A 56,814-nucleotide genomic window follows, 5' to 3' on the forward strand; every position below is an offset into this window, starting at 1 on the left:
CGAAGATCTCGGTGACCTCGACAACACGGACCTGCGTGCGGTCCTCGGCCAGGTCTCTCGCGATCAGCTTCTCGAGGCCCTCTACGGGACCAGCCCCGGTCTCCGTCGGCTCCTCCTGACGAAGCTCTCTTCCGCCTCGGCCAATGAGCTCGAGGCCCAGGTTAACGCGCACGACTACGTCTCGTTCGAGTCGGTTCACTCGGCGCAGCGAGCGGTGGTCGACGTACTCTGTCGTTTGAGTCGGGCAGGGCAGGTGGCCTTCGATGACCCCGAAGACATGGTGGCCTAGGAAGCGGCCCCCTTCTCTTCGGCGGTTCGAGCCGGACGTCTTGAGCCATCCCCGCTTGCACACCACGGCCTTTTCGCAAAGGATTTGCGGATGCCGAGCCTTCGAATTCGCCGCCCGTTCCTCGCCGGCGTGGTGGCCGTCCTGATCGCCGGGCTCGGGGTCTTCGACCTCCAGCTAAGCCCGGCGCGGGCGGACCAACCACCCGCCGACAATGCCTCAACCACCGCCGAGGCCTCGACCGACTCGGGCCGTCACCTCGTCCCCCAGCGCACCGGCTCCCGACGGCAGGGCGAGAGTCGAAGCTCGCAGGGGTCGAGCGGCTGGTGGTTGGGCACCGCGGGCATTGCCCTGGCGCTGGCCGTCTGCGGCGGGCTCAGCATCGCCGCCAGGCACATCGCGCCCAAGACGAATGCCGGTCCCTTGCGCGTCGTCGGCCGCACGAGCCTATCCCCAAAGCACACCGTGTATCTGCTGAAGGCCGGCGGGCGAACCTTGATCGTCGGCACCGGGCCTCAGGGGGCTCCTTCGCTCCTGGGCGAGCTCGACGAATTCGAGGACGACCTTCCACCCCAGGAAATCGCGACGAGGGCTGCGGCAACTCGCCCCGTGTCGATCCCGACGGGGGTTCGCGTCGGCGCCGGATTTGATCGACGCGTGGGGGACGACGAATGATCCCCATACGTCGAAACCGGGCAATCCTCGTCGTCGGCCTGCTGACGATCTCGCTTTTCATCGTGGGAGCAGGAGCCCCCGCGAAACGAGGGGCGAGCGTCAAGAAGCAGGCGGCCCCGAGCATCGCGATCAATGAAGGGCTCGGCGCGGTCGCCCCCGCCCCGGCCCAGACTCCGACGCCAACGTCCGCCACCCTCACGACGCCCGCGGCACCTCGCGCCGAGCGATCGAAGTCGGAGGCCCCCGCGCGAGACCCCCTCGCGTTCAACCCCGAGTCGCTGGTCGGCAGCCTCCGCACGATGGGGCCGTTCCTGCTGATCACGCTCGTGCCGATGGCCGTCTTGATGGTCACCTCGTTCGTGCGGATCAACATCGTCCTGATCCTCCTGCGCCAGGCCCTGGGCAGCCCCCAGGTCCCCGGGAATCAGGTGCTGACCGCGCTCGCCTTGCTGCTGACCGCGCTCGTGATGCAGCCCGTCGCCGAGAAGGTGTACCGCGAGGGTGTCGTCCCCTACCAGACCCACAAGGCCACCGCCGCCGAGGCCTGGGATGCGGGCACGCGACCGATCAAGGTATTCATGATCGATCAGATCGTCAGGACCAATCACACCGATTACCTGATGGATCTCTACGAGCTTTCCGTCCCGGCCGAGTCGAACGTCGCGGAGCCGAAATACTTCGAGGACTACCCGTTCCGGATCGTGGCGCCGGCGTTCCTGCTGAGCGAGCTGACGACGGCCCTGATGATCGGGTTCACGCTGTACTTGCCGTTCCTCGTGATCGACCTCGTGGTCTCGGCCGTGCTCGCGGCGATGGGGCTCTTCATGCTCCCGCCTTCGCTCGTGGCCCTGCCGCTCAAGTTGATCCTCTTCGTCCTGGCCGACGGCTGGATCCTCGTGGCGACCATGCTCCTGAGGAGCTTCGCCCCCTGATCGCGATAAGTCAAAGAGCCGGCCTGTTAGCCTTCAAGATGTCGCGATGGGGGCGATCCCATCGGCCTGCGAAACTATCTGACAGCGAGGGAGTCTCGGCCATGGAGTTGGCACAGGTCATCGATTGGTCGCGAGACGCGATCCGGCTGGCCCTCATGATGAGCGGCCCCCCGCTGGCGGTGGCCCTGGCGGTGGGGCTCCTGATCGGGATCGGCCAGACGCTCACGCAGTTGCACGAGCCGGTTGTGGCGATGGTCCCGAGGGTGGTCGCCGTCTTGCTGGTCGTCCTGGCGATCTTGCCCTGGCTGATCTCGCAATGGCTGTCGTTCACCACGAATTTGATCGACACGATCCCCGGATCACTTTAGCGAGGGTCGCCCCGAACATCGCGGAAAGACGTCGATGGATGTTCGGGCGTGACGGGTGTTTGCCTTTGACTGGACCGGCGGGGCCGCGACGAGGGTCGGGGCCTTTCGGAACGAAGCGAGAGGATGCGGGCACTCGGCTCATGACGACTGGCGAAATGGCCTGGCTCCTGGCGCATGGCGGGGTCGTGGCCCTCATCCTGGCTCGGGTCCTGGGCATGGCCTGGACGGCGCCCGCGTTGGCGACGCCCGGCGTCGACTCTCGCGCCCGCCTGATCCTCGGCGCCTTGCTCGCAGCGGTCCTGATCCCGTCCGTCGGCCCGCAACTCGCGGCACCCCTCGGATGGGAAGACCTGGCGCGGGCCTGCCTGGCCGAACTCGCCGTCGGCGCGGCCCTCGGCTGGTCGGCGTCGCTCATCATCGCCGGAGCCCGCCAGGCCGGCGAGCTCGTCGGGGCCCAGGCGGGCCTCTCGGCCGCGGCCCTCTTCGACCCCGAGGCCGGCGAGGAACTCACCCCGCTCGGCCACTGGTATGCCCTCGTGGCCCTGGGGACGTTCCTCGCCCTGGACGGACCGATCGCCCTAATGCGGGCCGTCGTGCAGAGCTACGAGGTGGTCCCGGTCGGCTCCCTGGCCCTCACGACGGAGACCGTCCAGCGCGCCTTCGGCCAGGTCGGGGCCGCGCTCGAGCTGGCCTTGCGGGCCGCTGCGCCGCCGGCTCTGGCGCTGGCCCTGGCGGGCCTGGCGATCGGCCTGCTCGGGCGTGCCGCGCCCTCGCTCCAACTCGTCTCGCTCTCGATGCCGATCCGGGCCGCGCTGGGCATGCTCCTGTTTGGCCTGGCGATGGCCGCACTGGTGGCGACCCTCACGACCGCCTGGGGTCGCTGGCCGGGAGGGTACTGATCCATGTCGGACGCGGAAGAACGGACACAAAGCCCGTCGAAGCTCAGGCGGGAGCAGGCCCGCGAGAGCGGCCAGGTCGCGCAGAGCGCCGAGCTGACGGGGGCCGCCGCCCTGTTCGCGGCCGTCCTGCTGCTGGGAGCCCGCGGGGATCAGCTCGCCTTGACCCTCATCGGCATGCTCCGCGCCCCGCTCCTGGGCGATCCCATGCTCCTGGCCAATCCTGACGAGGTTGTCGCTCGACTCCGCGGGATCGCCTTCGAGCTGATGGCCCCGCTGGGGATCCTGGCCGTAGGCTCCGCGACGGCCGCCATCCTGGCGCATCAGGCCCAGGTGCGCGGGCTCTTCGTGCCGGGGCTGCTCGCCCCCGACCCTTCGAGGCTCTGGACTCTTGGACGAGGACCCGGCTTCGCCACGCGCTCGGCGCGAGGGGCCTGGTCCGTCGCCAAGGCGGTCGTCGTCGTGGCCGTGGCCGCCTGGGCGATCCGTTCGGGCTGGCTCGACTACCTCCGCCTGGCCGATTCCGATACCCAAAGGCTCGCCCGCGCCGTCGGCGAGGCCATGCGTCGTCTTGCGCTCTACCTGGCCGGATCCACCCTGGCCCTCGGCCTCGTCGATTTCGGCCTCCAGCACCGCCGCTACGAGGCGATGCTCCAGATGACGCCGGAAGAGTCTCGCGAGGATCAGCGCTCGATGGAAGGGGATCCCGCCCTCAGGGCCAGGCGCCGACGACTCGCCAGGAGCTGGCGGAACGACTCCGCCGAGATTCTCGCGGGGGCCACCTTGATGCTCACCGGGCCGAGCGGCCTGACCCTGATCCTCGCCGGTGGCCCTCCGCCGCGACGCCCATCGATCCGCTCGGCACTCAAGGGGGCCGCGGGCCTCAAGCTGCGCGAGGCCGCCCTTCAGGCGAAGCTCCCGACCGTCGCCGCCCCCGACCTCGCCTATCGCCTCGCGACCCGCCCGGCCCCCGCCTTGCCACTCTCCGCCGAACAGGTCGCCGAACTCGCCGCGATCTGGCCGGTGGAATCGCCCAGGGGTGAGGCATGATCCTCGGGTGGAAAGGGCCTAAAATATCTTTGTATTTTTTGAATCTAAGAGATGCTGGATTGGGGCAATCGTTGCGCCGGATCGAGCATGGCGTTCGGCCGATGTCCCGCACCAGACCCCGAGGGCCCGATGATGCCCGAGAGATCGGCTCATAACGGCATGGATACAAGGGGTTTCGGGCTGACGAGCCGAAGGGCCCGGGTTCTGCGACGCAGGAACGACTCCGCCGGATTTGTCGAGGGTTTTTTGGCTTCAAACCCGCGCAAAGATCAGCATGCTTGACCCCCGCGGCGAGTTGCGTTTCGGACTGGACACGGGGGGCGATGCTGGGTATCGTCCCGCCACACATCCGACGCTCATCGAAACGATTTGCCGCACGATAGTTCGGAACCCAAATACCAAGCGAATCGGCCGTTCAGGCCGCCAATACTAGAATCGCTGGGGTCGGATGAGCATGGATGCTCGCCGCCTCAGCGATTCGTGCCGACCTCGGTCGGCCCGATTCATTGACCCTTTTGAACAGGTTGTGGAGGGGAACGGATGCCTCCCGCAGCGTCGAACGCCATCGGAACCGGTTGGTCACGCCTCACCGGGGCGATATTGCCGGTCACGATCGTGGGCGCGATCCTCGTGTTCGTCATCCCCGTCCCCCCCGGGGTCTTGGACCTCCTGCTCTCGGCGAACGTGACGCTCGCAGTGCTCGTGCTCCTGACGACGCTCTCGATCCGCACGCCGCAGGAGTTCAGCGCCTTCCCGACGATCCTGCTCACGACGACCCTGACGCGCCTGGTGCTCAACGTCGCGACCACCCGCCTGATCCTGACCAACGGCAAGGATGGGCTCGACGCGGCGGGGCGAGTGATCCGGGCCTTCGGCGAGTTCGTCTCCCGCGACCAGGTGCTCGTGGGGGTGATCCTCTTCTCGATCCTCGTCATCATCCAGTTCGTCGTGATCACCCGGGGTGCGACCCGCATCAGCGAGGTCGCGGCCAGGTTCATGCTCGACGGCCTCCCCGGGCGTCAGATGGCGATCGACGCCGACCTCCACGCCGGCGTCATCGACCAGCACGAGGCGCACCGGCGGCGAGAGGCCGTCTACCGCCAGGCCGATTTCTTCGGGGCCATGGACGGTGCCGGCAAGTTCGTCCGGGGCGACGCGGTCGCGGGCATCGTGATCGTGATCATCAACATCTGTGCGGGGCTTTACATCGGCGTCGTCCAGAACGGCATGGAGCTGGGCGTCGCGGTGAACGTCTTCACCAAGCTGACGATCGGCGACGGCCTCGTGAGCCAGGTCCCGGCGTTCCTGATCTCGCTGGCCTCAGGCCTGATCGTGACCCGGTCCTCGTCCGACTCGGACATCGGCCGCGACGTCGTCACCCAGCTCTTCGGCAGGCGGAGCGTCCTCATCGTGGGCGCGGTCTTCCTGACGGCCCTGGCCTTCACGCCGCTCCCCAAGCTGCCGCTGCTGGCGATCGCGGGCGCGATGGGATTCGGGGCCTACTGGCTCGGCCTGCAACCGACCGAGGTAGCGGAGGTCGAGGAAGAGGTCGACGAGGCTCCTCCGGCCCCCGAGCCCGTCACGGATCGGATGGAAGACCTGCTGCACGTCGACCCGCTCGAACTCGAGATCGGCTACCGCCTCATCTCGCTGGCCGAGCCGGGGCGTGGCGGCGACCTCCTCGACCGGCTCCGCACGGTCCGGCACCGGGTCGCCCGCGACCTCGGCCTCATCGTGCCGCAGGTCCGCATCCGGGACGACATCGGGCTCGGGCCGCACGAATACCGGCTCAAGATCCGAGGAACGGTCGTCGGCCAGGGGATCGCCTACGCCGGCAAGCTGCTGGCGGTCCCGCCCGGCGGGCTCGTCACGAGGCCCGATGGTCGCGACGGCGTCGACCCGGTCACCGGCCAGCCGGCCGTCTGGATTCACGCCGACGGGCGTGAGGTCGCCGAACTCGCGGGCTGCCGGATCATCGAGGCCTCGGCCGTCGTCGCCGGGCACTTCGGCGAGATCGTGCTGGGCCATGCAGATGAGTTGATGACGCGAGACCAGGTCAGCCGACTGCTCGACCGGGTCCGCACCACCTCGCCGGCGCTCGTCGACGAAGTGGTCCCCGCCTTGCTGCGTGCCGGCGAGCTCCAGCGTGTCTTGCAGAACCTGCTCCGCGAACGGGTGAGCATCAGGGACCTCGAGACCATCCTCGAGACCCTGGCCGTCCACGCCGGCCGGGTCAACGACACGGACGTCCTCACCGAGCACGTCCGTTGCGGCCTGGCCAGGCGGATCACCGAGCAGTACAAGGGGACCGATGGCCGACTCCGCGTGGTGACGCTCTCCAGGCTGCTCGACGCCAGGCTCGCCGCGGCCGGCAGTCAGACGGAGACGAGCCCCTCGGCCGCGCTCGGCACCGACACGTCTCGCAGCATCGTCCGGGCCGTGGCGAATGCGGTGGGGAACCTGGTCGATGCCGGGTATCCGGCGATCGTCCTCACGTCGGCCGAGGCCCGGCCCGTCCTCAAGGACCTGACTCGTGCGGACCTCTCGCGACTGGTCGTCCTCAGCCAGCGGGAAATCCCGCGCGATACGCCCGTCGAGTCTCTCGGCATCGTCATCGAGGAAGACCTGCCCGCCGTCACGTCGATCGACACGGCGGTCAGCGTGGGACTTCGTTGAGATCGCGGACCTCCCCGGTTTCGGGGACATATCCTGGTCCCGCACCGCAACGTGAGGGTTCTCAAAGGTTAGGAGTCGGCCCGAGTCGTCGACGGTCGGCCGGCACGTCGGATCAGACGTGGTTGGCCTGAAGAAGTGAAGAAACGTCGGTTTAACGTGTGCGTCGAGGGGAGCCTGGTGGCGATGAGTCCCAAAACCTATCGCGCGGGTACGATGAAGGAGGCGCTGGCCCTGGTGCGCCGGGACCTCGGCGGCAACGCCGTGATCCTGGGGAGTCGGGAAGTGCGCCGTCGCCGCCTGTTCGGCCTGGGGACTCGCGAGATGATCGAGGTCACGGCCTCGGACAGCGTCGTCGAGAGCGGTTCGAAGTCTGGCGGCTCGACGCCGCCGAACCCGGCCTTGCAGTCGGAGTTCGGCGAGCAGCTCTCCCGGCTCCATGCCATGGTCGAGGACCTCAGCCGCCACGGCCGGATCGACCACCTCTTGCCCGACCTGCCCGGCGAACTTGTGCCGACGTACGCCCAATTGCTCGAGGCCGACGTGCCGGAGGTCCTGTCGCGTCGGCTCGTCCGCTACATCGTGGATCGGCTCGAGCCCGAGCAGGTGAGCGATCCGGAGGCGGTCAGCGAGGCCCTCTGCGAGGCGGTCGAGGCCTTCGTGCCGATCGCCCCGCCGATCGCGGCGGTCGCCGGCACGAGGCGGGTCGTCGCGCTCGTCGGGCCGACGGGGGTCGGCAAGACCACGACCGTCGCCAAGCTCGCGGCCAACTTCAAGCTCGCGCATGGCTTCCGGCCCGGCCTGGTCACGGTCGACACGTACCGGATCGCGGCGGTCGAGCAGCTCCGGACGTATGCCGAGATCATCAGCCTCCCCCTGGCCGTCGCCAACGCCCCGGACGAGATGCGCCGGGCGATCGACGAACTCGGGGATGTGGATATCGTCCTGATCGACACGGCGGGGCGGAGCCCCCGCGACGAGATCAAGATCCGGGAACTGGCCGACTTCCTCCAGGCCGCGCAGCCCGACGAGACGCACCTCGTCCTGAGCGCGGTGGCGGGGGAGCGGAGCCTGCGGGCGGCCGTCGAGCGGTTCGCCGTGGTGCATGCCGATCGCCTGATCCTGACGAAGCTCGACGAGGCGGACGGGCTCGGCGGCGTCCTCGCCGTGCTGGGCCAGGCCAATCGCCCCGTCAGCTATTTGACCACGGGCCAGGCCGTCCCCGACGACATCGAGCCGGCCGACCGCCGCAGGCTCGCGCGCCTGATCCTGGGGCAGGAGCCGCTCGATTGAGGGGGCAATCCGGGGGCCTTGTTGCCATCGAAGAACGCTCGGTCGAGAATCTTCGCGAGTTTGGATTGCTAAAAGGTGTTGAATCTGGATAAATTTTGACGGATCACTTCTGGTCCTTCGACCATGGATGACGGGTTGGGCTTGCGATGCGGTGCAGAGGCGACCGCCGGGGAAGAACCGGCCGTCGAATGGGCGAAATGGGCCCGCCGCGTTCATGTCGAGGCTTCGAGGTTGGATGTCGCGGTGCGATGGCCCGGATCGAGTCGGCCTGACCTTACCGTCCCGAGGTTATAGTTAAGGAACCGCCATGTCCGATCAAGCCGACGGACTGAGACAGCTCGTTCGGGAGCGTTCCGGAGCGACGGCCCTGGCCGAACCTCCTGAGCAGGAACCGGCTCGGGCGGTCGAGGCTCCCTCACGAGCCCAGTCCCTGCTCTTCACGAGCGGGAAGGGGGGGGTGGGGACATCGAACCTGGCGCTCAACCTGGCGATCGCGCTGGGGGAGTCCGGCCAGCGCGTCGTGTTGGTCGATGCCGACCTCGGCCTCGCCAACATCGACCTGCTCTGCGGGCTCGCCCCCCATTGCGACCTCGGGGACGTGCTGTCGGGCGACTGCTCGCTGGCCGACGCCCTGGTCTCCGGGCCGGGCGACATCCGGATCGTGCCGGGAGCCCACGGGATGAGGACGCTGGTCGACGTGCTCGGCGACGGGCCGAGGCGGCTGGCCGTCGAACTGGCGGAGCTCGAGGAGGGGGCCGACTTCCTCCTCGTCGACGCCGGGTCGGGGCTCGGCCCCGGGATCATGACCCTCGCGGCCGCGGCTGAGCAGGTCGTGCTGGTGACGACCCCCGAGCCCACCTCGGTGGCCGACGCCCACGCCGTCATCGGCCGATTCAGGCGCCTCTCGGGTCCTTCGAGGATCCGGGCGGTGGTGAACCAGGCCGCGTCCGCGTCGGAGGCGGCCGACGTCCTCGACCGGCTGTCGGCGTCGAGCCGGCAGTTCCTGGGGACGGTCGTCTCGGGCCTCGGACACGTCCGCTCCGACTCGCACGTGCCCCTGGCCGTGCGGCTCCGGCAGCCGTTCGTCCTGGCCTATCCGGGGTCGATGGCCTCGAAGGGGGTCCGTCGCCTGGCCCGCGAGCTGATCGAGGAACGACGGCCCTCGAGCCGACGCCCGGGATTCTTCGCGGCGATCGCGGCCCGATGGGCCCTGAGTCGCGTCGCTCGCTGAAGTTGAAGGGACTTGAGCCCTTAAGCCGCCCGGTTCACTCGCCAGTTGCGGTCGTAGGGGCTGATTTTGTAATGCCACTCAAGCCGGTTCCGCCGGTTGTCCGATAACTTGAGAATAGATCGGGTTCCTTGAACCGCGAGAGGTCAGGAGGGGGATCGAAGGCCCCTCGGTCTCGGTCGAGACCGGGGAGACGAGATCCCGAGGGGAGCCAGCACCGGGTCCGAGGCCGGGCGGCGACTCACTCCTGATGCACATGGATGTGCCCCTCTTGCGCAGCCGACATGGAGGTCAGGATGTCAACAAAGCTGGACGTGGACGTTACAGAACTCTGGCGGGAGTTCAAGGAACACCCAACCACGCCCTTGCGCAATCGACTCGTCGAGCGTTACTTGCCACTGGTCAAGTACAACGCCGAGAGGATCTGGCAGCGTCTGCCCGAGGGCGTCGACCTCGACGACCTGATCTCGGCGGGCGTCTTCGGCCTGATGGACGCGATCGACGCCTTCGACCTGACCCGCGGGGTCAAGTTCGAGACGTACTGCGTCCCCCGGATCCGAGGCGCGATGCTCGACGAGCTCAGGACGATGGACTGGGTCCCCCGACTGGTGCGCTCCAAGCACACCAAGATGGAAGAGGCCCGCAAGTCCCTCGAGGCCCAGCACGGCCGTCCCCCGACGGACGCCGAGCTCGCCGAACGCCTCGGCCTGCCGCTCGACGAATATGAGAAGATGGCGATGGACGCCAACGCCGTCGGCCTCATCAGCCTCAACAAGAAGTGGTACGAGACCGACAGCTACAAGGATGTCCGCGAGATCGACATCCTCGAGGACAAGAAGGGGGAAGACCCCACCCGACGTCTCCAGCGCAAGGACCTGATGCGCATGGTGACCAAGGGCCTGAACCGCAACGAACGCCTGATCATCATCCTGTACTACTATGAAGAACTGACCATGAAAGAGATCGGGGCGACTCTCGACCTGAGCGAGTCCCGCGTCTCCCAGATGCACTCATCGATCATCCAGCGGCTCCAGTCGCAGCTCTCGTCGCGGCGTCCCGAATTCGGCACGTAAGTCGAGCGTGTCCCGTTCGGCTCCCCTCGATCGAGTCCGCGTCGATAATATCCCGGGCCCGTCCCGGCGTCTCCCTGCGATACAAAGGTCGGGGGACGCCGGGACGGGCTCCCGCGTTTTTCGAACCACGCATCGAGAACCAAACCGGATCGCGCGGCTCCTACCTCACGAAAGCGTCGCAGCGCGCGAGGCCATGCAACTCATCGTCGCCGCCTCCCCGGATGCGGCCGACGAGGCGTCGCTCGCGCCTCGGAGCGTCAGGGCCCAGAAGGCCAGGGCGGCGAGGCTGATCGAGGCCCCCAGCAGGCTCACCCCGGCCCAGCCCGCCTCGGCGTAGGCCCGGGTCGAGGCGATCGAGCCGACCCCGCTGCCGACCGCATAGAAGAGCATGTAGCAGCCGACGAGCCGCCCGTGGGCCTCGGGCCGGATTCGGAGGATCATGCTCTGATTCGTGACGTGGAGCGCCTGCCCGGCCAGGTCCAGCGCGAGGACTCCAAGAACCAGGAGCCCGAGCGACTGCCGCGCGAATCCGATCGGGAGCCACGAGGCCAGGAGCAGGACGAGGGCGAGACCGCTGGTCCATTGCCCAAGGCCGCGGTCCGCCCAGTGGCCGGCCCTCGCGGCGCCGAGCCGCACCCGCGGCCCCCGCGATGCCGAAGGCGCCGATCGCCGTGTGGGAGAGCGAATAGGGGGGCTCGCTGAGCGGCAGCACCAGCGAGGTCCAGAAGACGCTGAACGCCGCGAACATGAGCATCGCCAGGACGCCGCGGACTTGCAGCACCCGCTCCCGGACCAGCAACGTGAACATCGAGCCGAGCAACGATCCGTAGGAGAGGCGGGCGGGCGCGAGATCCTGGCCCGGGAGACCTCGCCGCAGCGCCGCGATCATGACGATGGCCACGAAGGCCGAGGTGAAGTAGACCGACCGCCAGCCCGCGAGGTCGGCCAGGACTCCCGCCACCGTCCGGGCCAGGAGCAGGCCGATCACCACGCCCCCTTGCGCGGTGCCCACGACCCGCCCTCGCTCCTCGGGCGACGCGAGGGTCGCCGCGAAGGCCAGCAGCCCCTGGGTCATCGCGGTGCCGAGCAGGCCTACGGCGAACATCCCTGGGAACAAGGTCGCCCGCGACTGCGAGGCTCCGACCAGCGTCAGCGCCAGGGCCAGGAGCGCCAGTTGCGCCAGGACGAGCCGTCGCCGGTCCAGCAGGTCACCCAGCGGCACCACGAACAGCAGGGCGACCGCACAACCGGCCTGTGTGGCGGTGCCCACCAGGCCGATCGAGGCCTCCCGGATCCCGAAATCCTCGGCCATCGCATCCAAAAGCGGCTGTGCGTAATAGACGTTGGCCACGCTCAGCCCGCAGGCCATCGCGAACAGCATCACCATGGAACGCGGCAACGGCGAGTACGCCCCATCCGCCCTCGTCCCCCGCCCCAGGCGTGATGTGGACTCGGCCGTTTGGTTTTCGAGCGACATATGCGACTCCTTCCTTTTAGGTTGCATTATGAAACCGAACTGATCGTAGGGGTTTCGGTTTCATAATGCAACCTAAAAGGACGGGTGCGACGGTCCCCAGGTCGCCCGATGTTGCGTTCGTCGGGCGATGGGAGTGTGGCCTGGGGATCGGGTTACCTGGAGCTGGCCGAGGTGGCCTGGGCCTTGCGCCCGCCCGGCCCGCCCTGGTGGCTGGGCATGGTGAGCATGGCGATGAGGAAGAGGATCACCACGACGGCGCCGAGGGACCAAAGAAGGATCTTCTGGCCCTGCGGGAGCGGGAAGGGGGCCGTGCGCTCGAGGTATTCGGCGAAGGGCTTGCGCGGGCCGGAACTGGTCTGTTTCTCGAACAGCTCGCTCTTGCGGGCCTTGATGGAGAGATCCTGCTCTCGAGGCAGCTCGGGGGCCATTGGCTGGGCCTCCATTGGGGGGAGTTCGCGTCGACTCGAATCGAAACGTCTCAGGGTCAGGCTCGGGCCCGGAACGACCAATCCCAACTGCGAGGATGGTCGGCGAAGTCGGTCCCGCCGGCCATGCTCTCGTCCCAGGGATAGAGTACTTGGTCCAGCTCGATCGACGCAAACCCCGCCTTGGTCAGGCGGTGCTGGATTTCGAACGGCTGCCAGAACTTCTGCCTGAGGCCCAGGAACTTGAAGCGGCCGAAGGCGAACTCGTAGTACTGGTGCTCGGCGTGGAAGGCCGCGGTGCGCTCGGCCTCCTCGGGGGAGAGCCCGCGGTCGAGCGCCTGGTCCATCAGCAGCATCGTGTGGTAGTGGATGGCGTCGATCGAGGGGACGACGCCCATGAAGAGCCCGCCGGGGCGGAGGCTGCCGTGGATCGCCTTCAAGGTCTGGTCGATGACCCGGACGTCGGGCATGACCAGCGAGTTGATGGCGATGGCCACGTCGAACTGGCCGGCGTAGCCGTCCAGGTCGTGCATCGGCCTGGTCTCGAACGTGACCTTCTTGGCGTTCGCCGGCCCGAGGCGATCGCGGGCGCAGGCGATCATGTCGGGGGCGAAGTCGAGCGCCACGACCTGGCCGAAGCGACCGACGAGCCTGGGCAGCAGGGGCCCGGTCCCGCAGCCGAGGTCCGCCACCGTGAGCCGCTCGGGATCGGGGATCTGCTCGAGCTGCACCAGCAGGGGGTTCACGACGTCGGGGTTGAGCGCGTCGAGGAAGAGCTCGTCATACCGGGAGGCGTGACGGCTCCACTGTCGGTCCTGATCTTGGAGGTTGGGCACGAGACGGCATTTCCTTGGATGAGCACTCGGACAGTTCCGGGGCTTCGCGGCCTCTCTCCTCGAGGGACGAAACCACGTCGCGAATCGCAGGCGGCCCGACGCGGCGTTGCGCTCGAGGTCGCACGCCGGGCCGACTCCTCAGCGGGTCTCAACGAACGCCAATACCCTTGGAGCCTGTTGATCTTCCGAGGAAACACCCCAACGTATCTTGCCTTGCCGGACCCTGCCTGACAATCGCGGGCCCCCGCGGAGGGAGAAAGTCCACAGGGTGAGATGCCCTCGATCGCAGGCCGATCGTTATCCCGAACAGGCCCTCATCGAATTATACGCCGGGACGCATGCCGCAGTAGAGCTTGCAGGCGGCGGCCCCGCTCATCGCCTGGGCAGGCGGTCGAGGAAGGCGAAGTAGCGGCGGAGGACCGGCTGGTCCTTGAAGAGGGGGATGGGCCGCACGGGGAAGTCCAGGACGAGCGCATCGGCCAGGGCGTGGGTCAGCTCGACGGGCGAGGCCAGGCGCGGGTGAGGGTCGTCGTCGGCGTGGAACGACCAGATCAGCGTCTCCAACTGCCAGACGAGCGAGCCCGAGGCGAAGTCCTCCGGCAGGGGGCGGTCGGGGGCGAAACGGCGGATCCTCGCATCCCACTTCAGGGCGAGGACGCGGTCGTGCTCGGAGCCTGGCCCGTCCTCCGCGCGGAGGTTCGCCTGCTCGTCGTCGGAGAGCAGCGGCCCCTGATAGCGGAGGTCGCGGGCCAGGGTCGTCATCAGGGCGACGAGGTCCTCGTCCCCGTGGGTTGCCTCGGCCTGGAGGACGCCGAAGCGCTCGCTGATCTCGCGCAGGCTTTCGGCGACCTTCTTCCGATCCGAGGCGGAGGCCGTGTTGCGCGATGTGTCGGCGAGCCCAGGCTTCGAAGGCGACGTCGCCGAGAGGCCCTGTCGCTGGGATGAAGCCCGCTCGGCCTGTTTCGAGTCGACCGAGCCCGCGTCGTGCGGGCGCCTCGCCAGGCCGAAGCCCACGCCGAGGAGCACTCCGACGGCTCCGACCCAGGGGAGCCAGGGGTGCCTCGCCCGGAACGACCCCAAGTGGTTTGCGCCCGGCTCGATTTGCGGCTCGGCCTCCGGGGCGAACGGATCGACGTAGGAGGCGTCGAGCGCGACGCTCGAGAGCTTCGGGAGCGCGACAAGGTCGAATCGGTTGTCGTTGCCGTAGGCCCAGGTCGCTAGCGAGAGCCTCGCCCGGGTCGCTTCGGGCAGGAGTTGCCAGGCCTCTCCGGCCAGGTCATCGATCGGGCTGGGAGCCTGGATTGCGATCCGCTTTCCCTGGGCGAGCAGGGCGGCGATCTGCCGCCCGGGCGCCGAGGCCGACTGCACCTTGGAATCGGAATCAGCGGGCCCGGCGAGCCAGGTTCCCGACGGCAACGACTTAGTCTCGGCGGTCCAGCCTTCGCGGAACAGGTGGGAGAACTGGAAGGGGTTGCCGCCGGCCTGGGCGTAGTCGTGCGGGTCGAGGAAGAGGGCGTGGAAGGCCAGGGCGCCCGGCCTCCCCTGGTCGTCGACCCCCTGGGGGAAGACGCCGACGATCGCCCGCGGGCCGCTCGCAAGCAGCAGCGTGAAGAGGGAACTCGTCTCGAGGCTCCCCGCGGGTCTCTCGCCGAAGCGCTGGCAGGCCGCGCGGAGGTCGTTCAGCCATTCGGGCTGGCAGCCTGGGGACGTCGCCAGGATGGCGTAACCCCGGTCCCAGAAGGAGAAGCTGCCGTAGACGGCCTGCTCGTAGGTGAAGAAGACCTCGTCCATGGTGCCCTCGCCGCGGCCGATTCCATCCGAGGCCCCGAGTGGCCGGGGCTGACCGCGCCCGATCACTCGGGGGCGCTCAGCTTGGGGATCGAGAAGTTCGAGGCGAAGACGAGGGTCGTCTTGCCCCCCTTGGAGGCCCGGATCGTCCCCGAGAGGTTCCGCATGGCGAGCGGGTCCCCCTTGCGCGTGTTGAGGGTCGAGACCACCGAGTCGGACCAGTCGTAGTCGAGGATCCGGATCGTGACCGGGTCCCCCGCCTTCCACTTGATCGGCCTGGGGAAGGTGTAGTCCCAGATCGGCTTGGACGTGTTGCGCACCACCGGCGAGGGGCCATAAATGATCCCCGCAACCTCGATCGTCACGCCCAGGTCTGGCCCGCCGCCGCCGAGATATTTGCCGACTTGCGTGCTCACCTCGCCCCGACGCAGCGTGACGCGATACTCGCCCGGCACGGAGACCTTGTCCCACCAGTCGAGGTAGCGCTTGGCCTCGGCGGCGTGTCGGCCGTCGGGCTGGTCGTTGAGATAGTCTCGCAGGCGTCGGGCCACCTCGCCCACGTCGTCGGGGTGGGCCTGGAGGTGGTCGTAGGCGAGTCGGTACGAATACGTATCCCATTCGCGGAGGATCCGGTCGCGGGCCTCGGTCGCCTCGCTGATATAGCGGCCCCCGCCCTGGTGCGCCTTGAGGTAATCCTGATAGCGCTCGATCCGGGTCGCGAAGTTCGTCGGGTACTGCCGCGAGTATTGCCGGGCCCGGTCGATGTCGCGCTCGTCGAGCTTGGCGACGTAGCCGGCCAGGTGCTGCTCGACCTCGCCCCGCCAGTTGCTCTCGGGATGCTCGGTGAGGAATTGCTGCGAGCGGTCGATGAGGTCGCGGAAGTCGGCCCCCGGCAGGCTCGCGGCCCGCGTCAGGTCGTCGAGGAATCGGCGCTCGACCAGCGAGGCCTTCGCGGCGGCCTGATTCTTCAGGCCTTCGGCGAGGGCCAGCCCCTCGGCGCGGTTGCGGCTCTCGGGGTAGTCGCGCAGGAACGAGCGGAGGGCCACGAGCGCCTTCTCGGGCTCATCGCCGGGCGTCAAGGCATCGGCCCTGACCTGGATCCAGCGCCTGTCGCGACGTGCATCCTCCTGGGCCTGCTCGACGGTCTTGATCGCCGGGGCGAGCTCGGGGGCCTGCTCCTTGAGCGCGGTGAGGCGATCCTTGAGGTCGGGGGCCGCCGTGCCCAGCTCGACCTGGACGCCGGCCGCCTTGACGGTCCACTCCGCCTGCTTGAGCCGGGCGTCGTGGGCGAGCGTCGGGTAGAAGTAAGCGAACGTCGGGTGCCAGGCCTGGAACGCCGTCCAGCGTTGGGCGACCGCGGGGGCCGGGTGCTTCTTCTCGAAGCTTTGCGCCGCGTGGTATCCGAGCCAGTCGTAGCCGGCCGCCAGGCCCGCCAGCGCGAGGGCTCCCGCCGCCAGGCGCACGCCGAGCCGACGGGTCCGCTTGCGACGGAGGGCCTTGAGCCGCTGGCGGAAGTCGATGGCCTTGTCGGAGCTGGGATAGCGCCGACTGTACGCGGCGACGCAACTTGCGAGCCGGGGAAGGTCGTCCGGGGCGAGGTCCCAGAGCCATTCGAGCTGGGCCTCGTCGCTCGTCTCGAGCTGCTCGGCGAGCCAGCCGAGGGGCCGATCGAGCCCGAGCGGGTCGAGCACCGTGGGGGGCCGACCGTCTCGGGCGTTTCGACCATACGAGCTGACCGCGAAGACCGCGCCTTGCGGGACATGGCCCCCGAGGGCATGCAGGGTCATGCCGTAGCGGGCCTCGACCAGTTCGTCGACGCCCCAGTGCGAGGGGTCGTCCCCGCCTTGATTCTGCAGGCTGGCGAGGACGCGGTCGTACTTGGTGAGGATCAGGGCGATCGGCCTACCGGCCGTCGCGTCGTCGGAGCGGTCGATGTAGCGCTCGAGCAGGTCCTCGATCTCCTGCTGGCGACGTCGGCGGTCGGCCGGGTTCGTCGAGCTTTCCGGGTCGAGGCAGAGGAGCACGGCGTCGCAATCGGCGAAGAAGGCCTGGATCGGCTCGTTCGTTCCGAGGGTGATGTGCTCCCCCTGGTAATCCTTGACGATGATGTCGAACCGCGCCTGGCCCCGGTAGAGCCGCAGATTGAGCTCGGTCTCGGAGAGGGTGCCGGCGAGGGATTCGCCCGACTCGATCTGGCCGATCTTCTCCGCGAGGTACTCGGCCGTCGACGGGTTCGCCGCCGCCAGGCGCAGGCCGGGCACCTGGCCGGTCGACGCCTGGCGATAGAACATCGCCAGCAGCGTGGTCTTGCCCACGTTCCGATGCCCGAACAACCCGATCCGCTTCGGCCCGGTCAGGCGGTTCTCGAGGGCGTCGAGAAGGATCTTGCGGCGGTTCGGCATCCCAGCAATCCTCCGGCTTCCAATCTCTCCGAGGACGACCGGCCCCTTTTTATCGGCCTGCGGCCCGATCTCAGATACGGCCCGGTCTTCGGAATCGTTCTATGCAATTTTGAAAATGCGAGCGACGTGTTCTCGAGTGCGATCGAGGCCGCAGTCTATTCGACGAGGATGCGCCCATATTAACCGCCCCAGGCCCGGAGTCGGCGGATTTGCACCTCCGCCGACTCATTCGCGGACCTCAGCCGACCTTCATCGCCGGCTTGCGCCTGGCGAAGAGGGCCTTGACCGGCCAGGTGAACGGCTTGAAGAACCAGGAGATCGGCAGGCCCAGGACCACCATCGAGGCCAGCACGACGACCAGGCCGGCGAGCGCCATGCCGAGGTAGCGGAAGGGGAGGAAGTCGAGCCCTCGGGCCGCGAGCGCCTCGCTGATCGACGACTCGAGGCCTCGCGTGGCGCCGCCGCCGATCGCCCCGGCGAGCTGGACCCCGGCCTTGCCGAACTCGCGGACGGCGTACTCGGTCGCCTGCCCCGCGTAATCGACAAACTTGTCGGGGTTTGCCAGGAAGGCCGCGAGGACGCCCGCCGCCATCAGCTTCTTCTTGTGCGGCAGGACCTGCTTGGTGAGGAACTTCCAGCCGTTGCGCCCGGTCTTGCGGAGGACGCCCAGGGTCTCGGGCCCCTCCTTGACGAGCACCTCGGCCACGTCGTCGCCGTAGACGCGGACGGCGGAGAGCCCTTCGGTGCCGAGCTTGCGGACCATCGTCTCGGCCTGGTCGGGGTACCGCCGGGCCAGTCGCTGCGCGGTCTCGCTCATCTCGACCACGAGCCGTTTCTCGGCCGGCTTCAGGTTGCCGAAGACGCGGGCGGCCTCGGCGTCTTGGGGCAAGAGCCGGGTGAACTTGGAACGGAGCAGGGCATCGGAAGGCTCCTCGAGGCGTCGGCCGGCCTCGGCGAGGTTCTCGTAGCGCCTGGCGACGACCTCGAGCCCTTCGTCGGCCTCGTGCACGAAAAGTCGGCCCGCGACGCGGCCGCCGGCCTCTTCACCGGTCTTGACCGAGGCCCGGCCGCCGGCCCTGGCCTCGCGCATGACGTTCTGGACGACCTCATCGAGCCAGGACAACGAACCCGCCCGCGCGCTGGTCGGCAGGGCGAGTGCCGCCAGGAGGCCCAGGCAAATCGCCACCGATCGACGGCGGCGAAGATGCGGAAGCGGTAGCATCGTGGAAGATCCTTAAGATTCGGAGGCGCCACGGGTCCACGCTCGCGCCACCTTCTCTCTACGTGTTCGTATCGCCATTTGGGCGTATTTTGTGATGTCTTTCGGGGAATTTCGGATTCTCGCGCCGAGCCGCCCGGGAGATGTCCGGACCTGGACAGGACCGAGGGGTCGGGGAGAAGAATTGTTTGCGTTGGTTCGACGACCCGGAAGACGCGGCAAAATCCATTTCGCGTTCGAGGCGTTACCCCGGCTGACTTCGGGAGAACGAGGAGTCGTCGGACCCTGCGCCTCTATCTTCCAATATAACGCATTGGCTCCCGGGCGAAAAACCGAGGTGCGGGGCTTTCCGGAAGTCAACCGACAGATCCGCTCGAACCCGCGGCTTTTGCGGGTGGCGGATCGGAGGATCGGCAGTTGTGGACGAGTCGGCGGCGAGCCCTCCAGGATCAGCGGTGCCGCCCCTGCCAGAACGGATCTCGATACCGCGTCCATTGCTGCAAGCCCTCGCTCAGGCAGCGTCGCAGTTCGCTATCCGACCAGTCCCAGGCCCGTTCCGGATGCTTGTCGATATCCGCGGGAGCCAGGTTCCAGGTCGTCGGGAAGCAGAAGGCCCCGACCGCCTGGATGGCGATCGCTACGATGATCGGGACGAACAGGAGAGTGGTCAGGCGCCGGGAACGGGACCAGGCCCAGTCGAGACCGAAGCCGAAGAAGACGGCGAAGATCGGCATGGTGTCGGTCCAGTAGCGCGGGCCGAACGTGTGGCCGGCCCACCAGACCGAGTACTTGGAGAGGGCGAGCAGGTCGACGACCAGGGCCAGGGCGAGGACGATCCCCAGGGACCAGCCCCGCACCCGGTCCCAGACCAGCGGCAGCATCGCCAGCGCGACGACGACCCATGGGGAGAAGACGAACAGGCCGCGATTCGGGCTGAAGAGCGTCCCGGTGAGCCCGGCGATGAAGTCCCCCGACCAGATCCCTTGCATCCCATGCAAGCCGGGATGGAGGGCCTCGAGCTCGGCATGTCCCCCCGCGATCGACTGGAAGAACCAGTAGTTGTAGCCGACCAGCGCCGAGCCCAGCAGGATCGGGCCGGGCAAGAACCAGGCGAGTGCCCTCGGCCGCTCCAGGGCGACGCGCACGAGGAAGGCCACCGCGAAGATGACATCAATCTGTCGGCAGCAGACCATCAGCGCGGCCGTCGTCCCCCCCGCGAGCAGCCTGATGCGCGATAGGGGGCGGGGCGTGAGTAGGAGCATCGTCAGGGTCAGCATCAGGGTGGCCGCTCCATGCTCCCATACGGCCTGGCTCGCGATCGTCCAGAGCTCGGAGCCGAGCGAGGCGGCGAGCGTCGCCGGCAGGGCCATCCTCCCGATGCCGAGCCTACGCAGGACCCGATAGAGGATGACCCCCGTCAGGGCCGCGATCAGCCCCGCCGCGATCTTCGACATCCGCTGCGAGCGCAGGTAGGCGAGCCCGGGATTCTTGTCCCAGCCCGGGTCGACGTGGTCGATGACCGCGAGCTGCGGCGCGATGAAAGGCAGGTTCACGATCACGGTGCCGATCGAATACCTCGAGAGGATGTGCCCCTTCCTCCGGACCATCGACCAGGGCAACCTGCCATCCGTGGCGTTCTGGATCAGGGGTTCATAGCGGTCGATGTACGGCCCATCCCCCCGCAGGATCGCCAGGGGCAGCAACTCCGTCGGTAGCGTGTCCTCCGCGCCAATGGGCTCGATCCGGTTCGTCGTATAAGTCGCCGCAAGCACGATCCCCAGGAGGATGGAAATCAGCCAGCCGCCGCGCCCCGGCCTCGAGGCCGTGATTGACGCTTCTGTGACGCTTATTTCGGGACTAAGATTGTTTGGATGATTCATGGTTATTGGTATTTGATTAAATTTGAATTATATAAATATAAATTAATAAAATCCGAACTGTTTTGCGAGGTGCCGCTCGAGCGGCACGTGCGCCGCGGCAACTCTCACTGGCCAAGCGTGCATAAGCATCATGGCTGAGTTTTGCAGTTAATCATTAAGTAGATCGGATTGTACAGACGTCCGATTGTCGTTAGCAAGCGATCCGGCGCGGTAATCACTTGTGCCTAGATCATTAACAAACGTTTTCAGACCGAGGGCGGGGACCTCGTCCCGGGCGAGGCCCCACGAAGATGAGCACAGATCCGTGCTCCGGGAAAATGTGTGCGCGGTGATCAGGAAATTAGATGCAAGTTGTTTCGGCACTCAGTGTTTACGTGCCGGGGCTAAACGCGACGACTCTCGTTCTGGGCCAAAATCTCGCGAATATATTGCCGTACTCGTGGCAAGATGAGGGGGCTGGAGCGAGAGAGGGGAGGCCATTGCCGAGGAGCGGAAACTTACGATTCTTCGACAGCGATGGGCATTGGTTTTGCGGTGTGACGGGCGACCTTCGCCGGATACGTGACGCGAGTCACGATGTCATCCCGCTCGTCGGCATTCGCAAGATGGTGCGAGCGTGCAAGCAGCCTGCGGGTCGTCGGTGTTCGACGACGGGCTCCGGCGGAATCGGTAAGTCTTTCGTGAGTGGCGACGGTCTCGAGAATGGGGCTTCGCCGGCGGCAATATTCCGGCCGGCGGGGCGAACTCATCTTGGGCCTTGCTCCAGGGCAAGATCCGGTCACCCCGATGAGATTCCACCTGAAAGGACTGATCTCGATGAAACTGAACCTGATGGCTCGTCTCGCCTGCCTCGTGCTCGGCACGTTCGTCATGGTCGGCTGCGAGGAGAAGGGCCCGGCCGAGAAGGCCGGCGAGTCGATCGACGCGGGCGTCAAGAAGGCCCAGGACGCCGTCGACCCGCGCGGCCCTGCCGAGAAGGCCGGCGCCGCGGTCGATAACGCCGTTAATAAATGAGTGAACCAACGCCGTCGTCGCACGTCGGCCGAATCAATGAACAAGGGCCATCCCGTCTGGGATGGTTCCAGCTCACTCCGTTTTACCCGAAACCTCAACGCCAGCCGAGTTTTACGGGAATCGCACCTGCTTTGCAATCCCTCGCAAACCGGTACACAAACCCGTAGAAATCCACGGTACATCACACCCAAGCCGGTATAAAACGGTAGTCACATCGGACGATCGTGCGAGACGATCGCAATTAGCATCCGGGCCGAGGCTGCCCACGAGGCAGCCCCGGCCCGGTTCCCCTGTCTGCGCCCGGATTGAGAAGGAACGAGAGAACGAGACGATGACGTCGGTAGTGCCGACATCATCGCGAGGGATCAGACCGAGAGCCGCTCTCGGTAGGCGTTGAACTCGTCGAGGCTCATGCAGCCCGAGGCGCGGATCTCCTCGACGAGCAGGAGCGCGTGTTCGAGCAGCAACTCGGATCGCGGATCGCCGTCTTCGATCTCGTTGCGAATCCGCGCCTCGAGGTAACCGGCCAGCGTGTGTCTGAACTCGATGCCATCCTCACCCGGCCTGTCCAAATCACGGTCATCGATCGTGTGTCCGCTCCAATCGTCCACCCAAATTGTGATGCGATGCCCCGTGGCCAGGGCCTCCCGGATGAGCTTAGAGGGGTTCGCCGGCTGTCGTTTCGCCTTGGTCTTCGTCATGGGTGTATATCCTGGTGTCTTGGCTTCGGTGCGTGTTCGAGGTGGTCTCGTGGTCCGCTCAGCCGCAAGATCCGGTCGCGGCGATGACGTCGAGGTCGTCGAGCAAGGCAGAGCTCGAGTCGGCTTGCCGTCGGCGGGGGTACACGTCAGATGTGTACCCCCGCCTCTGCGGCATCGGGTCATGGTTGGCCAGGGCCGCAAGGATGTCGGCCTCGCGCCCCGAGGCGATCGCGTCGGCGATAGCCAGGACCGCGGCCCGCGCCGGATCTTCGGAGTACCAGCCCGCCGCCAGGTCCCGGAGGGCCTGGGCCCGAGCCTCCCGGCGCTCGAACTCCTCGAGCCGGAACTCCTCGCGGGTCCAGGCCGCCAGGCCGTCGGCGTACTCCTCGGCCGACTCTGCGGCATCGAAGGGCTCGAGGTCGTAGGGCTCCCCGCCGTTGACGTCGGGCCTCGATCGACCCACCTTGTAGCGGAGCGTCCCGCCCATCGAGGCATCGAGCACGTGGATGGTCGTCACGATGGGCGCGTTGGTCTCGTCCCGCCCGTCGAGCTTGTGGAGCAGGATGGCATTCTCGGAAGCGGTGGCCATGGGTGGGCCCTCCCGTTGTGCTGGGGGACGGGCCGGGGGACAGGCCCCGGCCCCGGGAGGGTTCAGGACGCCAGGCCGACTTCGAGGAGGTGCTGGGCCGCGGCCTCGTTCGCCCGGCGATCCCAGCGGCGTCCCATGGAGAGCACCTCGTACCCGTAGTTCCGGGTCGGCGAGTTCTCCGCCCACCACTGGGCATCTTCCGCGGTGAATGGCAGGCTCTTCCCGGCCACCCGGGCCGGCTTGGCGACGGGGGCAGGAACCGGCGTCTCGACGGCCTTCTCGGCCCCCCGCTTGGCCAGCGCCCGCTCTCGGCTGATCTTCCAACGCATCTCGTCGGCGGCCTTCTGGCCGTGGGGCTCGCACCATTCTGCGTCGATGCCGGGATGCTTGTTCTCAAAGTCGCAGAACCCCCGCCAGAAGGCCGAGACGACCCTGCGGCACTCCTTGTCCGTCATCTCGCTGTCCTTGAGCAGCACGACCTCGAGCTCGTCCTCGGCTCGCTTGAGGGGCGGCGCCGGGGGCCGCTCCTTGAGCAGGCGACGCATCTCGTCGGCCGCGGCCTTGCGGGCGACGCGGTCGCACTCGGCCGGCGACGCCTCGGGGCAGGACCTGGCGTACTCGGCGAACGCCCGGTTCTTCGCCCCGTTGATCCGCCTCGACTCCTCGCACGTGAGCCCCGAGCCGTTGATGTTCGGCAGGGGCCTTTGATCGATCGGGCAGGAGAGCGGGGTCTCGTCGGGCAGGAGCCCTTCGCCGAAGGGGCGGTCGGGGCGGGGGGATTTGCGTGTCGGCTTGACGGCGGGGCGAGAGATCGTGATAACCTTGGTCATGGCGGGCCTCCTTAACAGGCTTGCCGTTCGCCGCTTGGGAGGGGTCCAGCCTCCCAAGCGGTTTTTTTTGTTTGTCGAGTGTTTCTCACTCGTGACACTCGAAGTATAGACGAAAGCTATCTCTCGATCAAGTCGACTTTTTGTTTTTTTTTTGCTATTTCTCAAGTTTTTATAATCAACAACCGATTTCAACGAAGTTGCCTTCTGTATAGCGTTAGGCTATACTTTAAGAGAGACGAATTTTCGACTCTCGGGAGGGCAGGGCTATGAGCGCAGGGGTAGCAGTGATGGCTCGAAAAGTGAGCGGCGACGCCGATCCAAGGAAGAGCCCAGATCCCGAGCCGAGGAAGATTGTTCTTACTGTCCGAGGCCGGCCCGAGTGGAAGTCCTGGCTTGACGGGTTCGCCAAGTCGGAGCGGGTTTCGGCTGTCGTGCTCATCGACCGGGCCCTCGACCTCTACGCCAAGCACGTCGGCTACGCTCCCCCTCCCGAGCGATGATGTTCCCGCCCGATCCCTTTATCCCAACATCTTGAATTTCACCACATAAGAGGATGACGAGATCATGCGTAAGTCACCGGCTTTGAAGCAGTCGCGACCCGAACGCATCACGGCCGCCAAGGACATGAGGCGGCAGTTCGAGTACGCCGATGGTTATGCCTACAACGCCGGCCGCATGTTCAGGGCGGTGGGCTCGCCCGAGGGGCATGACCCCGAATCCTGGCTGGACAAGGCCGCTCCACTCGTCACCGGGCTCCAAGGCTACTTCGCCAACCTCGACGGCCTAGGCGCGGATCACGACTTCGACGAAGGGGAGATCGTCAACATCGAGACCCGCGACGACGAGGATGCGGACAAGCTGGCCGGCGACACGTTGATGACGTATCTGCTCGCGCACGCCTACGCCATGTACCTGGATTCCGCCGTCCAGGAACTGGCCAAGGCCTCCTGAGGACGGTCGGTCTTCAACGTCACCCTTGCACCAGGAGTCACACCCTTGAAGCCCTTCGACGAGATCGACCCGACCCCCGAGCGCCCGATGTACGACCCCGCGTCGATCCCGGGGCAGGTGCCCTACCGCAAGCGCGACATCGACGACCTGAACGCAAACCCAGCAGTCGTCGAGTTCCTGGCCAAGAACCTCGACGAGCTCCTCCGCGACCACCGGGTCAGTCATGAGGTGGTCGCGAAAGGGAATGGTCACACCTTCCACCAGCACGTCGCCGATTGCATCCTCGCCCGGCTCAGCCTCGAGTTCCCCGGGGTCCGGGGCTTGCTGCTCGGGGAGGACGAGCGGATCCAGCCCGACGTCGGCAAGCTCCCGCTCGGGATCGGCCCGGACATCGGGCCCATCCCCCCCGGCCTCCAGGTGCCGGTCATCGGCCTGGCCATCGCCGCATCGCACATGCACGGGCTACTGCTGGACATCTTCGAAAACACCTCGGCCCACGGCATCGACGCCCGGGCCGCGATGCTCGGCCCGGGCCAGGAGCAGCTCGAGCTGTCGGAGAAGGTTCTCGAGGGCTGGCGCCATCATCTGGGGCTCGACGTGTTCGAGGCGGTCCAATCAATCGACGATTGAAGGATGAGCGACGACCGGCAAATGTGCAGGGCCGGGGCATTCCTCGGCCTAACCGCCCCCATGTTATGGGGAGCGGATCTAATTGCCGGATTTCCCGGCAATTAGATCCGCGCTCGGCGGGCGGTCTAAATACGGGGAGGTCCCGTATTTGGCGATCGACTCATGGGACCGAATCCAAATGTGGGAAAATCCCACATTTGGAAGTGCAGCCTTCTCATCGACTTAGGTTCTAAATGTGGCCAAGGGTCACAATTAGAACTTTGATGCGTTGCTACCAACTCACCGACTTCATCGGAGCAACGACCTTGATCGAGCTCACGGGTAACGCGGTGTTCGACGCCTTCCAGGAGCAGTTCGGGGGCAAGCACGATCCAATCGACCTCGTCCCCCTATGGAACGCTTCCAAGCGGAAACGAAACTACTCACCGCGGCGGTTGGCCAAGGAGGGGATGATCGAGGTCCTCGAGACGTTCGGCGATCGCCCCGACGATCCCATTCTGGCCGATCCCGAGAACGCGTGGGAGTATGCGTACCTCCTCGACGACAACATCAAGGAAGCGATCATCAAATCGATGGTGGAGGCCCGGAAGGCCGACCCGGTCGGCCAGCTCCTGGGAAGCCCCAACCTCCTGATGGCCGCACCGATCCTGATGGGGGTCATGAACGACGAGGGTCTCGAGAGGGATGCGGCCGTCGCGAAGATCATGCGCGAGGTGCTGGAGCGAACCGAGCACCTCGACGAGATGGAGCGAGAAACCATCGTAGCGCGGATCCAGCGTGGACTGGCCGCAGTTCAGGTACTCGAGGTCGGGGCGGGTTGACCTCTTGGGCGGTGTGGGAGGCCTCCGATCACAACGCAACCCGAATACCACGAAAATTGGGAGTCAAGATTTCGCACCTGCACGCGTAATCGGATTGCGTTAATTCTTGGTCCAAATTAAGGTTACGCCCGTTTCGTCCCACGGGATGCCTCCCGCGACTAGTTAACCGCTTCCCAGGCCCCGCATGTCGACGGCGGTCGGGCATAGTATATTGATGCTTCCCACGTACCGGGATTTTATCGGGCGGGCTTTGGCCATGAACATCGACAACTTCCTCAGCCCTAAACTGGTCGGCAAGCGATTCGATTCGCACTCAATCCCATTGGAGCTGCTTGGCGACTTGGCCGTCCTCGAAGACATGATCATCGACGTTGCCAAGTGGCGATATCTCCAGGATAACACCGATAAGAAACGCTCGCCCCGCCGATTCACCAATGGAGTCGCCCTTACGCTGACCGGGGTGGACGAGGGAAGCGCGGTCGCCAAGATTGCGCTCTCCCTCGCATTGGCCGGGGCAGCTCCCCCGGCCCAGCAAGCTTATCTGGAGCAGGCGCGTGATGCTGTCGTTGGAGCCATTGCCGCTGCAGGGGAAAACAAGCCTCCGACTGATCACCTCCCGCGAGAAGCCCTCGCCTATTTCGATCGCCTGGGGCGTAGCTTGTTGGACGACGAGGCGATCGAATTCCCCACGGCTAAGGCGGGTTCACCTGCGAGGCTCACTAAAGAGACTCGGCTAAAATTGTTGAAGGCTGCAGAGGTCACCGAGCGCACTGAAGAGATCCACATCCGCGGTGGCATCTTCGACCTCAATCAGGAAGACATGGCTTTTGTTATGATGCTTCCGGATGGGAGCAAAGTAACCGGACCCGTGGGTCGCCAGCATTTCGAGACCTTCCTCGACGCCTTTTACAACTATCGACAAGGCGTTAAAATCCTGCTCGACGGCGTAGGCAAATTCGATCGGGCGGTACGTTTGAAGAAAGTGGAATCCGTGGACCTGGTCACGCTACTGGATCCACTCGATTTCCAATTTCAAATCGACGAACTTCGCGCCCTCAAGGCCGGATGGTACGACGGCAAAGGACTGGCGCCGTCCTCCAAGGGGTTGGATTGGCTCGCCACCGCTTTCAACGAACGCTATCCAGATAATCTGCCGTTGCCATACGTCTATCCAGTCGCCGAGGGCGGGGTAAGGTTTGAATGGCTGATCGGGCGAGTCGACGTCTCGTTGGAGATAAACCTGACGACGCACGCCGGTGATTGGCATGATCTCCACCTCGAGACCGATGCAGAAGAAGCCAGGCACTTGGATCTCAACGACGATGCTAGCTGGAGATGGCTGGCCGGACGGATGCAACAGCTGAGTGGAGCCTAATCATGACGGACGCGACATTGCTCTTACGCCAGATCCACCCGTCTTTCGTTAAACTGGGTCGAGCGACCTCAGCTGCTTTCCGCCCGACGCCTAAAGACGAGCATAAGCTGTCTGTTTATCATGGCGATATGATCACTCCTCTCGAATCGTTTCACCATTACTGCGAGAGGAAATTGGAGTCCGCGGGAGTCATGGCCGTCTCCGTCGCGGATTGCACGAGCCAGGGGCTACCGTCTCGTCACAGCCCGCAGGAATTTCCCGAGCACGCGGAAATCGATTTCACCGGAATTAACGGCAGTCAATGCGAAAAGAAGGGTAAGAAACTGAGGGAAGCCGCTGATCAGCGAGGATGGCTGCACCAAGCATGACTCCTGACCTACCTCGATTGCCTGAGGTCCAGCCTCTTGAGGTTCCCATTCGCCTCCTGGCCGGCCGTAACTAACTCAGGGTCGCGGAGCCGTTAGAAAATCGAAGCAGGCGCAGGGCCGGGGCGATCCCCCGATCCACTCGCGCAGGCCCGGCCCCTCGACGACCATCGACGTCGAGGGGCCGCCTCGTCGGATGACGAAGCTGGCGCATTAGGCCCACGCCGGCCACTTGCGGCCCGGCTCGCCTCGCGTAGAATCGGGATCGAGCTCCATGACGCCAGTGGCGCGTCAAGTGACGGCAGGAGCCGCCCACACCCTGAACCGTCACGCCGGGCCCCGCGGCAGGAGAGGACCTGTCGCGGGGCCCTTGTCATCCCCGGCGGGATGGCGTAGGCACGCGAACTCGAGCCGCCCGAGTCGGGCACGAGGGGCCGATGAACGACGGGGATTCGACGAGCCCGAGGCGACGCAACACCTTCGCGCAGGCGCTCGAGTTCGTCGTCGATGCCCAGGTCTCCCTGGGCCGTCACCGGGGCTTGGACGAGGGCACGATCCGCCGGGACATCAACCGGGCCTTCGACGTCGCCCTCGGGGATGACGACTCCCGCGGGCCCATCGACACCGCGGGCGAGGGGCCGACCGGCATGATGAGCCTGGCCGGCATGTTCCGCCTCGTCTTCGACGAATGGGGGCTGGATCGCGAGGATCAGTTCATGCAGGAGAGCTGGTACGCGATCGCCAACCGCGCCATGGAAGAGGCATTGGCGATGACTCGGGCTCGGGACCTATGAATCGCCCACTGCATTCGACCGGGGTCATCGACATGGCGATGACTTTTGCGAGTGGAATGCGGTGGCCCAGGGTAGCGCGCCGGGGAGGCTTGCGAGCCGACTCGGCGCCATTCCGGAAGCGGCTACTTCGAGAGCCATCCCTCGGCGATTTCCTGGGAAGCCATAACTGACTGAAATATTTTTAATAATTGGATATATTTTCTTTTTCGTCTATAAATAATGATGCAGGCCGAACATTCCGGCATGCCTCAGCCTGACGTCAGTCGGGGGAGTCGCGTCCCGGCCCGGGTCCTCCCCCGGGGCCGGGATGCTCACGCCTCAGCTCCAGCCTCCTCAAGAATCGCCGTCCTGCTGCCTCCTGTGAAGGCCGATTCGTGATAGGATGCGTCGGCCTAAGTCGTCGCGTTCGACCCGTTCCGGCCGGGTGGCTCGCGCTCGCCTGCCCCTTGAATGATGTTGCAAATCCGCAGCGTCGGGGCCAAATCACATGTCGACATTGATGCAAATGAGACCCAAGAATGGCCCTTATTTAATGAGGTTCCTCGGCCGGAGTCCGAGGTGTCCGGAAGGCCACCCGAGGGGGCCTGATACGTGAGGAAGCCCCCGTTGGGGGCGATGACTTGAGCCGCCCCGTCGGAGCCCGTACATGCGATGGCCCCTCGGGGGGCGTTAGGCCAGGAAGGCCCCGTCGGGGCCTACGGGGTTACTACAGGTTCAACTCGCCCTGGCGACGACCCGGCTCGTCCTGCTCGCGGATGTACTGCCGCACCCGGGCTTCATCAAGGCCCACCGTGCTCACGCAATAACCCGTCGCCCAGAAATACAGGCCCGTCATCCGGCGCTCCTGATCCGGTCGGATCGCTCCTCTCGGGTCCGAACGCGATCACCGCCTCGTTGGCGCTGACGGGCATCATGCCTGAGCTACATGCACGGCCAGGGCCTGCTCGTCCGGGATGAGATGGGCTGGTACTACCTGGCGCCCGGGATCGAGCCCCTCGCCGGCCCGACGTCGCTCCTCGCCGACCGGAATTGACCCTGGCCCGACCTGACGTCACGATGTAAGGACAGGCGCAGGGCCGGGGCGATCCCCCGACTCACTCCCGCGTGTGGCGGTCCTGCTCCTCGGAGCCCCAGACGCCAACGGCCCCTCGACGACCATCGCGTCGTCGAGGGTCCGCCTCGTTCGAGAGGTCAGCATGGACACGCGACGTCGAGGGATGAGGGATGGCCGATAGGGTCTTGGCGGGGATCGTCCTCATCAGCGGCGACAAGGTGCTCCTCGTCCTGAGCCGCAAGGATGCGAGAGCGGGGCGGTGGCGGTGGTCCATCCCCAAGGGGAGATACAAATCGGGCTCCGACGTCGGCCTATTCGATGCCGCCGCGAGGGAGCTGAAGGAGGAGGCCGGCATCGACCTCGCGGGGGTCGGCGTCGGCATGTCGGATTGCGTCGGGCGCGGCGTGCTGACCTACTCGCGTAAAGGCCGGTCGGTCGAGTTGCACCACTTCGTGCTCGCGAGCCCGCTCATCGTGCTTGATTCAAGAGTGACGGCCGGAGAGGCGATGGCCGGGGTCGGCCTCTTCGACCATGGCCTCGCCCGGACTATGATCGCGGAAGAGCAGCATGTTCTTATTGATATGTATCTGCCAGGTTCGTTCTTTTGAAAATGTCTGCACGATCGAGAGGCTGAGGCGAGGCTCGGCGTTGAGGTAAGCCGCGTCTTGGTCAGTTCTAGGCTTCTGGACCTGGCATTCGGCGCGTCACGGACGAAACAGGAGCTATTTCAACGGCGAGCCGGAAGCGGCGTAACTGAGCCAGTAGATCGGATAGGACATGATCGCCTGCTGGCCGTAGCCGTCGATCGCCATGAACTGGTAGCTGTTGATCCCTCGTACGAGCGAGACGTTGACGGAGAAGTTGCCGTGTGCGTCGGCAGGGAGGACGGCACCGGTGAAGGTGTAAGTGCCCTCCGTGCCGTCCATGAAGACCATCGCCCCGGGCGTGGTGTGGCCCAGGATCGTCACGTCCTTGAACCGGGTCTTGCCGCCCGAATTCTTGGGGGTCGAGCCCCTGGCGGCGTCCTGGGGGGCGAGCGCGAAGGTGATCGTCAGGGGGATCTTCGGAGTCGGCAGCGGGAGGTTGCGCAGCAGGAGTTGCGCATCGCCGATGCCGACCTGGCCGTTGTGGTTGGCGTCGGCCGCGGGGTTGTAATTCGCGTCCTTGGTCGTGCTGTTGTAGGCCTTCGCGAAGGCCACCTCATCGGCGAGCGTGACCTGGCCGTCGCCGTTCACGTCGCCGGGGAGCGTGGCACCGACCTGGAACGAGCCGGTCGAATCGTCTTGCCCCGTGACTCCCGTCGTGACGGTGCCGGGGTTCCCGGCCCTGATGAAGACGGCCGCCGCCTCGTGACGGCCTGGCACGAACGGGGCGCCTCGGCGGATGGAGAGCGCCCTGCCGTTGGTCCCCGTCGCCCCAGTCACCGCCGGCTTCAGGCTGCTTTCCTCGCCGGGCGACACGAGCTCCGAGAGGATCGCCGAGCGTCGGCCGCTGAGATTACGCTCGCTCAGGGGGACCGAGACGTGCGCGATCGCCCGGGGGCTTTGCACCACGCCGGTCGCCACGGCCAGGGTATTGGCCGGCACAGCCGCGCTCGGCACGATTCGGACCTCGAAGACGTCGAAGGTCGGTTTGTATCGCATCTTCAACGAGGACACGTGAGGATCTCCTGAAGTCGGGTGCCTCGGCCTTCGCCGGGCCTGGGCCGTGTCGAGCCAGCGTCATCGCCGATGGGCACGCTCAAGGCACGGGAGGAAGCGAAACCTGGATCGGGTTCGGCGGCGGCCCGGGCACCCCGGCGGGGATGGCGGGGTTCGCCATGCCAGGCGGCAGGGGTAACGGTGGATAGGCGATGGGCGCCGGGGGCAGCGGGTCGGTGGCGGGACGCTCCAGAGGCGGGGGAGAGCCGAGCGACACGAAGAGCTGCAACTGGGCGCGATTATAGTCGAGGATCGCGGCAAGGTGGTCCTGCCGAGCCTGCGAGAGCAACTCGAGGCTATTCGTCAGCTCGATCGGCCGCCCCACCGTGTTCTTGAGCCGGTCCAGGTCTTCCTTGAAGCCCTGGGTCGCCGTGTCGAGCTGGCGGGCCGTCGCCACGACCCGACCTTGAGCCGCCCCGGCCCTCGCGAGCGAGGCCGCGACCTCGCGACGGATCGTGGTGATCGTCCGCGAACGATCCCCCATCGCCTGGCCGACCTGCGCTCGCTGCCGGCGCTGGATCGCGAGATTGCCGAGGCCCAGGTTCTGCAAGGTCCAATAGGCCATGACGTCGATGTCGGTACGTCCGCCGACGTTGCCCACCAACGGCGGCGCGATGTTGCTGCCGCCGCCGAAGGCACCGCCGCTGACGCCGAGCCATAGCGTCGGCAGCCAGGGGCGGGCGAGCTCCTTCTTGAGCCGGGCCTCGGCCGTCTCGATCGCGGCGGTCCGGGCACCGATCTCGGGGCGACGAACCATCGCGGTCTGGATCAGGCCTTCCACCGGGCTTCGCGGGTCGATCAGCTCGATGGGGGCGATCCCGGGCACCTGTGGATGGACCCGCACGACCGGGTCGAGGTGCAGCCTTCGCGAGAGCCGGGCCGACGCGACGGCCGCGTCTTCCTCGGCCCGTTCGACCTGCCTCCTCACGAGCTGGTGCAAGGTCGCCGCACGATTGGCGTCGGAGCGGAACCCTTGCCCCGTGATGGCGTACGACTGGGTCAGCTTGGCCGCCTTGAGGATGTCCGCTTCGGTCTCTCGCCTGAGCATCAGCGAGGTCTCGGCCGCGGCCAGCTCGTAATAGGCCGTGGCGGCGTCGAGCAGGACGGAGTTCGCCGTCGCGATGGCCTCGAACTCGCTGCGCTTCACGTTCTGCTTGGCCGCGAGCGGCTCGAACAGGGCATCGGTGAGGGGCGTCGAGATGTTCAGGCCAGGAACCGCCACGGTCGTCTGGCCGACGGCGAAAGCACCGCCGCCCATATAGATCGACTGGTTCGAGACGCTGTAGATCTGACCCGTCGACCGCTGATAGACGCCGGTGTGGCCGTGGTATGTCACCCCCGCGTTCACGTTGGGGACGAGGAGCACACGGGCAGATTGCTGGAGCCCCAACGCCTCGACGATCCGCTGGCGGGCCTCGGCGATTTGCGGGTTCTCGACCTCGGCCAGTCGGAGCGCCGTGGTGAGGTCGATCGGATAGTCGGAGGCCGCGGGGGGCACGACGGGCGCGTTCGACGTCTCGAGCAACTCCACGGGCTTGGAGGCGTTCGGCTCGACGGCGATCTCACCGGGCTTCGAGCCGGGAGTTGCCGATGGATCGGGGCCCGGCTGGAGGTTGGTACGGGTCCGCTCGACGCCGGGATCCCTGGCGGTCTCGGTGCCGGGCGTCGTCGGGGCCGTGACCATTCGGGGAAGCTCGGGGGGCGCCGTCACGCTCGTCGTTGAGGCGTTCGCCTGGATCTGGTCGGTCGGCGGGATGACGCCGGCGTACTGATGGGCCGAGTGCTGGGTCGCGCATCCCGCCAGGTCTGTCGCGAGCAGGGCCATGATCGCCCAGCTCCGCCAGCGCCGCGGCGGGCAGCCGCTTCGAATTCGAGGGAGCCTCGGGGATGTCATCCTGATTCCTCCGTGCCGTTCCATGGCTTATCGCACCGCCCGACGCGGGTTCGACGCCGCGATCGGCCTGCTGCTCAACGCCGGCGCGGCGGCAGCCGGGGCTGCGGGGCGGACATTGGGAGCGGCGGGGCCGTTGCTGGTGGCGCGCTGACCCGGCGCCGTCACGCCGGCCGTCGGCACGGGGCGGGCGAGCATGGCCGCGGGGGGCTGCCCCAGCGCGACGTAGAGGGCGAACTGGGCCTCGTTGTAGTCGACGATCGCATCGAGATATTCCTGCCTGGCCCTCGCGAGGAGCCGCATGCTGTCGAGCAACTCGATCGGCAGGCCGACCGTGTTCTCGAGGCGGGCGACGTCCTCATTGAAGCCGTCGGTCCCGGTCCGCACGGCCCGCTCGGTGGTGCCGATCTGGGCGTAGCGTGCATGAGTCCTGGCGTAGGCTTCGGCCACCTCGACGCGCACGCGGTCGAGCACGGCGATCTCCTGGAACTGGGCGACGCCCAGCCGGCTCCTCGCCACCCGGATCAGCGCGGCGTTGCCCACGCCCAGATTCTGGAGGGTCCAGTAGGCGTAGACGTCAATGTCGGACCGGCCGCTGAAGTTGCCGAAGATCGGACGGACGAGGTTGCTGCCGCCGCCGAATCCGCCCGCGCTCAGGCCGAGGAGGACCGTCGGGGAGAACGGCAGGACCTTGCACTCTCGAGTGCCAGCATCGCCTCCTTGATGGCGGCCCGGCGCTCGGCGAGCTCGGGGCGTTGCATCAGGGCGATGGCGATCAGCTCATAGACGGGCATCGGGTCGGGGACGATCGGCCGGGGGACGACCCAGGCGTCGGTCGGATGGAGCCGGATTGACGGGTCGAGGTTGAGCACCTCGCATAGCCGGGCCGAGGCCGTCAGCACGAGCCCTTCGGTCGCCTGGAAGTCGGCCTCGCGCTTGGCGAGTTCGGTCGCCGCGCGGTCGGCGTCGGACTTGCGCCCTGGCCTGTCTCGGCGTAGGCGGCCGTCAGCTTGGCGACGAGGCGGGCGTCGTCGCGGACCTGCATGGCAATGGCCCGCGAGCCTTCCGCCCGGAGCAGTCCGCAATAGGCGAGCGTCGTCTGGAGGAAGGCTTGGTTGCGGATGGCCACGGTTGCGAACTGGCGCTGGGCCTCGACCTGTCGGGAGACGAGGTAAGCGTAGACGCCCGTCGCCACGTTGCCGGTGAGGATGAGCCCGGGGATGTTGACCGAGCCGCCGCCGATGCCGAACGCACCTCCGCCGACGTAGACCGAGCTGCGATTCACCGAGAGGATGTTGCCGCTCGACTGCTGCAGATTGCCGGTGTGCGTGTCGAATGTGACGCCGAGGTTGATGGACGGCAGGATCATCGCCGCCGCCTGCTGCTTCAACGCCGTCGCCTCGGCCACCCGCTGCTGGGCGATCAATAGCTCCGGATTCTGGACCCCGGCCAGGTGCAGCGCGACGTTCAGGTCGAGCGGCTGCACCGTGGGATCCAGGATCGAGGGCGAGACCGGCAGCAGAGGGACCGTGGCGGCGTTCGTCGCGCCGGATCCGGGATCGGCCGGAAGGGCCATCGCGTCCGGGGTCGCATAGACGTCAGGCCGCGTCGGGGCTCCGGGAGGGGCGGGCAATCTCGCCGACGAGGCAGGGCGATCGGGTGGATTGAGACCCGGCGCAGAGACCGGATCCTGGCCCCCGCTTGCCTCGCTCGGCATGGGGCACGCTGCGAAGGCAATCATCAGGGCCGGGGCCGAGAGCCACCAGCAATTCTGTCTAACAAGGATGCCGATGGTCCCCATCGCGTCCTCCGGTTCCAAGCCGTTCGGCGACTAAGATGTTCATGTTCATGAGCACAGCCATCCTGGCCGCGCGGAAAGTTCCAAACGTCTCTTCGTCGAGGCGTATACTCGGTCGCCCGGCCGAGAGTCGTCCAACGATGGGCCTGACGCCGACTCTCCCCCGTTAATGCGATCTACGCTCCGCATCTTTGCGATCGAGGACGCCGTGCATGATCGTGGCGATCACCAGAGCTGCCTAGGACTCCTGATTGGCCTATCCTTGACAACCGCCAAAATTCTCAGGCCCACGAAGGCAAGCCAGGCTGGCTTCTTCACGAGATATCGACTTCCCTCGATTTCCTTCTGGATTCAAAATGGGGGCCAACAGTAAAAGTGGCAATATGCATAGGATAAAGGTAAAATCTGATTTACCTGCTCTTCATAAAGGAGCTTACATTGCCCGAACTCGCTTGATCGCCAAAGCTCCTGGCCTATAGGCCCAGCCGCGTAGGACGTTGAGCCAATAGGCCAGGAGCCACTGATGAGAAGGATTTGGGTTACGGATTTATCTCGTCAGTGATGTTCGAGGGGCGAGGAGGTATAGACATCATCCCCATGCCTCCCATGCCACCTCCCATGCCTCCCATGCCTCCCATGCCACCTCCCATGCCTCCCATGCCGCCTCCCATTCCACCCATACCGCCGCCCATACCGCCCATGCCACCTCCCATGCCGCCCATACCTCCACCACCGCCCGAGATGAGGGAGATGGGGATGATGGCGAGGTCGGCGACCGGGTAGACGCGGATCTCGGTCGGGGTGTCCTCGGCGTTCTCCGAGGTGATCGTGATCATCCCATCCTTCACCGTGTAGGTGAGGGTGAGCTGCTTGAGGATCAGGCGGAGGGTCGTCTTGAGGGGCACGCCTTCGAGGTCGAGGGTGACCGGCGAGGACATCGTCTTCTCGGCCTCCTGCAGGCCGACGGGGTCGACGTAGATCGGGATCCCCGAGTCATTGGCCCCGGTGGTCGCCGTCTTGATGTACTTGAGGACTTCCTCGAACGGCGTCTCGTTGGGGAAGGACATTGTGATCGGCTCGTTGAGCTTCTCGATGATGTTCTTCGTCTTGGGGTCGCGGTCGAGCAGGTCGACGGCTTTGCCGTAGCGCTTGATCCGCTTCTCCGAGAGGGTCCGCCAGTGCTCGGCGTCGGGATACTCGATGGTGATCGTGTCGGGGAATGGCACGGCGGCTCGCTCTGCGTCCTGCATGGAGAGCATGAAGCGGAATTCTTTGAGCTGCTCGTAGGCCATCTCCTGGGCCAGGAACCCGGTCGTCGAAGCCACGAAGGCACCCACATGAGGGGTCGGGTCGTTCGGCACCAGGGCGTGGGCCTTCTGGGCGAGCAGGCGGGCCTCGTAGAACGGTGCCGTGGTGGCGACGATGTCGCCGGTGCCGCCGTTAAAGAGGACGTTGTACTGCCCCTGGGCCATCAGGCTGTCGAACTGGATCATCATGGTGCTGACCGTGTCGTGGTTGCGGGTCAGCAGGTCCAGGGCGCGGACCTGCTGCTCGGCCGCGGCCTCAAGGCGGAGCTTCTCGGCGCGATCCTGGACGATCTGTTCCTCGGCCCTGACGGTCGAGATCAACTGGGCCTGGATTTCGCGGTCGAGCGAGTCGCGGACGTCATCGGGGACGTCGGTCGAAGAACGTATGACCGTCTGCTCGAGCCGGAGGGTATTGAGGGCCGCCTCGGGTTGGCCGGAAGCGACCAGGTCGCGGGCCGTCTGGAGGCGTTGACGGACGTCGGCCGTCAATTGCTGCCGCTGTATCGCCTCCAGACGCTCGGCCTCCTCGATGTTGGCCTGCGGCCGCTGGGGATCGGTCGGCGACGTCTCCATGCTGTCGGGTGTTGGCTGCAACTTCGTCGAGGCCTGTGACGCCCTCTTGATGCGACCGGCATGCTCGTACCGCTCGATGGCACGGATGGATTCAGCATGGTGAGGGTCGAGACTCAACGCCTTACGGTAGAACTTCAGGGCCTGTTCGCTTTCCCCCTGGGCCGTGGCCTGTCGGCCGAGTCTTGCGAGTTGATCGGGCAGCGAGGGGGGATCGGCAGCCCTTGAATGTCGGACAGGGAGCATGGAACAGGCCAGAGCGATTGCGAAAACCGCCTTCCAGACTCGGGGGGATCTTGGCATGGTCGGGGCTCTTTCCGGCAGGGTGAGTTTCCGAACCGGGGCGGCCTGGCCTTCTCAACGAGCGAGGGCCCGTGCCCAGGTTCCTGATCTCTCCACCCATTCTGGAAGCGCCGAGTAAATTTACGGTAAGAGGCTGGTAAGATCGCCCTTACGCTAATTTTATTAAAGCACATCCCCATGCCAGATCGACCTCGATAGCTCGACTGGGACACCTCAGAATGGCATGCCCGCAACGGATGAAGGGGCGGCTTTGGCCATACCTGTTCGGACGCGGTTTGAAGCTTCTTCGATGAGTATGGGATGAGGCGACGAGGCCGGTATTTACCGGTGCCGGCCATCGGGGTGACCTTGGAATTGGTCCAAGCTCGCCCAATTACCACGATGGGCTACTCGCGGCTTTGTCCACATGGATGGGTTGCAGCTATGCCGATCGACAACGAACGTCCCGTAGGTCTCCATCTCGCCGACAAGGGCCAGAAGCGAGCGGCCATGATGGCCTACGTGGCCGCTCGCGGGCCGAGCGGGATGAGCGACCTAGAGCTTGGCCTCGGCTCCCTCTCGAACAAGGAGCTGCTTCATCTGACGCTGACCGAGTTGCTAGCGGCCGGGCGTTTCCCATGCGAGATGCGGACGTTCATCATGGTGAATCAGAAGGCGAAGGCCCGGGTCACAGCGACGAGATCCACGTAGCCGCGCCGGGCTCTGAGCATGCTACACGACGCCTAGTGGTGGAATGATTCGCCGACATCAGATAACTGCGGACGTTCGTCGCGAGCTTCCGACGGCTCAAGACGATCATCCATCATCGCCTCGACGGCACCGACTTCGAGTGCGCCAGCTTGCCCCTGGGGGCCGCCCCTCCCTCGGTCCTCGATCCCGCCTACTGCGACTTTTCCCCGCGGTTTCGCCCTTACCGGATGTGTGTTGCGATTGATGGCCCCCTCGCAGCGGACCGATGCCCCTCGCCTCATCACGCGAGGATCGAGCAAGGCAAGGGGGGAAGTCGCCAGGACGAACGCCCCGGACCAAATCAGGAGTTGCTTCGATCGAACCACGGCGATGTAACGTTACGGTAACGTACGCGTAGCGCTACAAGCCGGGAGGGCCCGGCCGCGATTCCAGCCTCCGAGGGGAGCGCCCACTGACCACTCCGAGGCAACGTTGCCGAAGCGTTGCATTTCGTTGCCGCAACGTTGCAGCAACGCGTTGCATGGCGTTGCTGCAACGCTTCACGGTCTCTGGGCTTCTCGGCGAGCAGGGTGATGACGGTCGTGCGCCTTGAGACGTCGAATTCTTGGCTCACAGGTGGAAAACGTGGAGGAGAGCCCCGGCCACCTGCCGAAACCCCTCAAGAGGGCAATGCCACTCGGGAGGGACCATGCTCAAGATCATCATCCTCGAAAGGCCCCTGGCCGGCCTCGACCTCGAGACCACCGGGACCGACGCCGGGGTCGATCGCATCATCGAGATCAGCGTCCTATGCCTACCCCGAGGTCAGTTCTGATCTGTTGACCATGGGCAACGATGTCTCAGGAGATTCCGTGAAACAGAGCGTCCCCGCCCACGTGGGTAGTTCGGATGGTTCGGCAGCACAACGGTAAGCCGCCCTCCCCGCGGGACCGCCGTATCCCCTCCCGCTACTTTGCCCAGCCCACTCTCCGTCGGTGCATCGAACTCGATTCCCTTGTCCGGCATCGTCGGCGAGACCTCCTCGACGCTCCGGCCTGATGCCGTCCTAACTGAGCAGGCCTTCGGCCGTTGTTGCATGGCCGAGTCCGGGGCAGTAGCTGCTTCGGACCCACACCCGCCGCCGTGCGCCTCGTCTCAGGCCTTATCTACCCGAAGGATGTAAGCCTTCATCGCGGCGATGATTCGTTCGTTGGCCATGGTGATCTGATCGCTTTGAAGCCTCCGAGCACGGTCGGGGTTGCGGTCCTTGATCGCCTCGACCAAGAGGACATGCTCTTGCGTGGCATTCGCCGCGTCGAGGCCGACATCCAGGCCTAGATAGAGCGGCCTCTGGAGTTCGTCCAGCACCGTCACGACCATAACTTCGAGGCGGTGATTATGACTCGCACGCGCCAGCTCGCCGTGGAAGAGGCTGTTGGCCTTGAGGTACTGGGCGTAGGTCTCGCGGTCGCCGGGCGTGTACCGCAACTCCACGAACTGCATCATGCGTTCTAGCTCGGCCGGGGTCGCTCGCTCGGCGGCGAGCCCGGCGGCCGCCGTCTCCAGGATCAGGCGAGATTCGCACAGCTCGCGAATATCGTCCTCGGTAATGAGGGTGACCGCATAGCCGCAGTAGGGGATCCGGGTCAGTAGATTCTCCTGGGACAAGCGGTTCAAGGCCTCGCGGAGCGGGGTCCGCGAGACCTTGAACTCGTCCGCGATCTCCTTCTCATTCAGCCGTTGGCCCGGCAAGATTGTGCATGTGAGGATGCGATGCTTCAGGAGGCCGTAAACGCGATCCGGCAACGCCTGCGGTGGCTCGATCGTCGCATTGAGTTCGGAGAGAGGCCTCGATCGCTTGACAGGCATATCCATGCGCCTTCGGAGAAATCTGACACGTCCCCGGCGATAAGTGCTTGACCTCACCGGAATATTGTATACAATCCGCGTTGTATTGGCAAGCCGTACTCAGCGGCGCATTCGGACGAATGTCTCAAAAAGCATGATGCGAGCTGGAAGCAATTTGGGCGGCGTGTCTCCATCGAGAAGGTGGCCGGGATTGCATACGCCCTGCGACAGAGCCCGCCAAATCGGACTGATCGAATAGGTCATACGCCAAGGTCGATTCGATCGCGAATCATCAAGCATGATACCGCCTCTCTCCCACGCTCCTCGCCGGGAAGGATGGCCTCCCGCCTTGCTTGGCACTCGAGCCATCCCACTCCCCTATCGTGTCGCCTAACGTGGCGTACCGCCTTTCGGCACACTCGTTGTCCGAATCCTCTGGAACAAAGGAGACGTGGATTGTCGTACCCATTTGATCGCCGCTTGTGGCACATCGGGATTGGGCTTGTTGGGTCGCTGCTCCTCTCCGCCTTCGCGCTGACGTCGCCGGGTTGCGGCGGCGGGACGGGCGACAGCGGAGTATCCGCTGCCGTCGACCCGAAGGCCGACGATCGGAACTCGAAGTACAACGATTACATGAAGTCCAAGCCCAAGGGGAAAGGCCTGAAAATCAAGAAGGAGTAGGCCTCACACCCGTCGACGTCCGCAAGCCCTCAACCTCTCCGAGAACGCCGAACCGGCCCGAATCTCTCCCCGAGCCTCGGCTTCTCTGCCCCCGGAAAACCGTGGTGACTCGGTGCCTTGTCCGTCCGGATCGGCCCCCAGCTCCACGCCACTCCCCGCGGTTATCTCGCTCCTCTCCCATCTCAGGCCATCTGTACTCGAAGAGGAGGAATACGATGCATTCCACGCGAAGTCGAGCCTTCACGCTCATCGAGCTCCTGGTTGTAATCGCAATCATCGCCGTCCTCATCGCGCTGCTACTGCCCGCCGTCCAGGCGGCGCGAGAGGCCGCGAGGCGGATGCAGTGCGTCAACAATCTCAAGCAGATCGGCCTGGCGCTCCACAACTACCATTCTTCGCACGGTTCATTCCCCCTGGGGGCCTCGCTGAATTCCTACGACTACAGCACGGACACGACCTCCTGGACCAACTGGTCGGCTCAGGCGCTGCTGCTCAACTACATCGAGCAGTCGCCGCTCTACAACGCGGTCAACTTCAACTTCTCGCCCGAGCCCACCGGCCAGGGCCTGCCCGGTCCGGCGGTCAATTCGACCTCGTACAACATGAAGATCGGCGTCTTCCTCTGCCCATCGGACGGCAACGCGGGCCAGGTGAACATCAACAGCTACCACGCCAGCACGGGCACCACCAGCTACAACGAGGCCCCGACGGATTGGGGTGCCGCCACCAACCAGACGACGGGCGTCTTCGCATTCCAGCTCTCGAAGTCGGTGGCGAACGTGACCGACGGGACGTCGAACACCATCGCCTTCTCCGAGGCCCTGGTCGGCGACCAGAATACTTCGGGCCCGCGGAGAGGCAATGGCACAGGGAATTCCGGGTCGTCCCAAGCCGCCAACAAGCTCGACATCAGTGGAATCTCCGGCAGCCTCATGACCGACCTGCAGGCGTGCAGTACGACGTATCAGACCGTCTTCACGGCCAATGACCGTGGCTATCGCTGGGGCTTCGCTGCCATGGGCGTCTCGCTCTTCAACACGATCGTCCCCCCCAACGGGGGAGGGAAGTACTCCTGGAACTCCTGCCGCGTGGACTGCTGTTCCCAGGCCCAATCGGCCCACTACCTGGTCGCTTCCAGCAATCACAACGGCGGCGTCAACACCCTGATGACCGACGGCAGCGTGCGATTCATTAAGGATTCGATCTCGATCCAGACATGGTGGGGCCTGGGGACCGTGGCCAATGGCGAGGTCTTGAGCTCGGACAGTTACTGATCGAGGGCCGTACTCCTCCCTCCGCCCCCTCGCGTCGAGGAGGGGGTGGAGGCGTTCAGGCGGCCGGTTGTAAAAGGGCTTCTCATGTCCACCGATCGCCTCGCGGGGCACGCGACAAACAAGGACGACCTCCCGACGCCCGCCCTGCTCGTCGACCTCGACCACTTCGAGGCAACCCTCGAGGCGATGGCCGCCCAATGCCGCCGCCAGGGCTGTTACCTCCGGCCGCACGCGAAGACGCACAAGTGTCCGGAAATCGCCCGCAGGCAGGTCGCCGCCGGCGCCCGGGGCATCTCGACGGCGACGGTCCCGGAGGCCGAGGCGATGGCCCGGGCCGGGATCCCGGGCGTCCTCCTCACATCACCGATCGTCGAGCCGGGCAAGATCTCGCGGATGGTCGACCTCGCCCGGTCCGGATGCGAGGTGCTGCTGGCCGTCGGCCACCTCCGACAGGTCGAACTCCTTGCCGAGGCCGCGATGGCGGCCGGGACGCTCGTCGACGTCCTCGTCGACCTCGATGTCGGGGACCACCGATTCGGGATCGAGCCCGGCGAGCCCGCGCTGGGGCTGGCCCGCGCGATCGATCGTAGCCCTTCGCTCCGGCTCCGCGGCGTTCAGGCCTACTCGGGCCTCGCCTCCCACGTCCGGGGCTACGAGGCCCGTCGGTCGGCCTCGCTGGGGGCGATGAGCCGCGCCGTCGAGACGCTCGACCTCCTCCGCCGCTCGGGACTCGACAGCGCGTACCTCTCAGGCGGGAGCACGGGGACCTACGACATCGACTGCCGCCTGCCCGTCGAGGTCGAGCTGCAGTGCGGCTCCTACATCTTCATGGACGTCGAATACCGGGCGATCGGATCGCGCGACGGCGGGGCAGCCTACGATGACTTCCGACGCAGCCTCAGCGTGCTCACCACCGTGGTGAGCGTCGACCGCGAGGGACACGCCTCGGTAGACGCCGGCGTCAAGGCGTTCGCGACCGAGACGCCATTCCGGCCCGAGGCCCGGGATCGGCCCGGCCTGGAATATAAGTACTTCGGCGACGAGTTCGGCAAGGTCACGGCGCGTCCGGGTGCGGACTCCCCCGCAATCGGCGACCGCCTCGAATTCTACGTCCCCCACTGCGACCCCACGGTCCACCTCTACGACCGGCTCTACGCGGTCCGTGGGGATATCGTGGAGGCCGTCTGGGATATCGTGGCACGGAGGGAGGCGCCGATGACTCGGGGCCGCCGATCCGAGGTCGTCGACCGCCCCTGGCGGTGACAATCCTCAAGTGATTTCCAATAAGTGATCATTCTTCGGCATCGACAAACGGGGGCGGGTGTGTCCTACGTCGGATTCTTGCGGGTGTGCTTGCTGACATCATGCGCCTTCGCGGCCGGGGACTCCGAATCCGGGGGTGCCCCCACCGCGGAGTTCCGCGACGCGCGGGCCTACGTCGTCGGCCTCGTGGAACGCGGCGAGATCCCTTCCGCGGCCGTCGCCGTCCTCAAGGGCGACGAGGTCGTCTGGGCGGAGGGCTTCGGCCTCGCCAACCGGCAGACCGGGGCGAAGGCGACCCCGGACACGATCTACCGGCTTGCCTCCATCTCGAAGCCGATCACCGCCACGGGGTTGATGATCCAGGTCGACCGCGGGCGCGTGGACCTGGACGCGCCGGCGAACCGATACCTGGCCGGCGCCAAGCTCTCGGCCAGGGCCGGGGACGCGGACGCCATCACAGTGCGTCGGCTGGCGAATCACACTGCGGGCTTGCCCCTCCATTACAACCTCTTCTACGACGGCCACCCGGCTACCCCGATCGACGAGTCGATCCGCCGCTACGGCTTCGCCGCGACCGAGCCCGGCAAGGCCTGGGAATACTCCAATTTCGCCTTCGGCGTCCTCGGGCTCATCACGGAGGCCGCGTCGGGGTCGCCGTGGCGGACTTTCATGGACGGCGAGCTCTACGGCCCGCTCGGGATGATCCGCACGTCGGACCGAGTCCGTCCCGGCCATGAGGCCGAGGGGGCGGTCCCCTACAGCAGGGACGTGTCGGGCCGATTCGTCCCCGTCGGCGACTATGGTTTCGACCATCCCGGCGCCTCGGCCATATGGAGCAGCGCCAACGACATGATGCGGTTCGCCAGGATGCACCTCCGTGGGGGCGAACTCGACGGCGTCCGCGTCCTCAGCGAGCGGGCCATTAAGGCGATGCAGGAGCCGACCGGCCGACGAGGCGAAGGTTCGGCGATGGGCGTCTCCTGGGCCATCACGACGGAGCGGGGCCACCGCTGCATCTCGCACACCGGAGGGATGCCGGGCGTGTCGACGGTCTTGCGGATCTTTCCCGACGATCGTGCCGCCCTCATCGTGCTGATCAACAGCAACACCCACAGTGTCAACCGATCCCTCGCCACGCGGCTCACCCGGGCCCTCTTCCCCGACGGTGGGGCGAAGGACGAGCAGGAGGAGGACGACGGTCCTTCGCGGTCAGAGGACCGCGACGTCGGCGGCTCGTGGGCGGGTGGCTGGACCGGTAAGCTCGTCCACCCCGACGGCGACGTGCCGCTCAAGCTGACGCTCGAGGCCCCCAGGACGGCCCGCGTCGCCTGCGCCGGCCGTCCTCCGGTCGAGCTCTCCGAGGTGGCCTTGCGCGACGGCCGGCTTCACGCGAGGCTCGACGGCCTCCTCTTCGCCCGCCCCGACTACCACGGCGTCTCGTGGCTCGACTTCAAGCTCTCTTTGAAGGGGGATCGCCTCGTCGGGGTCGCGACCGCGACCGGTCCGGAGTATTACGCACTGCCGCACTGGGTCGAGCTGGCGAGGGCGCCCGCCACCGAGGTCGCCGTGGGCGAAGCCGAGTACGACCTCCTGCTCAAGGCAGGCCGAGTGGTCGACGGATGCGGCACCCCCTGGTACGTCGCCGACGTGGGGATTCGCGACGGCCGGATCGCGGCGGTCGGACGCCTCGGCGACGCGAAGGCCGGGCGGGTTGTCGCGACTCAGTTCACGCTCGTGGACCCGGCCGGGAAGGTCAGGGGCGAACTGGGCATCAACGAGAAGGGGCAGCCAACCCTAGAACTGACCGGCAATGAGCTGGGCAGGGCCATCTTCGGTTTCCAGGGGAGCGAAGAGGACTTCTCCTACATGGAACTTTCCGACCGGCAAGGCCGGCAGCGGATCTCGGCGACCACCGAGAAGGATGGAGCCGAGATTTCATTGATGTCCCCATCGGGGCCGGATGGTGTGAAACTGACTCAGTTCGACCCCTCGGGCCCGAGCGTGACCCTGAGCCGCAGCAAGGACGATCCCAACATCCAAATAGGGGTGACATCAGTTGGGGGCGCCTCGGTGGAAATCTTCGACATTGAAGGCAACGCCGTGAAAGCGATCTCCCACGGAGGCCAACCGAGGCTCCGGTAAAACCTCTGGATTGCCTTACCACCCGAGCATCGACTGCAAAGTGCCGATGGTCGAAGGCGGCCCCTTGACGGCGGGCGGGGCGGCGGCCGGCGCCTTCGCCGCCTTGCCCTCGGCGATCATCTTCTCCAGATTCTGGTTGGCCTTCTTCAGCTCGTTGATGACTTCCTGCTCGCTGTTCGCCTTGGCCGACTCGTCGGCGAACACATGCTGATACATGTTGTTTCCGAGGAATTGTCCGGCCATGCCGGCCAGGCCTGCCGGGCCTCCCGTGAAACCCGCCGCGAGGTCCCCGACCGACATCCCGTCCCTCGGGGGCTCGGCCTTGCCGCCGAGGTCCTCGATCTGCTTCCGCCGGTTCTCCGCCATCCGCTTGTCGATCATGACGTCTCGCCCGGTGCGGAAGCCGAGCGTCTTGAGGGACTCCCACTTCTGCTGGAATTTCCCCATCCCGGTGTCGTCCATTCCCTCGCGGATCAGGTCGTCCTCGGCCTCGACCCGCCCGGTCTCGTACTCGACGTGCTTCATCCCGCGCTCGGTAGTAGCGGCGTCGCGATTGGCCAGCGCGATCTTGTACCTCCCGGTCTTGCTCTCCAGGTATTCCTTCGCCTTCTCGGCCGCGAGGCCCTTCTCGACGGGCTTCGCGGCATCGTCCATGATCCGTTCGTAGTCGCCGCTCAAGTGGCCCTCATAGAACCGCCCGATGCTGCGACGCTCGGCCTGATTGGCGAACCCCCGATCCTGGAGGAACTTGTCCAGCGACTGGCCTTTCTGAAGTTTGGTATCGAGATATTTGAAGAACTTGCGGAATTTCACATCGGGGTTGTCCGCATCCTCGATGCCGGCCTCCGTGATCGTCTCGCCCTGGCTCTGCAAGGCGCCCTTGCTCATAGTCATCTTGCCGAAGCGCTCGAGCCCTCGGACGCCCTGCTCGACGGCCGTGGCGGCCGAACCCGGGCCCGACTTCGATGCGATCGCGGTCAGCCCGGCCGCGGCATAAGGGTCGTGGAATCTGCCCTCCAATTCGCCCGAAGTCATTGCCGTCAAAACCTTTGCGTACTGCTCGGTGCTCTGCTTCTGGGTGCCGCGGCCCTTGCCCAGGAGGATGTCGACCTTGGTCGCGGCATCCGCGACATCCTCGGCCTGCAAGTTGTTGCCCTCCATGAAGCTCGGGATCAGCCCGATGGCACCGGCCCGGGCCTTGACCGTCCCCTCGCCGCCGCCCGTCCTGGCCGCGAACTGGGCCGCGAAGACTTCCAGCTTGTCTCGCTGCTCCTGGTTGATCTTGTCGAAGCCGACCGTGCCCATCGTGTTCGCCAATTCGTTCCGGAGGGTCACCGCCTCGGGGTGCGTCATGCCCGAGGCCTTCCTCACATCCAGGTGATGCTTCAATTCTTCATCGGAGGGGAATGCTTTTTCTTTGATGGCGCTGATTTCCCGAAGGTCGCTCAGCGTGTCCAGGGTCTTCCTGGCCATCTCGAGCGCGCTGTCCTTGGCGCTGACGAAGGATTCCGCGAGGCTCTCGACGCTCACGACGAGGGCAGCGATCCCGGCCCCGGCGACGGCGACGCTGGTGAGGGCCCCCTCGAGCCCCATCGCCCCCGCCGCCGATTCGATGAACGATTTCTTCTCGGCCGACCCCGCGGCGATCGCCTGATTGATGCGGGCCTGGTTGGCCTTCGCCATCATGGAGTTGCGGGCGCGGAGCGCGACATCCTCGTTCGAGAGGGACTTGACCACGAGCTTGTCTTTGGCGGCCTGCGCCCTCTCGGCCGCCCTCAGCAGGTCCCCCTGCATCTTGATGCCGGACATTCGGAGCTGATCGATGCCGACCATGGAGCGGGTCTTGGCCGCCTCCTCGGCCTTCATCCGCTTGTCGACCGAGGCCAGGTGGGCCTTCTGGGCCTTGTCGGCCGCGGCCCTCTGCAAATCCCCGAACTTGACGGCCGACATCTGGAGCGAGTGCAGCCCGACGTCGATCTTCTGCGCCGCCGCGGCGTGGGCCTTCGCGCCCGCGGCCTGGGTGTGGGCGGCACCGAGGTTCGCGACCGCCGCCGTCGCGGTATTCGCGCCGGCGGTGGCGGACGTGTTCAGCTTGGCGAAGGCCTTATCGATCGACGCGCCCGCCTTGGTCGCCGCCTTGTCGAGTTGCGTCATCGACGTCACGAGCTTCCGCGCGGCGGCCTCGGCCTTCGTCGACTCGATCTGGAAGGAAATCTTATAGGATCGCTTGGCCACGATGCAGTCTCCTCGCTATCCGATGCCGGCGAGGCCGGCGATGCGCACAGCTCCCGGGCCCTGATCTTCGCACCATTTGTTCGGGTCTGGCGGCCTCCGGAGGAGCCGCCAGAGGTTCGATTCCACATAGTCTGCGACCGTCATCCCTCGGTAGCAGGGGATCCCTCCGAAGGCGAATCCGCAGAGTCGCTGCCATCGGGCGAGTGTTTTGGGCCGACGCCCGTGGCCACCCCCATGACGTCATCCCGCAGTCGTGCGAGCGGGTGGCGTCCGCTGGGGTCGTCGTAGATGAAGCGCAAGAGCTTGTTCAACTGGGCCGACGTCAGGTCGTAGTTCGCCGTCAGGAGGGCGCGGGCGATGGGGAGTTCGACCGAGGCCGCGTCGGCCAGCTTGACCATCCCGTCCTCGGTCGAGGCGAACATCTCCTTGCGCCGGTCGAGGAGGGACTGGTAATCGTCGCGCCCCTCCAGCGTCAGGCTGCTCCTCCAGCCGGTGTCCGATTCGTCGTGGGCCTCGAAGATCACCAGGGGATTCCGCAGGATCCACTGCTGTCCGTCTGCCAGCGTGACCGGCGTCCCGTCGACGAAATCGGCCCGGCGTAGTTCGTACTCTCTGAGCAATTCTTCGGTCATTGCCGTCTTCCTCGAATCGGTGGGTTGAGGTTTCGAACAAGGGAGGATTGGACGATCAACGGCGGTCCTGGCGATCCAGGGGCCGACGCACAATGGCGGGGTCGATCTTCATCGACCCGGGATCAACAGGCGGCCTCCGGATGATGGCGGCGGAGATCTTGGCCAGGGCCGCGGCCTGGACGTTGGCCTTGGCCTTGGCCGCGAGCTCTCGTTGCTTGGCGAGGAAGGCCTTCCATTGATCCGGCGTGAAGCCGGGGATCTTGGAGAGCGCTTCGTTGAGTTCCTGCTTCTGGACGGTCATTCTTGTGCCTTTCGAAGGTGTTCAGGCTGAGGCGGTCGTGCGTGGTCATGGAGCCCACGCGTCAATTCACGGGGTCGATGGTGCTGCCGAGGATCTCATCGAGGGCGAGGCGGACCCGCCGCTCGAGGAAAGCGAGGTCGCCCTCGCGCATCGTCCCACGGTTCGCCCGGACCAGCTCCAGGACCTCGGCGCGGATGATGGCGTCGCGGCGGCCGAGCTCGCGCAGGGTCAGCGCGAAGGATCGCAGGCTCTCGGCCATCAGCAGCAGGGGGGCGGTGTCGGACGAGTCGCCAGCTTCCACCCAGGAGTCGAATCCCTCTTGATCGGGGTCGATGGGCGGCGGGGCCGAGGGCGTCTCCGGCTCGGGCATGGGCGGGAGCGCCTCGGCCAGGCGCTGCTCGACCGTCTCGAGGAACTTCGCCCTTGCCGGGCCCCGGTGGGCGCCGATGTTGTCGGCGTAGATGGCGAGGATCTCTCGCCGGATCCATTCGTCGGACTGGCCGGCGCGACGCAGTGCCTCGGCGGAATGGCGGACGAACCTCGCCGCGAAGGAGAGCGGGGCCGGGCTCCCGGCGGCCTCCCATCCCGCGATCATCGCCCTCATCTCCGCGTTCGCTTCGGCCAAAGATATCACAGTCGTACAAGTCATAATTCGGTCTCCTTTGCGGCAATGGCCTTGATCGCGTCGCTCGTGATCGGGTCCGGCATGTCGGCGGGTTCCGCGAGGACCTCGGCGATGGCCTGCTCCACCAGGGGGAGCAGGTAATCCCTCGCTTTCCGATCGTCGCCGACGATCTCGGCGAACGTCTCAGCGATGTCGTCGCGAATGCCTTTCTCTGTAAACCTGTGCTTACGGAGGAGCCGGACTCGGTCCTTCGTCCGACGCAGCACGAGGAGGCTCGGGCTGGGACGGCCGGCGGCATCCCAACGGTCGACGGTCGCCCGCTGTTCGGGGGTCAATTCGCTGTAATGAATCAGCATTTCGGCAAACCCTTTCTTGTGAGAGATGACGCAGACTCGGATCGAGGCGGTCAGTGCCTTGAGCCCGGCTTCATTCGAGCGGGTCACTCCACTGGTCCCGCCGAATATTGGGACGGATCGCTACGACCGTTGCGTCACCACGGGCCCGGGTCAGGGGCGACGAAAGTCCTAGCGTCGATCCCGACGAAGATAGGTGGAATCCGTCCCAAGCCCGAGGAGCAGTCGTATGAAGTGCCCGCGATGCGGTGAAGGCTTTCCGGTATCCCGTGCTCGCTCGATCCCGTCGGATCGGCCCGAGGTCGGCCGCGTCAAGGCGTGCCGAAAGTGTGGCCATTTCGGCGTGGTCCGCCGCGACCTGAAGCTGGGGAAGCTGCCTCAGGACCTGAACTTCCCGGACGTGATCCGAGGGACCGCGGGGCTGACCTCGTTCGATCTCGAGGTCTATTCCGACCTGTACCTCGTCGCCGTGTGCCAGAACATCACTTACGACCCGGCCGAACTCGCCAACCCCAAGCCGCTCACCTCGAGCCTGACCTCCGATTTCACCGTCGATCATTTTCGATGCTCGGCACTGCCCGAGGGCACTCCGGCCCGCCGCAGGCGATGGGCGATCCTGAGGGCCCTCGCCATGCTGATCCGTTGCGGTGCTCTCGAGAAGACTCGCGTCTCGAAGACCAGGGAGCGGACCATATGGTCGCTCAAACTCGCACGCTACCGCCATCCGGCCTGATCGGCGGATTGGCCGGTGGATGAACCCTCGCCACAAGGCTCTCGGCAACATATACTTACTCAGATGGACGCTCACTCCGAACGACAGCCTTGGGAGCAGATGCCCGACGAGTCGGCCTCCGCCTACCGCGCGTTCTTGGTGTATCGCGATCTCGGTCCGGATCGGACGGTAAACCTTGCCTCCCGCAAGCTTGCGGAGATGCCGTCGCCCGAAGGGGCGCGGAAGAGGCGCGGAAAGGCTGCGGAAGGGCCGCGGAAAGGCGCGGAGAATCCGAAACCAGGCGCCTCCGGCCAGATTCGCAAGTGGGCCAAGGATTACAACTGGGCCGAACGAGCCACGGCCTACGACCAGCATCTCGCCAGGGCCAAGGTCCGGGGCGAGGTGAAGGCGATCGAGTCCTACGCGGCCAAGCGGCGGCGGGAGGAACTCGAGGCCGAGGACGTTGCCCTCGCCGCGGCGATCCAGCTCAAGATCGATGCCCTCCAAATCCTCAAGTCGCCCCTCTACACGACGACCGACGTCCGCGAGGAGCTCGGGCCGGATGGCCGGGTGATCGCCGTGCATAAAACCATCGAACCTGCGGGGTGGCGCAGGCGCGACGCCGCGTTCATGCTCAAGACGGCCAGGGATCTGGAGGATTCGGTCTTTCATTTCTCTCGTCGTGAGCAGGAGCAGTCGGCTGGGACCCAGGCCGACGCCGGCCCGAGGTTGCCGACGAATGGCGTCCAGGCAGTCGCCATGGCCCGGATCGAGGCCCATCGCGCGTCCATGCGCGCCAAAATGCTGAAGATGTCGCCTTCGCCACCCGGAAAGCTGGCCGATGACGAAGGCGGCGACCCCGGCAACGCGGCCGGGATTGCCTAGGGTGAGCTCTTCGTTCTCGATCGCTTAGGCGCTGCGGCCTTCGTTGCTCGAGTGTCCGACTTCCGCTCCGGCTTCGGTTGGAGCGCCCCGCTGAAGACCAGTTGCTCGAGGTCCGTGGCAGCCCGGATTAACTCGATGGCTGTTGTCTTATCCCAGCCGGTCGGCTCGATCACGATCGACAGCCCAGCTTGACCCACCGCTACCGTGGTACGCTCGAGCGGCCAATTCAACATGGCCTGCGCCCGGGCGTGCAACTGCTTCGCAGTTTCTAGGAGATCATCCTCAGTCTGCTCGATCGAGTCGGCTTTATCCTTCGATTTGGCTGCCATTCGTTAGGCCCTTGCTCTTAGGTGCTAGTTCAATCGTATGTCCACTCTGCTGGGGTGGGGTTATCGCCTCGGCGGTGTAAGCTCGACCTTCATGCTTCGGTCGGGTTCGTCGTACTTCTGGCCGTCGACGGGCCAGGACCAATGATTCCGGCGGGGGTACGGGCTGAATGGCATGGGCTTGGAGAAGTCTCGCAGAACTCCGGGATAAGGCCGGACGATGACAGGGGAATCGGGCTTGTCGGGCTTCAAGACCCCGACGATGACGGTCACGCCGGAGTGGCAATACTCGTCTTCAATGACCACCGGCTCGCCGACCTGGGGGATTCGCTGTTCCACGATGTCAGTCCTGAGGAAACGGGGCGGGGTTGCCGCCCCTCGGATGGGATGAGGTTGGGTTACCAGTTCCAGCGCCCCTCAGCCGGGTGGTCGGCGTAGTGGAACCGCTTCTCGGGTTCGCCGAAGCGAGAGTCGACCGCGGCATACACTTCCGACGTCGGGGACGAATCGTGGAACACATAGCCGATCGTGGCGCCGAGGAGCTGGCCGTTGTCGACGACCCGGATCCGGTCGCCTTTCTTCGGGATCCTCGCTTCGGGTGTCGCGCCAGCGAGGGCGGGCGAGGCCTGCAACTGAGTCGCGGGCGGCTGGCCCTCGGGCCAGGACCAGTGACCGGGCCGGGGCGAGGCGCTGAACGGCATCGGCCGCGAGAAGCTCCATCGCAAGCCTGCCTGGTGGGCCAACAGCACGTCGCTGGTCGGGTGACCGGGCTGAGACAGGCCGTTGACCATCACGGCCGCCTGCTTGCCGTCAAGGTCGGTGACCAAGACCCTGTCGAAGAGCTCGACGCCGCGATTGCCGCCACTGGCGCCTAGGTTCACGATCGGGGCCTGGACCGATGGCGAGGTGGTCGACTGAGGAGTCGAAGGGCCCCAGCCTCCAGTCAGGGGGACGGCCTGACCCCCTCTCCAGTTCCATTCACCCGGTCCGGGCGACCCGGCCGTGCGGGTGAGCGTGCGCTGGGCGATGGACCCGCCCGGCTTGTAGACGTTGGCCTCGACCGTCTTGCCATCGGGGGAGACCGAGAGGACCATCGCGGAGGCCGGTTGGCCGGCGATGCTCGTTTGGACCATGTCCCCGATGTCCGGCATGTGTTGGGCAATACTCATCGTTTATCCCTTCGAGTCGTGAGTCGCTGTTGGATTGAGATCTTCCCGGCCGATCCCGGGCGTCATGGGTTCAACTTCATCCGGCGGCGGGCAGGGGCCTCGGCACGCTCGGGTTAGCGGGCTTGGGTGGCTTCGGTGCGACGGGGCCTCGCGGCGCCTTCGGATTGGGTTTGGTCTTTGACACCGGAAAGCTCCTCGGATTGCGGATTCTCGGGGCGGAATGACCACATGCCTTCCACCGGCTCATCGATCGACTCGATCAATCTCCGAATCACGGTCGACCCGGGGATGCCGAGGGGTATATCGGCGGCGATGATGAAGCGTCCTTCGAACACTTCCAGGACCTCCTTGACTGACCCTCCGCGCAGCATCCCGTCGATTCGGGTGACGATGCCGTCGCCCGGTCGAGGGCTTCGGCTCCTAGGTCCTGCCAACGTCTGCCAGCCCGGCCGACCCCGATTCATAGGGGCTCTCCAGTCTCGAGCTGATCGATTCGAGGCCAGAGAACGTCCTCATATTTGCGGCCGGCCTCACGTATGAACCACTCGGGATCGCATACTGCTCGCAGAACCTGGATTCGCTCGCGATCGCCGCGGCGGCCTGCTGAGCCGAGCATCGCGAGGCGAGCGCGGACAGCATGTGGCCTTTGTGTGGCTTCGCCCCACGAAGGTGCGCCAGCCGTCGAGGCGCCAGGGCTACTGCCTCGAGGAGTTCGCGAGGCGGCGGCTCGGCGCCTTGGGCTAGATCTCGAAGCCTCCGGGGATTGCTTATGCGCTGCTGCACGGAAACCTCCTCTCGGGTTGCACGCATGCTTAGGTTGGGTCCAATTCTTGATTCCCGGACCCAACCTTGGGTCCGGCATAACCTCGGCCCTGTACCCGCTCGGGTCCCGGGACTCGGGTACCAGGCCCCCCACGTAGTGGGGGGGCCTCTGGACCCGAGCCCCCGAGCCCCGAATCCGGTCGGGTACTCCCGTGTGGACCCAGGCTTTCGGACCCGACCGGACCCATGCGGACCCGGTACCACAACAAATGTCAAAGCAGCAGCTCATGATCCTCGACCAGTTGATAGCCTGGGTAATTCTGGAAGCGGCCGCCGTTCATAGGGGTCGCGACCTGGACGGGGACGATCAGGCCCAGTCGCTTCATGTGGCCGATCACGGGATTGGCCCGGTCGAGCTTCCATCCGAGCTCTTCCCGGATGGTTTTGACGGTGGCCGCTCGATTCGGGGCCGCCTCGAGGAGTTTGATGGCCTCGCCGGTCCACTCGGCCATCGAACGCTCGGCCTTCTCTCGTTTTCGTTCTTCCTTCTCAACTTCACGCAGTCTCGCGGCTTCCTCGCGGGCCTCGGCCTGGGCGTCGCGTTGCTGGCTTGGGGAGGAGACGGAAACCTGCCATTTGCGGGTGTCATCCTCGCTCGTCAATTTTCCGACCTCGATGTCAATGGCTAGTTCCCCGCTGTGTCCCGCCGAGCCGCCGTACCGGAAATGCAGCCGAAACAGCCCTCGCTCGGGCTCATAGGCCTCGCGCGGCGAGAGTAGTAACCATTGCCTCAAAAATTGGCTCAACCCTGCATATGCAAACTCATTCAGTTCAGGTGGTGCAAACGGATCAACGCGTGATTTGACAAAATGGTGAGCCAATAGCGGCGTGCAACCTTCGCCCAAGCAAAGATCCGTCACATCTTTAAACATCGCACCCATGTCAAACATATTAGCAGCGTCGGTCTTATCAGATATCAGCATTAAATACAGAGGGTCCAATCCGAGCACTTCCAGGCCGTTGTCGACGATCGTCTTACGCAAGATTTGCAGGTGTGAAGGATCGTTCAGGCGGGGCAGGTTGAATCCCCATAGGAGGTCCGCCTCGCTTGGCGAGATCCCGCGTGCCCGGCAAATTTCGAGCGCGCTTCGTTGGATCGATCTCCGACCCGACTCGCCCGAAATCAACCCGCACCTGATCGGCTTCGGCACGGGGAACCATCCCAGGAATTGGGTCGCGGTGCTGAGGCTGACCATTGCATCGATCAATATCGATGTCTTCAGCGTTTTCATAGGGCCGCCGATGGCAGCCGGTTCGCCTCGGACTAGCAGGTTGCTGATGAGCCAGTCGACCGGATAGGCCCGGTCAAAGAACGTTTTGGAATCGACGAAATCAACGGCGAATGCGGAACGGTCCTGCACGGTCCCGAGCGTGCGATCGCGAAGCCTCTTCAGCTTGTCGAGCGTGACATCGAGTATGTCGGCGACGCTCGAGTGACCGGCGAGGAGGGCTCGAGACGCTTCCTCGGCGAGCTCGGCTGCCTCGCGTTTTCGGCTCTTTTCGGCGACGATCGTCGCGTGATAGACGGTGTTCTCGCAATGCGCGATCGAATCCAAGATCTCGGCCAGGCGATCCGTCGCATCCTTCGCGCCGCATCCCAGGTCGACCCACGCGTCCGCCACAGCGACGATGTCTATGGGCCTACCGTGCTTCGCGAGATCCGCCATTAGCCGGAAGATGACCGCATGATCCGGCCTGAAGAAGTCGCCAGATGAAACGATGGCAGAGACCTCGGGCCATCGCTCCGGATCTCTGAGGAGGGCTGCCAAAACTCCTGCTTCTGCGGGGACGTTGATCAACGATTCAACATCACCGCGCGTCGAGGGGTTCAGCCTTGCGATCGAGGCGAAATGGCCGTTCGGGTCAGCAGGATAGTGGCCGTTCCGCTGCTCAAAACCCACGGGCGCCTCCGCTCATCAACGCGGGGCGAACGGTAAACCCTCGCCTCTGGAGGGCCGCGGCCAAGCGCCGGGCCCTCTCAGATTGACCTCGACGGACCGCGAGGTATAGGGCCTCGGTCAGCTCGAGGTTGGCAACAGGTGGCGAAAGCAATCCTTCCCGAGGTGCTCCCCCAGCCATACTCTCGGCCGCAATGGGGGCAGGCTGTATGGGCCAAAGTCCCCTAACGATCGCCCTCAAGGCAGCCTTGAGATCGGATTGCAGCAGTCCAGGTTCGTGTGAAGGGTGCGCCATCGGGGCAACTCTCGAGAGGGGAACAGACAGGGGCTGAGCTCATACAGGCCCGAGAAGACGGTCAAGTTCACGATCGACATGCGCGTCGGCTCGTCTCGCCCGAGGGGGGCTCGCCTCATCAGTGTCCGAGTTCAACCTTGTGAGGAATGCTTCGAGGTCGCTTTGAGCGACCCGCCATCGGCCGCCAACTCGCGTCAGCCGTAGGGTGATGCGGCCTGGCCCTTGTTTCAGGCCGCTTTTGCCCCAGCGAAAGATGCTCACGGGGGAGACGCCGAGCTTGCGGGCGACCTCCGCGAGCGAAAGGAGACGATCCGCATCTGGCGGGTTCGACCGATGAGTGTGCATTTAAAAACTCCTGTCGGCGATAGGCGACGTTGGACGCCCTCTGACATGGAGTTTATGCAAGTGTCCAGAAGTGAAAAATGAAGGGAATTAAAGCAAAGTCAGCATCACTTCGCCTTGCTATTTCCGGGAGGCCTGCCCTTTTGTCGCGGAGGCGGTGGTGCGAGATTATGCCGCTCCGCATATCGCTTGGCGGCATCCCTGATCCCTTGGACGGAGTCGATGCTTTGCCAGCCGCTCTGCCTCTTCACGGCGTTGATGATCTTCTGATAGGCCGTCCCGTTGCAGCAGTTTTCATAGATGTATTTGTCCCGCGATTCCGTCTCTTCGTCGCGGAACACCTCTGCATCGACCCGTTTCTCGGGCTCTTCCGACGGCGAAAGGCTCAAGCGCCTATGAAGCTCCTGAACCCGGAGGACCTGCTCGACGGTCGAGTTGAGCCCCGGGTGACTTCGGCATTTCGAGAATTCCTTCGTCCCATCGAGTGCCGCGTCCTGCTTCGGCATCCCCCACTCGCTCTCAGGGGGGATGTCGATGTAGTCGTAAAGCAGATGGCAGGGCGGGGGCCCTGCCATGAACCGGGCAGAGAGGCGTGCATATCGCACATTGTCCCTGAAGCTAACGCGAGAAGGGTCGAAGGGAGCATCATCGCCGTCGGGAAGGATGTCCCAAAGCGACTCGAGTTCCATGAGCAGTGGTATATAGTGATCCAAGTATTCCTGCGTTTCGTCAATGAGTGTTGAACGTATCATTGGATCCTTCGGCAGCGGCTTCGCGGCCCTAACCTGCCCCTGGCCGGAGGCTGTGCACGTTCGATCAATGGGCAGCTTGTCGGCCCGCTCGATGGCGAACTTCAATTCGTCGAGAAAGGCTTCAGCGTCGTCCTCTCTCAGGCCAGCATCTATGACGGGCAGGGATTCGAAGTGTCGCAGCTTGATCAGCTTGTGATGACATTTCTTGAGAAGGTGGTAAAAGGCTCGCGGATCTACATCGTGGATTCCTCCCGCACCCCTCACAAGCTCCGCGATGAGCCTCAACCGCGGGATCGAGTGATCGAGGTATCGCCACAGGGATGGGAGGTCGCAGACTGTATCAAACGAGTCGAGATTCAAAGTCGGGAAGAAACGCCGGTCTAACCTGCGGCGTAC

Annotated in this window: 54 protein-coding genes and 1 pseudogene (2 of these 55 cut by a window edge); 27 read left to right on the forward strand and 28 right to left on the reverse strand. The window is 65.6% G+C overall.

The features are described 5' to 3' along the window. From ACOYYX_RS02285 to ACOYYX_RS02330, 10 genes are all read left to right on the forward strand, one after another. Positions 1–289, forward strand: partial view of a FliG C-terminal domain-containing protein gene (locus ACOYYX_RS02285; protein WP_422928315.1) — the 3' portion only. Its footprint begins 20 nt before the window's first position; only the last 289 of its 309 coding nucleotides appear in the window; its start codon lies beyond the left edge, outside the window; its stop codon occupies positions 287–289. A gap of 90 nt (positions 290–379) precedes the next feature. Further along, complete coding sequence (locus tag ACOYYX_RS02290) at positions 380–961, forward strand: flagellar biosynthetic protein FliO (protein WP_422928316.1); 582 nt, start codon at positions 380–382, stop codon at positions 959–961. Further along, on the forward strand, positions 958–1,893 hold the full coding sequence (locus ACOYYX_RS02295) for a flagellar biosynthetic protein FliP (RefSeq protein WP_422928317.1): 936 nt from the start codon (positions 958–960) through the stop codon (positions 1,891–1,893). The genes ACOYYX_RS02290 and ACOYYX_RS02295 overlap by 4 nt, the downstream gene beginning before the upstream one ends. Before the next feature lie 101 nt (positions 1,894–1,994). Beyond that, positions 1,995–2,261 (forward strand): flagellar biosynthetic protein FliQ, encoded by a 267-nt coding sequence (locus ACOYYX_RS02300; RefSeq protein WP_422928318.1) that lies wholly within the window; start codon positions 1,995–1,997, stop codon positions 2,259–2,261. Between the two features lie 140 nt (positions 2,262–2,401). After that, on the forward strand, positions 2,402–3,160 hold the full coding sequence (locus tag ACOYYX_RS02305; protein ID WP_422928319.1) for a flagellar biosynthetic protein FliR: 759 nt from the start codon (positions 2,402–2,404) through the stop codon (positions 3,158–3,160). Positions 3,161–3,163: 3 nt separating this feature from the next. Then, positions 3,164–4,207 (forward strand): EscU/YscU/HrcU family type III secretion system export apparatus switch protein, encoded by a 1,044-nt coding sequence (locus ACOYYX_RS02310; RefSeq protein WP_422928320.1) that lies wholly within the window; start codon positions 3,164–3,166, stop codon positions 4,205–4,207. A 540-nt stretch (positions 4,208–4,747) separates the two neighbouring features. Beyond that, the gene (flhA, locus tag ACOYYX_RS02315) at positions 4,748–6,883 is read left to right on the forward strand and encodes a flagellar biosynthesis protein FlhA (protein WP_422928321.1); all 2,136 of its coding nucleotides are present in this window, start codon (positions 4,748–4,750) and stop codon (positions 6,881–6,883) included. Positions 6,884–7,066: 183 nt separating this feature from the next. After that, on the forward strand, positions 7,067–8,173 hold the full coding sequence (locus ACOYYX_RS02320; RefSeq protein WP_422928322.1) for a GTP-binding protein: 1,107 nt from the start codon (positions 7,067–7,069) through the stop codon (positions 8,171–8,173). A 307-nt stretch (positions 8,174–8,480) separates the two neighbouring features. Next, complete coding sequence (locus ACOYYX_RS02325) at positions 8,481–9,404, forward strand: P-loop NTPase (RefSeq protein ID WP_422928323.1); 924 nt, start codon at positions 8,481–8,483, stop codon at positions 9,402–9,404. Between the two features lie 293 nt (positions 9,405–9,697). Continuing rightward, positions 9,698–10,474: a FliA/WhiG family RNA polymerase sigma factor gene (locus ACOYYX_RS02330; protein WP_422928324.1), complete on the forward strand. Its 777-nt coding sequence runs from the start codon at positions 9,698–9,700 to the stop codon at positions 10,472–10,474. Positions 10,475–10,639: 165 nt separating this feature from the next. On the opposite strand, the pseudogene ACOYYX_RS02335 reads toward ACOYYX_RS02330, so the two are convergent. The 7 genes and pseudogenes from ACOYYX_RS02335 to ACOYYX_RS02365 form a co-directional block, all read right to left on the reverse strand. Further along, positions 10,640–11,861: pseudogene (locus ACOYYX_RS02335) on the reverse strand (MFS transporter). Positions 11,862–12,103: 242 nt separating this feature from the next. After that, a complete protein-coding gene (locus ACOYYX_RS02340) occupies positions 12,104–12,379 on the reverse strand; it encodes a hypothetical protein (RefSeq protein WP_422928325.1) in 276 nt (91 codons plus the stop codon). 56 nt (positions 12,380–12,435) lie between these two features. Next, positions 12,436–13,212, reverse strand: coding sequence for a class I SAM-dependent methyltransferase (locus ACOYYX_RS02345; RefSeq protein ID WP_422928326.1), 777 nt, complete (start codon positions 13,210–13,212; stop codon positions 12,436–12,438). Between the two features lie 372 nt (positions 13,213–13,584). Continuing rightward, positions 13,585–15,003: a hypothetical protein gene (locus tag ACOYYX_RS02350; RefSeq protein ID WP_422928327.1), complete on the reverse strand. Its 1,419-nt coding sequence runs from the start codon at positions 15,001–15,003 to the stop codon at positions 13,585–13,587. A 62-nt stretch (positions 15,004–15,065) separates the two neighbouring features. Continuing rightward, positions 15,066–17,402 carry a TRAFAC clade GTPase domain-containing protein gene (locus tag ACOYYX_RS02355; RefSeq protein ID WP_422928328.1) on the reverse strand — a complete coding sequence of 779 codons (2,337 nt, stop codon included), beginning with the start codon at positions 17,400–17,402 and terminating at the stop codon, positions 15,066–15,068. A gap of 238 nt (positions 17,403–17,640) precedes the next feature. Next, a complete protein-coding gene (locus ACOYYX_RS02360; protein WP_422928329.1) occupies positions 17,641–18,624 on the reverse strand; it encodes a hypothetical protein in 984 nt (327 codons plus the stop codon). Positions 18,625–19,070: 446 nt separating this feature from the next. Next, positions 19,071–20,393 carry a hypothetical protein gene (locus tag ACOYYX_RS02365; RefSeq protein ID WP_422928330.1) on the reverse strand — a complete coding sequence of 441 codons (1,323 nt, stop codon included), beginning with the start codon at positions 20,391–20,393 and terminating at the stop codon, positions 19,071–19,073. A 924-nt stretch (positions 20,394–21,317) separates the two neighbouring features. Between ACOYYX_RS02365 and ACOYYX_RS02370 the strand changes: the two genes are divergently transcribed. Further along, entirely contained in the window at positions 21,318–21,515 is a 198-nt protein-coding gene (locus ACOYYX_RS02370) for a hypothetical protein (protein WP_422928331.1), read from the forward strand. Positions 21,516–21,880: 365 nt separating this feature from the next. Here the strand turns inward: ACOYYX_RS02370 and ACOYYX_RS02375 are convergent, their stop codons facing one another. The 3 genes from ACOYYX_RS02375 to ACOYYX_RS02385 form a co-directional block, all read right to left on the reverse strand. Next, positions 21,881–22,216: a hypothetical protein gene (locus ACOYYX_RS02375; protein ID WP_422928332.1), complete on the reverse strand. Its 336-nt coding sequence runs from the start codon at positions 22,214–22,216 to the stop codon at positions 21,881–21,883. Positions 22,217–22,274: 58 nt separating this feature from the next. Next, the gene (locus ACOYYX_RS02380; RefSeq protein ID WP_422928333.1) at positions 22,275–22,805 is read right to left on the reverse strand and encodes a hypothetical protein; all 531 of its coding nucleotides are present in this window, start codon (positions 22,803–22,805) and stop codon (positions 22,275–22,277) included. A 62-nt stretch (positions 22,806–22,867) separates the two neighbouring features. Next, entirely contained in the window at positions 22,868–23,635 is a 768-nt protein-coding gene (locus tag ACOYYX_RS02385; protein WP_422928334.1) for a hypothetical protein, read from the reverse strand. 287 nt (positions 23,636–23,922) lie between these two features. On the opposite strand from ACOYYX_RS02385, the gene ACOYYX_RS02390 reads away from it, so the two are divergent. The 7 genes from ACOYYX_RS02390 (at position 23,923) to ACOYYX_RS02420 (ending at position 28,571) form a co-directional block, all read left to right on the forward strand. Next, complete coding sequence (locus ACOYYX_RS02390) at positions 23,923–24,135, forward strand: hypothetical protein (RefSeq protein ID WP_422928335.1); 213 nt, start codon at positions 23,923–23,925, stop codon at positions 24,133–24,135. Positions 24,136–24,199: 64 nt separating this feature from the next. Beyond that, positions 24,200–24,586: a hypothetical protein gene (locus tag ACOYYX_RS02395; RefSeq protein WP_422928336.1), complete on the forward strand. Its 387-nt coding sequence runs from the start codon at positions 24,200–24,202 to the stop codon at positions 24,584–24,586. A gap of 45 nt (positions 24,587–24,631) precedes the next feature. After that, positions 24,632–25,216: a hypothetical protein gene (locus ACOYYX_RS02400; RefSeq protein ID WP_422928337.1), complete on the forward strand. Its 585-nt coding sequence runs from the start codon at positions 24,632–24,634 to the stop codon at positions 25,214–25,216. 263 nt (positions 25,217–25,479) lie between these two features. Beyond that, a complete protein-coding gene (locus ACOYYX_RS02405) occupies positions 25,480–26,037 on the forward strand; it encodes a hypothetical protein (RefSeq protein WP_422928338.1) in 558 nt (185 codons plus the stop codon). A gap of 256 nt (positions 26,038–26,293) precedes the next feature. Next, a complete protein-coding gene (locus ACOYYX_RS02410; RefSeq protein ID WP_422928339.1) occupies positions 26,294–27,412 on the forward strand; it encodes a hypothetical protein in 1,119 nt (372 codons plus the stop codon). Between the two features lie 2 nt (positions 27,413–27,414). Then, positions 27,415–27,780 carry a hypothetical protein gene (locus ACOYYX_RS02415; protein ID WP_422928340.1) on the forward strand — a complete coding sequence of 122 codons (366 nt, stop codon included), beginning with the start codon at positions 27,415–27,417 and terminating at the stop codon, positions 27,778–27,780. Between the two features lie 434 nt (positions 27,781–28,214). Continuing rightward, the gene (locus ACOYYX_RS02420) at positions 28,215–28,571 is read left to right on the forward strand and encodes a hypothetical protein (protein ID WP_422928341.1); all 357 of its coding nucleotides are present in this window, start codon (positions 28,215–28,217) and stop codon (positions 28,569–28,571) included. A 706-nt stretch (positions 28,572–29,277) separates the two neighbouring features. Here the strand turns inward: ACOYYX_RS02420 and ACOYYX_RS02425 are convergent. Continuing rightward, a complete protein-coding gene (locus tag ACOYYX_RS02425) occupies positions 29,278–29,406 on the reverse strand; it encodes a hypothetical protein (protein ID WP_422928342.1) in 129 nt (42 codons plus the stop codon). A 389-nt stretch (positions 29,407–29,795) separates the two neighbouring features. On the opposite strand from ACOYYX_RS02425, the gene ACOYYX_RS02430 reads away from it, so the two are divergent. Beyond that, the gene (locus tag ACOYYX_RS02430) at positions 29,796–30,233 is read left to right on the forward strand and encodes an NUDIX hydrolase (protein WP_422928343.1); all 438 of its coding nucleotides are present in this window, start codon (positions 29,796–29,798) and stop codon (positions 30,231–30,233) included. A 114-nt stretch (positions 30,234–30,347) separates the two neighbouring features. Here the strand turns inward: ACOYYX_RS02430 and ACOYYX_RS02435 are convergent, their stop codons facing one another. The 6 genes from ACOYYX_RS02435 to ACOYYX_RS02460 all read right to left on the reverse strand — a co-directional run bounded on the left by ACOYYX_RS02435 (position 30,348) and on the right by ACOYYX_RS02460 (position 37,137). Next, positions 30,348–31,283, reverse strand: coding sequence for a dockerin type I repeat-containing protein (locus tag ACOYYX_RS02435; protein ID WP_422928344.1), 936 nt, complete (start codon positions 31,281–31,283; stop codon positions 30,348–30,350). A gap of 82 nt (positions 31,284–31,365) precedes the next feature. After that, positions 31,366–33,219 (reverse strand): TolC family protein, encoded by a 1,854-nt coding sequence (locus tag ACOYYX_RS02440; protein ID WP_422928345.1) that lies wholly within the window; start codon positions 33,217–33,219, stop codon positions 31,366–31,368. 27 nt (positions 33,220–33,246) lie between these two features. Beyond that, a complete protein-coding gene (locus ACOYYX_RS02445; protein WP_422931581.1) occupies positions 33,247–33,903 on the reverse strand; it encodes a TolC family protein in 657 nt (218 codons plus the stop codon). Then, entirely contained in the window at positions 33,870–34,118 is a 249-nt protein-coding gene (locus tag ACOYYX_RS02450) for a hypothetical protein (protein WP_422928346.1), read from the reverse strand. The genes ACOYYX_RS02445 and ACOYYX_RS02450 overlap by 34 nt, the downstream gene beginning before the upstream one ends. Continuing rightward, on the reverse strand, positions 34,112–34,792 hold the full coding sequence (locus tag ACOYYX_RS02455; RefSeq protein WP_422928347.1) for a hypothetical protein: 681 nt from the start codon (positions 34,790–34,792) through the stop codon (positions 34,112–34,114). The genes ACOYYX_RS02450 and ACOYYX_RS02455 overlap by 7 nt, the downstream gene beginning before the upstream one ends. A 761-nt stretch (positions 34,793–35,553) precedes the next feature. Continuing rightward, positions 35,554–37,137 carry a hypothetical protein gene (locus ACOYYX_RS02460; protein WP_422928348.1) on the reverse strand — a complete coding sequence of 528 codons (1,584 nt, stop codon included), beginning with the start codon at positions 37,135–37,137 and terminating at the stop codon, positions 35,554–35,556. Between the two features lie 480 nt (positions 37,138–37,617). On the opposite strand from ACOYYX_RS02460, the gene ACOYYX_RS02465 reads away from it, so the two are divergent. Together ACOYYX_RS02465 and ACOYYX_RS02470 are read left to right on the forward strand one after the other, a co-directional pair. Continuing rightward, positions 37,618–37,884, forward strand: a complete 267-nt coding sequence (locus ACOYYX_RS02465; protein WP_422928349.1) for a hypothetical protein — start codon at positions 37,618–37,620, stop codon at positions 37,882–37,884. A gap of 688 nt (positions 37,885–38,572) precedes the next feature. Next, the gene (locus ACOYYX_RS02470; RefSeq protein ID WP_422928350.1) at positions 38,573–38,698 is read left to right on the forward strand and encodes a hypothetical protein; all 126 of its coding nucleotides are present in this window, start codon (positions 38,573–38,575) and stop codon (positions 38,696–38,698) included. Positions 38,699–39,018: 320 nt separating this feature from the next. Here the strand turns inward: ACOYYX_RS02470 and ACOYYX_RS02475 are convergent, their stop codons facing one another. Next, complete coding sequence (locus ACOYYX_RS02475; RefSeq protein WP_422928351.1) at positions 39,019–39,732, reverse strand: GntR family transcriptional regulator; 714 nt, start codon at positions 39,730–39,732, stop codon at positions 39,019–39,021. 435 nt (positions 39,733–40,167) lie between these two features. On the opposite strand from ACOYYX_RS02475, the gene ACOYYX_RS02480 reads away from it, so the two are divergent. The 4 genes from ACOYYX_RS02480 (at position 40,168) to ACOYYX_RS02495 (ending at position 45,071) form a co-directional block, all read left to right on the forward strand. Beyond that, positions 40,168–40,392: a hypothetical protein gene (locus ACOYYX_RS02480; RefSeq protein WP_422928352.1), complete on the forward strand. Its 225-nt coding sequence runs from the start codon at positions 40,168–40,170 to the stop codon at positions 40,390–40,392. A gap of 215 nt (positions 40,393–40,607) precedes the next feature. After that, a complete protein-coding gene (locus ACOYYX_RS02485; protein ID WP_422928353.1) occupies positions 40,608–41,666 on the forward strand; it encodes a DUF1559 domain-containing protein in 1,059 nt (352 codons plus the stop codon). Positions 41,667–41,750: 84 nt separating this feature from the next. After that, positions 41,751–42,929, forward strand: a complete 1,179-nt coding sequence (locus ACOYYX_RS02490; protein WP_422928354.1) for a DSD1 family PLP-dependent enzyme — start codon at positions 41,751–41,753, stop codon at positions 42,927–42,929. 84 nt (positions 42,930–43,013) lie between these two features. Continuing rightward, positions 43,014–45,071 carry a serine hydrolase gene (locus ACOYYX_RS02495; RefSeq protein WP_422928355.1) on the forward strand — a complete coding sequence of 686 codons (2,058 nt, stop codon included), beginning with the start codon at positions 43,014–43,016 and terminating at the stop codon, positions 45,069–45,071. Between the two features lie 15 nt (positions 45,072–45,086). Here ACOYYX_RS02495 and ACOYYX_RS02500 read toward each other — a convergent pair whose 3' ends face one another. From ACOYYX_RS02500 to ACOYYX_RS02520, 5 genes are all read right to left on the reverse strand, one after another. Continuing rightward, positions 45,087–47,306, reverse strand: a complete 2,220-nt coding sequence (locus ACOYYX_RS02500) for a hypothetical protein (RefSeq protein WP_422928356.1) — start codon at positions 47,304–47,306, stop codon at positions 45,087–45,089. Between the two features lie 140 nt (positions 47,307–47,446). Beyond that, on the reverse strand, positions 47,447–47,938 hold the full coding sequence (locus tag ACOYYX_RS02505) for a hypothetical protein (RefSeq protein WP_422928357.1): 492 nt from the start codon (positions 47,936–47,938) through the stop codon (positions 47,447–47,449). A 55-nt stretch (positions 47,939–47,993) separates the two neighbouring features. Next, positions 47,994–48,239 (reverse strand): hypothetical protein, encoded by a 246-nt coding sequence (locus tag ACOYYX_RS02510; RefSeq protein WP_422928358.1) that lies wholly within the window; start codon positions 48,237–48,239, stop codon positions 47,994–47,996. A 61-nt stretch (positions 48,240–48,300) separates the two neighbouring features. Further along, positions 48,301–48,834, reverse strand: a complete 534-nt coding sequence (locus ACOYYX_RS02515) for a hypothetical protein (RefSeq protein WP_422928359.1) — start codon at positions 48,832–48,834, stop codon at positions 48,301–48,303. A 50-nt stretch (positions 48,835–48,884) separates the two neighbouring features. Further along, positions 48,885–49,307, reverse strand: a complete 423-nt coding sequence (locus tag ACOYYX_RS02520) for a hypothetical protein (RefSeq protein ID WP_422928360.1) — start codon at positions 49,305–49,307, stop codon at positions 48,885–48,887. 139 nt (positions 49,308–49,446) lie between these two features. On the opposite strand from ACOYYX_RS02520, the gene ACOYYX_RS02525 reads away from it, so the two are divergent. Both ACOYYX_RS02525 and ACOYYX_RS02530 read left to right on the forward strand, forming a co-directional pair. Then, complete coding sequence (locus ACOYYX_RS02525) at positions 49,447–49,950, forward strand: hypothetical protein (RefSeq protein ID WP_422928361.1); 504 nt, start codon at positions 49,447–49,449, stop codon at positions 49,948–49,950. A 99-nt stretch (positions 49,951–50,049) separates the two neighbouring features. Beyond that, complete coding sequence (locus ACOYYX_RS02530; protein WP_422928362.1) at positions 50,050–50,814, forward strand: hypothetical protein; 765 nt, start codon at positions 50,050–50,052, stop codon at positions 50,812–50,814. A 389-nt stretch (positions 50,815–51,203) separates the two neighbouring features. Here the strand turns inward: ACOYYX_RS02530 and ACOYYX_RS02535 are convergent, their stop codons facing one another. The 5 genes from ACOYYX_RS02535 to ACOYYX_RS02555 form a co-directional block, all read right to left on the reverse strand. Then, positions 51,204–51,479, reverse strand: coding sequence for a hypothetical protein (locus ACOYYX_RS02535; protein WP_422928363.1), 276 nt, complete (start codon positions 51,477–51,479; stop codon positions 51,204–51,206). Positions 51,480–51,538: 59 nt separating this feature from the next. Further along, the gene (locus ACOYYX_RS02540) at positions 51,539–52,309 is read right to left on the reverse strand and encodes a hypothetical protein (protein ID WP_422928364.1); all 771 of its coding nucleotides are present in this window, start codon (positions 52,307–52,309) and stop codon (positions 51,539–51,541) included. A gap of 1,034 nt (positions 52,310–53,343) precedes the next feature. Then, the gene (locus ACOYYX_RS02545; RefSeq protein WP_422928365.1) at positions 53,344–55,032 is read right to left on the reverse strand and encodes a DnaB-like helicase N-terminal domain-containing protein; all 1,689 of its coding nucleotides are present in this window, start codon (positions 55,030–55,032) and stop codon (positions 53,344–53,346) included. A gap of 331 nt (positions 55,033–55,363) precedes the next feature. Continuing rightward, positions 55,364–55,669, reverse strand: a complete 306-nt coding sequence (locus ACOYYX_RS02550; RefSeq protein ID WP_422928366.1) for a helix-turn-helix domain-containing protein — start codon at positions 55,667–55,669, stop codon at positions 55,364–55,366. A gap of 104 nt (positions 55,670–55,773) precedes the next feature. Beyond that, positions 55,774–56,814, reverse strand: partial view of a hypothetical protein gene (locus ACOYYX_RS02555; RefSeq protein WP_422928367.1) — the 3' portion only. The gene runs 147 nt beyond the window's last position; only the last 1,041 of its 1,188 coding nucleotides appear in the window; the start codon falls outside the window, past its right edge; it ends in the stop codon at positions 55,774–55,776.

This window comes from Singulisphaera chitinilytica (genome assembly GCF_049331405.1).
GTDB lineage: Bacteria > Planctomycetota > Planctomycetia > Isosphaerales > Isosphaeraceae > PoT.

Coding starts and splice junctions, on each gene's coding strand:
- ACOYYX_RS02290 (WP_422928316.1), top strand. CDS start 380: ATGCCGAGCCTTCGAATTCGCCGCCCGTTCCTCGCCGGCGTGGTGGCC.
- ACOYYX_RS02295 (WP_422928317.1), top strand. CDS start 958: ATGATCCCCATACGTCGAAACCGGGCAATCCTCGTCGTCGGCCTGCTG.
- ACOYYX_RS02300 (WP_422928318.1), top strand. CDS start 1,995: ATGGAGTTGGCACAGGTCATCGATTGGTCGCGAGACGCGATCCGGCTG.
- ACOYYX_RS02305 (WP_422928319.1), top strand. CDS start 2,402: ATGACGACTGGCGAAATGGCCTGGCTCCTGGCGCATGGCGGGGTCGTG.
- ACOYYX_RS02310 (WP_422928320.1), top strand. CDS start 3,164: ATGTCGGACGCGGAAGAACGGACACAAAGCCCGTCGAAGCTCAGGCGG.
- flhA (WP_422928321.1), top strand. CDS start 4,748: ATGCCTCCCGCAGCGTCGAACGCCATCGGAACCGGTTGGTCACGCCTC.
- ACOYYX_RS02320 (WP_422928322.1), top strand. CDS start 7,067: ATGAGTCCCAAAACCTATCGCGCGGGTACGATGAAGGAGGCGCTGGCC.
- ACOYYX_RS02325 (WP_422928323.1), top strand. CDS start 8,481: ATGTCCGATCAAGCCGACGGACTGAGACAGCTCGTTCGGGAGCGTTCC.
- ACOYYX_RS02330 (WP_422928324.1), top strand. CDS start 9,698: ATGTCAACAAAGCTGGACGTGGACGTTACAGAACTCTGGCGGGAGTTC.
- ACOYYX_RS02340 (WP_422928325.1), bottom strand. CDS start 12,379: ATGGCCCCCGAGCTGCCTCGAGAGCAGGATCTCTCCATCAAGGCCCGC.
- ACOYYX_RS02350 (WP_422928327.1), bottom strand. CDS start 15,003: ATGGACGAGGTCTTCTTCACCTACGAGCAGGCCGTCTACGGCAGCTTC.
- ACOYYX_RS02355 (WP_422928328.1), bottom strand. CDS start 17,402: ATGCCGAACCGCCGCAAGATCCTTCTCGACGCCCTCGAGAACCGCCTG.
- ACOYYX_RS02360 (WP_422928329.1), bottom strand. CDS start 18,624: ATGCTACCGCTTCCGCATCTTCGCCGCCGTCGATCGGTGGCGATTTGC.
- ACOYYX_RS02370 (WP_422928331.1), top strand. CDS start 21,318: ATGAAACTGAACCTGATGGCTCGTCTCGCCTGCCTCGTGCTCGGCACG.
- ACOYYX_RS02375 (WP_422928332.1), bottom strand. CDS start 22,216: ATGACGAAGACCAAGGCGAAACGACAGCCGGCGAACCCCTCTAAGCTC.
- ACOYYX_RS02380 (WP_422928333.1), bottom strand. CDS start 22,805: ATGGCCACCGCTTCCGAGAATGCCATCCTGCTCCACAAGCTCGACGGG.
- ACOYYX_RS02385 (WP_422928334.1), bottom strand. CDS start 23,635: ATGACCAAGGTTATCACGATCTCTCGCCCCGCCGTCAAGCCGACACGC.
- ACOYYX_RS02390 (WP_422928335.1), top strand. CDS start 23,923: ATGGCTCGAAAAGTGAGCGGCGACGCCGATCCAAGGAAGAGCCCAGAT.
- ACOYYX_RS02395 (WP_422928336.1), top strand. CDS start 24,200: ATGCGTAAGTCACCGGCTTTGAAGCAGTCGCGACCCGAACGCATCACG.
- ACOYYX_RS02405 (WP_422928338.1), top strand. CDS start 25,480: ATGCGTTGCTACCAACTCACCGACTTCATCGGAGCAACGACCTTGATC.
- ACOYYX_RS02410 (WP_422928339.1), top strand. CDS start 26,294: ATGAACATCGACAACTTCCTCAGCCCTAAACTGGTCGGCAAGCGATTC.
- ACOYYX_RS02415 (WP_422928340.1), top strand. CDS start 27,415: ATGACGGACGCGACATTGCTCTTACGCCAGATCCACCCGTCTTTCGTT.
- ACOYYX_RS02420 (WP_422928341.1), top strand. CDS start 28,215: ATGAACGACGGGGATTCGACGAGCCCGAGGCGACGCAACACCTTCGCG.
- ACOYYX_RS02425 (WP_422928342.1), bottom strand. CDS start 29,406: ATGACGGGCCTGTATTTCTGGGCGACGGGTTATTGCGTGAGCACGGTG.
- ACOYYX_RS02430 (WP_422928343.1), top strand. CDS start 29,796: ATGGCCGATAGGGTCTTGGCGGGGATCGTCCTCATCAGCGGCGACAAG.
- ACOYYX_RS02440 (WP_422928345.1), bottom strand. CDS start 33,219: ATGACATCCCCGAGGCTCCCTCGAATTCGAAGCGGCTGCCCGCCGCGG.
- ACOYYX_RS02455 (WP_422928347.1), bottom strand. CDS start 34,792: ATGGCCCTTCCGGCCGATCCCGGATCCGGCGCGACGAACGCCGCCACG.
- ACOYYX_RS02460 (WP_422928348.1), bottom strand. CDS start 37,137: ATGCTCCCTGTCCGACATTCAAGGGCTGCCGATCCCCCCTCGCTGCCC.
- ACOYYX_RS02465 (WP_422928349.1), top strand. CDS start 37,618: ATGCCGATCGACAACGAACGTCCCGTAGGTCTCCATCTCGCCGACAAG.
- ACOYYX_RS02470 (WP_422928350.1), top strand. CDS start 38,573: ATGCTCAAGATCATCATCCTCGAAAGGCCCCTGGCCGGCCTCGACCTC.
- ACOYYX_RS02475 (WP_422928351.1), bottom strand. CDS start 39,732: ATGCCTGTCAAGCGATCGAGGCCTCTCTCCGAACTCAATGCGACGATC.
- ACOYYX_RS02485 (WP_422928353.1), top strand. CDS start 40,608: ATGCATTCCACGCGAAGTCGAGCCTTCACGCTCATCGAGCTCCTGGTT.
- ACOYYX_RS02490 (WP_422928354.1), top strand. CDS start 41,751: ATGTCCACCGATCGCCTCGCGGGGCACGCGACAAACAAGGACGACCTC.
- ACOYYX_RS02505 (WP_422928357.1), bottom strand. CDS start 47,938: ATGACCGAAGAATTGCTCAGAGAGTACGAACTACGCCGGGCCGATTTC.
- ACOYYX_RS02510 (WP_422928358.1), bottom strand. CDS start 48,239: ATGACCGTCCAGAAGCAGGAACTCAACGAAGCGCTCTCCAAGATCCCC.
- ACOYYX_RS02515 (WP_422928359.1), bottom strand. CDS start 48,834: ATGATCGCGGGATGGGAGGCCGCCGGGAGCCCGGCCCCGCTCTCCTTC.
- ACOYYX_RS02525 (WP_422928361.1), top strand. CDS start 49,447: ATGAAGTGCCCGCGATGCGGTGAAGGCTTTCCGGTATCCCGTGCTCGC.
- ACOYYX_RS02530 (WP_422928362.1), top strand. CDS start 50,050: ATGCCCGACGAGTCGGCCTCCGCCTACCGCGCGTTCTTGGTGTATCGC.
- ACOYYX_RS02540 (WP_422928364.1), bottom strand. CDS start 52,309: ATGAGTATTGCCCAACACATGCCGGACATCGGGGACATGGTCCAAACG.
- ACOYYX_RS02550 (WP_422928366.1), bottom strand. CDS start 55,669: ATGCACACTCATCGGTCGAACCCGCCAGATGCGGATCGTCTCCTTTCG.